Here is a 57,448-nt window from a genome sequence, read left to right as displayed (position 1 = left end):
CTGCGTCACGCTGACCAAGTTCCTGCCATCATCTACGGTGCCGGCAAAGAAGCTCAGTCCATCACTGTTGACCACAAAAAATTCATCATCGCCCAAGAGAAGCCGGAATTCTACGAATCCGTGCTGACCCTGGTCATCAACGGTGAAGAAGTCAACGTTAAAGTGAAGGCTATCCAGCGTCACCCGGTTAAGCCGAAGCTGGTTCACCTGGATTTCGTTCGCGTTTAATAGCGAGCCAATCTGGTTGAAGAAAAAGCCACTCTCAGGAGTGGCTTTTTGCTGTCTGGCGTTTGATGACGCGTGCAGCAAGTCATGAAAGAGGGCGACCCCGGGGTCGCCCTCTTGGCGTCAGTGGCAAGCCTGCTTGCTGTTACCAGACGGCTTGGGTCAGGTAAGGATTGCTTGCCTTTTCTCGGCCAAAGGTGGAGCTGGGGCCATGGCCCGGGATAAAGACAATCTCGTCACCCAGCGGCAGCAGGGTTTCAGTGATCGACTTTATCAAGGTGGCGTGATCACCGCGTGGGAAGTCGGTGCGGCCTATGCTGCCGGCGAACAGCACGTCACCAACCCAGGCGAGTTTTTCGGCCTGGCTGAGCAGGATGACGTGGCCCGGAGTGTGGCCCGGACAGAAATAGACCTCCAGCTCGCAGTTGCCCACTTTCACCTTGTCACCCTGCTCAAGCCAGCTATTCGGCGTGAAAGCAGGGGTATGGGCGAAGCCAAACATCTGGCTCTGCCGGGGCAGCATGTCGAGCCAGAAGGCATCTTCTTTGTGGGGGCCTGTGATGGCTACGCCGGTTGTTTCACGCAGCTCTGCGGCGGCGCCCACGTGATCCAGATGGCCATGGGTCAGCAGGATGTGGGTCAGGGTAAGCCCGCGCTGGGTGATGGCTGCGAGCAGCTTGTCGGCCTCGCCACACGGGTCAATCAGCGCCGCCTGGTGGGTCTCGTCACACCAGATGAGGGAGCAGTTCTGGGCGAATTGGGTGACCGGGATCACCTCGAATTTCAACATAGGGGGTCCTCTTGTTTGACGGGAGTGAGTCAGCCTTGCTGCCGGGCTGCGTGTTGCTCGGCAAAGAAGTCCAGACAGGCCTGCTTCTCACCCCGGAACACGATGCGCTCACGCTTGTTGCCCAGTTGATAGAGATACATGGGGTCGTAGTAGCGGGTCAGCAGCAGGGTGATCCAGGCCAGATGGCGCTCGGTGGTGCCGCTGTTGGCTTGCTCGGCAAGGGCGATTTGCATCAGCTGGTCCAGCTCGCGGTGTGCTTGATCGCCAAGGCGGCGCTTGAGGCGGGCCAGCGCATCGGTGAGATAGGCTGCAAACAGTGGCCAGCCTTCTTCGGCACCAAACATGGCCTGATAACGCAGCCAGAGATCGTGCACATAGTCCTGGCGGATCTGTTCGGCACGCTCGCTCTGCGGCACATCCACCACCACCAGCGGTGCCTCGCACATGGCATCAAACAGGGGGTTGGGCAGGCAGCAGCGGCCGATGAGCCGGCTCTCGTCCTCTACCACGAAAGCATGTTCACCCTGGTGGCGGCGCTTGAGTAGCTCGATGGCCAGCTTGTTTTCAAAATTGATGTTGCTGGGCTGGCCCCCTGGAAGCTGACCAAATGACGAGCCCCTGTGATGGGCATGCCCCTCCAGATCCACCGCCTGAGTCACGTGCTCCAGCATATGGGTCTTGCCGGAGCCGGTCATGCCGGTCAGCACTGTCCAGTGACACTCGGCCGCGGCCTTGTCCAGGGTATCGATGAGAAAACGGCGCATCTCCTTGTAGCCACCGGCTACCCGAGGGCGGGTGACCCCGGCCTCATGCAACCAGAGTTGCACGGTTTGTGAGCGCAGGCCGCCACGAAAGCAGTAGAGCAGGGCATCGGGCTGTTTTCGCAACTGTGCCAACCAGCCGTCGAGCCGTTCTGCACGCACGGCACCCCCCACCAGTTGGTGGCCCAGTTCAATCGCCGCCGCCTGGCCTCGCTGCTTGAAGCAGGTGCCCACCTGGGCACGCTCATCGTCTGTCATCAGGGGCAGACTGGTCGAGCAGGGGAAGGCCCCTTCCTTGAACTCGATGGGGGCACGCAAGTCGATAAGCGGGACATCATCCAGAAAAATCCGGGCCAGATCCGAGGTGAGTGGCAGTTGGCTCATCGCAGGACCTCCAGAGACGTCCGAGCCAGATCCGTATCAATAGCAAGCAGCTGCTGACTCATTGGATAACCTCGATAAACTGGTTTCCGGTATAGGCTTTCAGTTGGCCTATGGGGGAGAGGGTCAGCCCCGCTTGTGTCGCGATGGCAAGGAGCTCGGCTTCACTTTCTTTACCGACGGCAACCAGCAAGCCGCCGCTGGTCTGCGGATCGCACATGATGTTGCGGGTGCGTTCATCCATGGCACCGAGCTTGGCGCCATAGGAATCGAAGTTGCGCAGAGTACCGCCCGGTACGCAGCCCTCAGACAGGTAGTAATCTACTTCGTCGAGCAGTGGCAGCGCCTTGAAATCGAGGGTGGCACACACCCCTGAGCCTTCGCACATCTCAAGCAGGTGTCCCGCCAGGCCAAACCCGGTCACATCTGTCATGGCGTGCACGCCGGGCAGTTCGGCAAAGCGCTGGCCAATCTTGTTGAGGGTGCACATGGCGTTGGGGGCCAGCTGCTCATGTTCGGGCTTGAGCTTGCCCTTCTTCTGGGCCGTGGTGAGGATGCCGATGCCAAGGGGCTTGGTCAGATAGAGGATGTCACCCGCCTGGGCCGTGTCGTTCTGCTTGATGGCATCGAGCGGCACTATGCCGGTCACGGCAAGGCCGAAGATGGGCTCGGGGGCATCGATACTGTGGCCGCCAGCCAAGGATATGCCCGCTTCATGGCACACCTGGCGGCCGCCGTCGATCACCTGCTGTGCAATTTCGGGAGCGAGCGTGTTGATGGGCCAGCCAAGGATGGCAATGGCAACGATGGGCTTGCCGCCCATGGCGTAGATGTCGCTGATGGCGTTGGTGGCCGCGATGCGGCCAAAGGTAAAGGGATCATCGACGATGGGCATGAAGAAGTCGGTGGTGGAAACAATGCCCTGACCGTTGCCGATATCGACCACAGCCGCGTCATCCTTGCTGCTGTTGCCAACCACCAGGGTGGGGTCGTCAAAGCCCGGGATCTGGCTCTTGAGAATGGTGTCGAGCACCTTGGGAGAAATTTTGCAGCCGCAGCCAGCCCCGTGGCTGTATTGGGTCAGACGAATGGAAGACATGATTACCCCTTGTTTGGCTGTTTCTCAAGATGAAACAGCGTATATCAGGCAAAAGGAGATGACCCTGAGCGGGCCATTGGACAGGGCATTATGCCACAAGGACTCTGCGGGTTCGAATCACAATAGCCTGTCGTCTCTGCTGCCTTGACAAAGTGTCCTTCGCTCCTCTTATCTCAAAGGGTTTCCCCACACAGGCAAGAGGTATGAGATGAAATCATGGATGATAGGATTACTGCTGGCACTGTCGACCTTTGGGGCGCATGCCGCGAGTGTGAAGGCTGCGCAAGATCCCTGGCCGCCCTTTGTCATTGATGCCAACAAAGGCATCTCGGTAGAGCTGGTCAAACGCGCACTTGCCACCCAGGGTTATGAGCTCGACATGCGGATCATGCCTTGGGTCAGGGCGTTGTCGGAAGTTGAGGAAGGTAATATCGACATTCTGGTAGGGGCATGGTTCACCGAAGCGCGCACCAAGTCACTGCGTTTCAGTGACGAGTATCTGAAGAATCAGGTCAAATTTATCCAGTTGGCTGGCGGCAGTTTCGAGTTGAATGGCTTGGCCAGTCTCAAAGGCAAGAGCATTGGCATAGTGCGGGGTTATGGCTACGGTGACGACTTCATGCAGGCTGAGCTAAACCGCCAGGAGGCCGGTGACTTGCCGACCAATCTGAAGAAGCTGCTTGATGGGCGTATCGATTTGACGTTGGAAGACGAGGTTGTTGCGCGGGCCATCATGGCCCAGCAGGGGATGGATGCCAGCAAGTTTGCCTTCACGGCCAATGCGCTCTCCACCAACCCGCTCCATATCGCTAGTGGCGTGAAAAACCCACGCGGCCAGGAGTTGATCGAGGCTTTCAACAAGGGATTGGCAATCATCAGTGCAGACGGAACCATGGATCAGATCCTGACCAGTTACGGCGTTAAATAAGCCGCCTGTAGTGAGTCATATCATGGCTAAACCCGGTATCAAGGGGCCACCTTCTTAAGGTGGCCCCTTTTTCAGGTTATTGGGGGGGGCAAGGGGTGACGGGCAGGGTACTGGTAACCATGGTTCCATGCACAACAGCATCGGTTTTAGCTAGCATCCGAGTCGTCTGAGCAAACCTGGAGACGCTGACCGATAGGTTATCCAGTCTTGGTCACTGCTTGTTTAACTGACTCGCTCCATCGCCGCCGGTTGCCGCGACTTGCCAAGGCGGCGCAGGTGCCGTTGCAGTGGCCGTTCCAGCAGGTTGTAGCTTAAAGAAGAGAGACCGATCAGCACTGCCAGCATCAACAGGGTCGCCACCACCCCCAGCAGCGGGTTGGTCTGGGCATACCACCACTCGGTGAGCCCCGGCGCCAGATAGTGGGCAAGCTCGCAGCCGGTGAGCAGCACCAGCGCGTGCAGCAGGTAGATGGAGTAGGAGAGATCCCCCAGCCAGTTGGTGAAGCGGTTGTCCAGCAGGCGCAGCAGCGGGCTCTGACGTTCCCCCTGGGAGGCGGCAATCCAGATCAGCAACACGTAGGCGCCGATCAGCAACAGGGTCAGCTGCGGCGTCATGGTGAATTGCATCAGCACGAAGGGCAGGAGAAAGGCGATCAGCAACGGCAGATCCCGTTGCATCATGGGCAAGCGTCGCGCGACCTTGACCCTGGGCAGCAGCCAGAGTCCGAGCACGAACTCACTCACCCCGCGTCCCACCGCCAGCGCCCCGCTGGTGACATCCAGGGTGCCCCGGCTGTGCACGATATAAGCCAGCACCGTCAGCGCCAGCAGCGGCGCGAGATGGCCCCAGCGACTGCGGGTCACGGCGAGCGGGATCAGCAGCGGGAACAGCAGATAACTTATCCACTCCACGCTGAGGGACCAGGCGGCGAAGTTCCAGGTCAGCCCGTGATTGGTTACCACCTGCAGCAGCAGGAAGGCGCTTGGCAGCGCCTCTGCCGGGGTGAAGGGAGAACCGAAGGGCGGCATCCCTTCCCACTCCCACATCTTGAACAGCGGGCCGGCATAGAAGCCAATCCCGTGCCGGGCCTTGTAAAGCTCCCAGCCGACCAACAGCACCAGGGTGACAACGTAGAGGGGGTAGACCCGGGTCAGCCTCAGCCAGAGGAAGCGTCCATAGCCGATGGTGCGGGGCCCGTGGCTGAATGCCTCCCCATAGACGTGGGCCAGCACCAGTCCGCTCAAGATAAAGAAGAGATCGACCCAGAGGTAGCCGTTTTCGATGAGTTGCGTGTGGCCTGCGATCGACTCCATCCACTGGGGAAAGAGCAGTAATCGGGCATGGAATAGCACCACCATCAGGGCAGCGATGCCCCTCAGCGGTGTCAACAGCGGCAATGATTGATTCATATCGGGATCCCTTGTGATGTTCAGCTTGGCCTGACATCGATTTTGTTGTTGTGCAGGGGCATCAAGCCTGATGCCCCGCAGCCTTGACTCATGCTGGTCACAGGCGGGACCACACTACCCAAAAGAGAGTCATACGAGTGTGATTAAAGTCATAAAGTGTGCACGGATTGTGTACAACAACAGTTCAAGCAGTGAAATAAAGACAGGGAAAGATAACAGGCCGAAGAAGAATGAGGGGGGCAAGGGAGCCGCGTCTCGCTCGGGCATTATACGCAGCGATGCCTAAAAATCAGGCCCGCAATGCGGGCCTGTTTGATCAAAGGGAACGGGTATTGACGATCAGCGGGCGCGAACCACCAGCCCTTTGAGATAGAAGCCTTCCGGATAGGCGGTGCCAATGGGGTGATCGGAGGCTTGTGACAACAGCTCCAGGATCTGGGCATCGCGACCGGCGTCGAGCGCCGCATCGGCGACTATCTTCTGGAACAGGCTCTGCTCCATCAGGCCGGAGCAGGAGTAGGTCAGCAGCACGCCACCCGGCGCCAGCAGCTGGAACGCCAGCATGTTGATGTCCTTGTAGCCGCGGCAGGCACCCAGCAGCTGGGCCTTGCTCTCGGCAAACTTGGGCGGATCCAGCACGATAACATCGAACTTCTCACCCTTCTCGCGGTATTCACGCAGCAGCTTGAACACGTCGTGACGGATGAACTGGGTGTTGGAGATATCCAGCCCGTTCAGCTCGGCGTTCTGGCGGGCCATATCCAGCGCAGTCTGGGAGAGATCCACGTTGACCACTTCTTTGGCGCCACCCTTGAGGGCATAGATGCCAAAGCCACCGGTGTAGCTGAAGCAGTTGAGCACCCGCTTAGCCGAGGTGTACTTGGAGACAGCCTGGCGGTTGTCGCGCTGATCCAGATAGAAGCCGGTCTTGTGACCGTTACGGATGTCCACCAGGATCTTGACGCCGTTCTCTTCGATCACCACAGGCTCGGTCGGGGTCTCGCCATGGATGACGCCGGTGCGCTCTTTCAGCCCTTCCTTCTTGCGCACTGCCACGTCGGAGCGCTCATAGATGCTGCACTCTGGGTAGAGGGTACGCAGCGCCTGGGTGATCAGCTCGCGCTGGAACTCGGCACCGGCGGAGAGGATCTGGCACACCAGGAAATCGGCATAGCTGTCTATGGTCAGACCCGGCAGACCGTCGGATTCGGCGGCGCACAGGCGATAGCCGGTGAGGCCCTGACGCTTGATCAGCGGATCGCGGGACTCCTGGGCATATTTAAGGCGACGCAGGAAGAAGTCGAGATCGACTGTCTCCTCTTTATCGAAGGTCCAGACCCGGGCACGGATCTGGGAGCTGCCTGACCAGGCACCACGGGCGAGCCACCGGCCATCGTTGGCGTAGATCTCGACGGTATCGCCGTCAACGGGATTGCCTTCAACCCGCTCAATCCCCTTGGAGAAGATCCAGGGGTGACGGCGCAGCAGGGATTTTTCGCGGCCTTTGACGAGATAGATGAAAACGCTCATGGGTGTTTGCCGATGGTAAAAAGAAAAGGGGCCACATTCTATGTGGCCCGCTGGTAAAACTCAAACAACCTTGGCAAGAGAGCCTGGCTTGTCTGATCTGGCATCAACTTCAGATCAGATCTTGAGCCCCTTCAATGCCTGGGCCAGCTCGGTTGCCGTGCCTTTGAGACCGGCAGTGCCGGCCACCGAAGCGCTGGCGGATTCCTCCACCTGACCCGCTTCGTGGCGCACCTGGTCCAGGTTGCGGGTGATCTCCTCGGCGACCGAGCTCTGCTCCTCGCTGGAGGTGGCTATCTGGGTGCTCATCTCCAGCACGGCATCGCTGTGGTTGCTGAGCTTGTCGATGTCGAGCCCCACTTCACTGATCAGCGCCTGGCTGCTGGCGGCGCGCCCGACTGTCTTCTCCATGATGTCGTTGAGGGCACCGGTGCCGGCCTGCAGCTCTTCGATCATCTGCTGGATCTCCACAGTGGCCTGCTGGGTGCGGCTGGCGAGGGTGCGCACCTCGTCCGCCACCACCGCAAAGCCACGACCCTGCTCACCCGCGCGGGCGGCTTCGATGGCGGCATTGAGGGCCAGCAGATTGGTCTGCTGGGAGATGGCATTGATGACGTTGACCACCTCGTTGATGCGATTGGCGTTGTGGGTCAGTCGCTCCACCGCGCCTGAGGCGTTGCCTATCTCGTCGGCCAGGGTGCGGATGGCGGCTATGGTACGCGATACCCGGGCGGCGCCGTTGGCCGCCTCTTCGCTCGATTGGCGAGTCTGCTGCAGAGTGTCGTTGGCGTTGCGGGCAACTTCCCGAATGGCGGCCGACATCTGCTCCATGGCGGCCGCCAGGGAGTCCATGTGCTGGCGCTGGGAGCGGGCCATGGTTTCTCCTTCGCTGGCGTGGTCACGAAACTCGTCGGCGGCCATGGTAAGTGCCTCGGCAGACTCTTCCACCAGCTGCACTATCTTGTGCTGGCGGTCGGTGAATCTGTCTATGCTGCCCGCCAGGATGGAGAACTCGTCCCGCACCGGGAAGAAGTTGAGACGGAAGGTGAGATCCCCGTCAGCCACTGTCTGCAACGCCTTGTTGGTGGAGTAGAGGGCGCCGGAGACAAAGGTCATCAGGTAGTGGGTGATGAGGGCCAGCAAGGCCGCCAGCACGGCGATGATGGTGAGGGTGGTGCCCTGTCCGTCCCACATGGAGTAGCGGCCGGCATCCAGGCTGCCGGTCACGAAGCCAGCCTGGCCTGCGCTGGCACTGAAGCGGTAGTTGTCTCCCTGTTGGGTCAGGCCAGCACTGCCGGTCGGGCTCAGGGTGAGATCCGCAGGCAGAGTGAGGGTCGGTTGCTGGCTCACCAGCTGGGCGCTGGTCTGGACCCTTTGTTGGAGTTGATCCAGCCTGATCTGCATCTGCTGATCATGACCATCGGCCAGCAGATACCAGGTGAGAAAGGCGATAAACAGCCGAGGGCACCAGAAGGTAATGAGAAATTTTTCACTGATCGTGAGATGAATGAGATAGCGGTCAACCCACCGGAATTTTACTTCTTTCATAATGATATTGCGTCCTGCAAGGGGGAAGAGAGTGTCGCGCTCATTATCGCCTTGGAGAGAAATTTCTTAAGGGAAAGGTGTGAGAAATGGGAGAGCAATCGTTTGTCGTGCACGTCTGGGGTCAGGTGCAAGGGGTGGGATTTCGCTACTTTACCCGTGAGCGGGCGTTGCAACTGGGACTGCGTGGCTACGCCTACAACCTGGCTGATGGCTCGGTGGAGATCCTGATCTGTGGTCCCGAGCAGGGGGTGCAGATGATGCTGGGCTGGCTGGAGCACGGGCCGCGCACCGCCGAGGTGACTAGGATGGAGTATGAAGAGGCACCGCCACCACAGAAAGGGGGATTTCACACCAATTGAGCGGAGGGAAACCGCCATGCCACGCATAAAAACGGGAGCCATCGGGGCTCCCGTTTGCCTATGTTGGTGTCAGCTTGCCTGGGCGGCGTCGGCGATGGCCTGGGTCTTGGCCAGCACGGCTTGCAGGGCTGGGCGTTTTGCCAGGCGATCCCGATAGGCGGTCAGCTTGGGGGGAATGGTCTGCTCGAAGCGGGTTGCCCACATCAGGGTATGGGCCAGCAGCAGATCCGCTATGGTGACCTGCTCCCCCAGCAGGTAGCCCTGCTCGGGCACCCAGGACTCGGCGATGGCCGCCGCCTTGTCAAACTCCCACTTGGCGGTGGGGAAGATGGCTGGCAGGCGCTGGGGTTCCGGCAGGGCAAACTTGTGTTTGCCGATGGTCCACAAGGGTTGCTCCAGCTCACAGGTAATGAAGCTGACCCACTGGGCATGCAACGCCGATGCCTGCGTCCCTCTGGCTGGCAGCCAATCCGAGCCATAGACTTCGGCCAGGTACTGCATGATGGCGGCGGATTCGGTCAGTACGAAATCCCCATCTTTGAGCACCGGCATCTTGCCGCTCGGGTTCAGCGCCAGAAATCACTCACTGCGATTCTCGCCCTTGGCGAAGTCGAGAAACTGAAATTGCCACGCCACGCCCAACTCTTCCAGTAACCAGGATATGCGCAGTGCCCGGCTGACCGGGGTTCCGTATAAGGTGATCATGTTTGCTCCTTGTCTGATGAGTGACGGGCCCATGTGCGCCCCTTGGTGAAAAGGCAGTCTAGGCAAATTGTGCCGCGGCAACAACCGCCTATGTGTGGGGGATCGGGGGCGAGTCTGCCCATGCCGTGGGAAAATGGCATAAAAAAGAGAGGCCAGATGGCCTCTCTTTTCATGGGGTTGCAGCCAGCGTGCTTACTTGACGCGCATGCCTGGCTGGGCGCCTTCCTGCGGCTCCAGGATCCAGAGGTCCTTGCCGCCCGGGCCTGCGGCCAGCACCATGCCTTCGGACATGCCAAAGCGCATTTTGCGCGGCGCCAGGTTGGCCACCATCACGGTCAGCTTGCCTTCCAGATCTTCCGGGTTGTAGGCGGACTTGATGCCGGCGAAGACCTGACGGGTTTCACCGCCCAGATCCAGTTGCAGCTTGAGCAGCTTGTCCGCTTCCGGTACCGCTTCCGCCTTCTTGATCAGCGCGACGCGCAGGTCAATCTTGGCAAAATCGTCATAGCTGATGGTTTCGCTGATGGGGTCATCTGCCAGCGGGCCTGTCACTTTCGGTGCCTGCTCCTTGGCCAGGTCTTCCTTGGAGGCCTCGATCATGGCTTCAATCTTGGCAGGCTCGATGCGGGAGAACAGTGCCTTGAAGGGGGTCAGCTGATGGTTGGTTAGCGGCAGGGCGACGCCATCCCAGGTGAGGGTCTCACCCAGGAAGGCTTCGGCACGCTCGGCCAACAGTGGCATGACCGGCTTGAGGTAGGCCATCAGCACGCGGAACAGGTTGATGCCCACGGAGCAGACCGCCTGCAGCTCGGCGTCTGCGCCTTCCTGCTTGGCCAGCACCCAGGGCGCCTTCTCATCCACATAGCGGTTGGCCTTGTCGGCCAGCGCCATGATCTCACGGATGGCGCGGCTGAATTCGCGCGCTTCATAGGCCTCGCTGATGGAGGCGCTGGCGTTGGCGAACTCGGCATAGAGCTCGGGCTCGGCACAGGTAGCGGCCAGCTTGCCGTCGAAACGCTTGGCGATAAAGCCGGCATTGCGGGAGGCGAGGTTGACCAGCTTGTTGACCACGTCGGCGTTGACCCGCGCCACGAAGTCATCCAGGTTGAGATCCAGATCGTCGATGCGGCTGTTGAGCTTGGCGGCGTAGTAGTAGCGCAGGCACTCAGGATCCAGGTGGTTCAGGTAGGTGGAGGCCTTGATGAAGGTGCCCTTGGACTTGGACATCTTGGCACCGTTGACGGTCACATAGCCGTGTACGTTGACCTTGGTCGGCTTGCGGAAACCCGCGCCTTCCAGCATGGATGGCCAGAACAGGCAGTGGAAATAGGCGATGTCCTTGCCGATGAAGTGATAGAGCTCTGCCTCGGAGTCCGCCTTCCAGTAGCTGTCAAAGTCGATATCGCCGCGCTTGTTGCACAGGTTCTTGAACGACGCCATATAGCCGATGGGAGCATCCAGCCAGACGTAGAAGTACTTGCCAGGCGCGCCCGGGATTTCGAAACCGAAATAGGGAGCGTCACGAGTGATGTCCCACTGCTGCAGGCCGCTCTCGAACCACTCCTGCATCTTGTTGGCCATCTCTTCCTGAATGGCGCCGGAGCCGCGTACCCAGCCGGCCAGCCAGGTTTCGAACTGGGGCAGGTCGAAGAAGAAGTGCTCGGAGTCCTTCATCACCGGGGTCGCACCGGAGACGGCGGATTTCGGATCGATGAGCTCGGTCGGGCTGTAGGTGGCACCGCAGCTGTCGCAGTTGTCGCCGTATTGCTCCGGAGACTTGCACTTGGGGCAGGTGCCCTTGACGAAGCGGTCCGGCAGGAACATGGATTTTTCCGGATCGAACAGCTGAGTGATGGTGCGGCCCTTGATAAAGCCACCGTCTTTCAGACGACCGTAGATCAGCTCCGCCAGTTCGCGGTTCTCATCACTGTGGGTGGAGTGATAGTTGTCGAAGCTGATATTGAAACCGGCGAAGTCGGTCTGGTGCTCTTTGGAGACAGCCGCGATCATCTCTTCCGGGGTGATCCCCATCTGTTGCGCCTTGAGCATGATGGGGGTGCCATGGGCATCATCGGCACAGATGAAGTGCACCTGATGGCCACGCATTCGCTGATAACGAACCCAGATATCGGCCTGGATGTGTTCCAGCATGTGGCCAAGATGGATGGAGCCATTGGCGTAGGGGAGGGCGCAGGTTACCAGCATTGTACGAGGATCAGTTGCCATATAGTCGTTCTTGATGTGCTTGTTGGGATGATACAGTGCCGTGCATGTTACCCGAATTGGGGGTCGCCTGCCTAGGGTGGCGGCGCTGTCCGCCCTGGTGCTCGCGCTGGTTGGCAAGCAGGCAAGCCACTGATTTGTGTGCGGTAACAGTTCACCTCAAGATAATGACAAGATAATGAGGAGTTACTGGTGATTGATTCAGTAAAACAGATCCTGGCCGAATTTAAGCCGACAGGGTGGGACAAGGATCTGGTTGCGGCCGGGTTTGCGCGCAGCATAGAGCAGCAAGGGCAAGGCCTGGTCATCAAACTGGTGTTGCCCTTTGCCGGATCTTCCCTGTTTGAGCAGATCAAGCAGGAGTTCGATGCTCGCCTGCGTACCGCTACCGGTGCGACCCGCATCGACTGGACCTGTGACATCGAGGTGGCCAGCATGCCGCGGGCGCAAGGGCTGGCCGCGGTGCAGGGCATTCGCAACATCCTGGTGGTCGCCTCCGGCAAGGGCGGGGTCGGCAAGTCGACCACCGCCGTCAACCTGGCGCTGGCGCTGCAAAAAGAGGGGGCGCGGGTCGCCATTCTGGATGCGGACATTTATGGCCCCTCCATTCCGACCATGATGGGTACCCTCAAGGAGCGTCCCAGCAGCCTTGACGGCAAGTTGATGGAGCCCGTGATTGCCTGTGGCCTCAAGAGCAACAGCATTGGTTATCTGGTGGCCGAGCAGGATGCCACCATCTGGCGCGGCCCCATGGCGAGCAAGGCGCTGGCCCAGATCCTCCATGAGACCCGTTGGGGCGAGGTGGACTATCTGGTGGTGGACATGCCGCCAGGCACGGGGGACATACAACTCACCATGGCCCAGCAGGTACCCACGTCGGCAGCCGTGATCGTCACTACGCCGCAAGATGTGGCGCTGGCCGATGCCCGCAAGGGGGTCGCCATGTTCAACAAGGTCAATGTGCCCGTGCTCGGCATCATAGAAAACATGAGCTATCACGTTTGCAGTGCCTGCGGCCATCACGAGTCCTTGTTCGGGACAGGTGGCGGCCAGAAGATGGCAGAGCAGTATAATGTGGCGCTGCTGGGTCAGCTGCCGCTGCACATTGATATCCGCCAACACATGGATGATGGCTGCCCAACCGTGTTCGGTGCACCGGAAGGAAGTCTGGCACAGGCCTATCTGAAGCTGGCTCGTCGGGTGGGGGCTGAACTCTATTCCAGCGGTAAACCGATTGCGACCCCTCTCTATGCCATGGCGCTGGATGAATAATCGGCTGTCGGCTGTTTGAGGTGGATTTGAGGGTGGGCATGGCTCACCCTTTTTTATATAATGGATCGGTTTAAACAATCCCCACTGCTCTTCTCTTTAGGTATTTTCAATGTCTGATACTCAACATTCGTGTGTGATCATCGGTATTGCTGGCGCATCCGCGTCTGGCAAGAGTCTTATCGCTCAAACCATTTATGAAGAGCTGGTGGCCGAACTGGGCGCAGGTCAGATTGGTGTGATCACCGAAGATTGCTACTACCGTGATCAGACCCACCTGACCATGGAAGAGCGGGTCAAAACCAACTATGACCACCCCAATGCCCTGGATCACGATCTGCTGGTGCAGCATCTGAGCCAGTTGGTGAAAGGGGATGCGGTCAATATCCCCCAGTACTCTTATACAGAGCACACCCGCATGAACGATGTGACGCCGTTCGCCCCGCGTCGGGTGATCATTCTGGAAGGGATCCTGCTGTTGACCGACAGTCGCTTGCGGGATCTGATGGATGCCTCCATCTTCATGGATACCCCGCTGGATATCTGTCTGCTGCGCCGTTTGGTGCGTGACGTACAGGAGCGTGGTCGTACCATGGATTCCGTACTCAAGCAGTATCAGAAAACCGTGCGTCCCATGTTTTTGCAGTTTATCGAGCCTTCCAAGCAGTACGCGGACGTGATCGTGCCCCGCGGTGGCAAGAACCGCATCGCCATCGACATGCTCAAGGCGCGCATTCTCCACATGTTGATTGGTTAAGATGAAACAAGCCGGGTGATGCCCGGCTTTTTTAAATGAACATTTTGTCAGGAGAGTCGCCCAATGCGTCTTTGTGATACCGATATTGAACGTCATCTGGATGAGGGCAAGATCGTCATTGAGCCAAGGCCCGGTGTTGAGCGGATCAGCGGCGTCAGCGTCGATGTGCTGCTGGGCAACGAGTTTCGGGTATTTCGCGATCATACCGCTCCCTATATTGACTTGAGCGGCCCGAACAGCGAGATGGCCGATGCCATCGATCGGGTGATGAGCGACGAGATCCACATTCCGGATGGCGAAGCCTTTTATCTGCACCCGGGCCAGCTGGCGCTGGCGGTGACCTATGAATCCGTCACCTTGCCTGCGGATATTGTCGGCTGGCTGGATGGCCGCTCCTCCCTGGCCCGTCTCGGTCTGATGGTGCACGTCACGGCGCACAGGATCGATCCGGGCTGGTCTGGCCGCATAGTGCTGGAGTTCTACAACGGTGGCAAACTGCCGCTGGCGCTACGCCCCAAGATGAAGATCGGTGCCTTGAACTTCGAGATGCTCTCCGGCCCAGCCGCCCGCCCTTACAACAAGCGGGAAAACGCCAAGTACAAGAGCCAGCAGGGCGCCGTTGCCAGCCGCATCAACCAGGATTGATATCCCCTGATGTGATCCACTTGCTGAGTGTTGAAAGGGGCGCCCATAGCGCCCCTTACTGTTGGGCTTGACATTGTGCCCAGTGACAGCGTGCAGGAGACCCAAGTGGTTGGGGCAGGGGAGCGGGCTGATTGCTTGCCCTTATGTCTCCATTATCAGGTGTCGGTCGGCCGAAAATTGACGTTGGAGCCGATAGAAGATCTGTCTTGCGCTGCCTGAATGTGATGAATTGTCCCCATTTGGGGACTGTTTTTGTCAGCTCAAGTTTGTTTAATTAATCAATGAAAAGCCTCGTCGTGACTGGCTCTAAGCTATTTCCCTACTGAATGCCCTTTTTTTTTCTTACTGAAATATTTCAACAACGGGTATGGCACCGCCAGCCTTCTGGCATAATCCGCCGCAACTCATAAACAGGTTCGTTTTTTATGTTTGAAATGTTTAGTGGTTTGGGTTTGTGGTGGTCAATCGGTTTGGTATTGGCCGTTTTTTTTGTGCTTGCCTATGAATTCATCAATGGCTTTCACGATACCGCCAACGCGGTAGCAACGGTTATCTACACCAAAGCGATGCCAGCTCACCTGGCGGTAGTCGCATCCGGGATCTTCAACTTTTTTGGCGTCATGTTCGGCGGTCTGGGCGTGGCCTATGCCATTGTCCATTTGCTGCCGATTGATTTGCTGTTGGGCATGGATTCCACCCAGGGTTTGATCATGGTGTTCTCCCTGCTGTTTTCCGCCATTGTCTGGAATCTGGGGACCTGGTTCCTGGGCATTCCGGCCTCCAGTTCTCACACACTGATCGGTTCCATTCTGGGGGTAGGCGGCGCCTATGCCTGGCTCAACCATCAGCCGCTGACTCAGGGCATCAACGTCGCCAAAGCCATCGACATCATGCTTTCCCTGATCATCTCGCCGACCGTGGGCTTCATCGTGGCAGCCCTGTTGCTGTTTGCCATGAAGCGAGTCTGGTTGGGAAGCAAGATCCACAAGACTCCGGAAGAGCGGTTGCTGGTGGACGGGAAGAAGCACCCGCCGTTCTGGGCGCGCCTCACCCTGGTGGCTTCTGCTATGGGGGTAAGCTTCGTGCACGGCTCCAACGATGGTCAGAAGGGCATTGGTCTGGTGATGCTGGTGTTGATCTGCATGGCCCCCGCCTATTTTGCACTGGACATGAACAGCCGTTCCTACGAACTGGATCGCACCCAGGATGCCAACCAGCGCATCATGGAGATCTATCAGCGCAACCACGAGCTGGTGTCTCAGGTCGTGGACTTCAAGGTGCCTGCTCAGGCCCAGGAAGAACTGATGACCCATTGCTCTGCGGACGCTACGCTGCAAAACATGGCAACCCTGGATGCCCGTCTGGGCGTTGTGCGTACCTATGAAGAGATGGACCTGACCAATCGTCGGGAAGTGCGTCGCCTGCTGCTGTGCATTGACGACACAGCGCGCAAGGTGTCCAAGCTGCCGCTGCCGGCCAAAGAGCTGACTGACCTTGCCAAATGGCGCAAGGATCTGACAGCGACCGCTGAATATGCACCGACCTGGGTCATCGTCTCCATCGCCTTGGCGCTGGGTTGTGGCACCATGGTAGGCTGGCGTCGTATCGTCTACACAGTGGGTGAGAAGATAGGCGCCACCGGCATGACATACAGCCAGGGCATTGCCGCCCAGATCACTGCGGCAGCTTCCATCGGTGTTGCCAGTTTGACCGGTATGCCGGTGTCCACCACCCATATCCTCTCTTCTGCGGTAGCGGGGACCATGGTAGCGAACAAATCTGGCCTGCAGAGCCAGACCATCAAGACCATATTGATGGCCTGGGTGCTGACCTTGCCGCTGACCATGTTGCTCTCGGGCGGTCTGTTCCTTATCAGTCACCATCTGTTTGGCGGCTGATAACAGCTAATCTTGTTGATTGACGAAGGGCCTGCGGGCCCTTTTTCATTTCTCTGGATCAGAGTCCGTCCGCTTATTCTCGAAGCAATGCAAAGCGTTGACCAAACAGTATGGGCTTCCGGGTTATATTATGTATGCCATCAAACTGGAGACGTCACTCAGGGGGCTGCTACTCTATGCTGTCGTCAGCATACGGTACATACCCAGGGCGCAAGAGGGGGCATCTGTGCTCATCATCTGGGACATGCCAACATGTTCTCCATTACCGCAGATACCCATCCTGGCTGAATATGGGAGACAGATGTGACAGAGGATCCCTGGCTAAACAGAGTCTCTGCTTGCTCGCCCCAAGACAGACACGAGTAGACAAGGGTGAGCAGGGCATGTGCAGGGCTCTTGCTCAACCAACGCATTTGTCCGAGAGAGGGGTGATGACAGGCAAGCATCAATCATAAGCGCGGGGCCAGGCATCATTGTCTAATGAAGCGAACTGGCTGGAGAGGCAATAAGGGCTTGCTAGCGTTGCCAAAGGGATGACACCAGCTGACTGGTGCGGGGCAGGGGAATCTTATATGCCGGAGAGCAGGGGGGATATTGCAGCGGGAGCCTCATCTACCTGAATTGAGGATAAAAAAAGAGCCACCACACTGTGTGGCTCTTTTTTCTATCAGGCTAGTTAGCCAGCTATCAAGGACGACCAGCCGGGCTGGTTGCCACATTGACGGCAGCAGTACTGCCCGCATGACGGCCAGAGCTTGCCACTTCGCTGCGAACCAGCGGTGCTTGCTCTACCGGCTCACGCTCCGGCTGGGCTGGCGCTGCAGCAGGCGTTGCCATCGGGGCTGAAGCCTTGCGAGCGCTGGCCAGCAGACCGGCACCCTTGTTGACCTGCTTGGCCACTGGAGCTGCAACAGCCACCTTGGCGACAGGCTGTTCAGCCGCAGGCTCAGCAACCGGTTCAACCACAGCAACGTCAGCAGTCACGACCGGCGCAGTTTCGATGACAGCAGGAGCTGCCTCAATGGTCGCAGCTTCGGCAACAGGGGCTGCTTCGGCAACAACAGGGGCCTCAACCGCAGGCGTTGCTGCAACGACCTCAGCAGTCATGATCTCGACAGGTGCTGCAACTACGGCTACGGCGGCTTCTGCTTGCTCACGAGCTTCTTCGGCAACGGCTTCTGCCACTACGTGCTCGGTCAGAGCGGAAGAGGCTTGTACGGCAGCGGCAATGGCAGCGGCGCTCGGGATGGTGACGACAGGCACAGCCGGATCTTCCACCTTCACCTGAGCAGCATCCGCCTGGGCGGCTGTGGTCATGGTTGCAGTGTCGGCCTGCGGCTCTTCATCATCACGCTGGCTGCGGGCATCTTCGTTGATGCGCTTGCGGCGTTGACCCTCGATACGCTGAGTGCGCGGGGTGCGACGGGAACGACGCTGGCCGTCGGCCTGCTCGTCACTCTGCTCAACGGTATCCGCCACGACAGCAACGGGAGCCTCGGTCGGCACAACAGCAACATCGCTGGCCGGTACGTCGGCACGGATCTGCTTGCGCAGTTGACGACGTTCGCGGCGCTCGGCGACTTTCTGCTCTTTTTCCTGCTGCGGCTCGGCGCTGACAACGGCAGTTTCAACGATTTCTACTGCTTCAACGACCGCCTCGGCACGGGGCTCGCGCGGTGCACGGGGCTCACGAGCCGGACGCGGGGCACGCGGTTCACGTTCCTGACGCGGTTCGCGGGGCTCACGTTCCACTCGCTGCTCGCTGCGTACTTCAGTGCGAGTTTCACGTTCCTGACGGGGCTCACGCTCTTTGCGCGGACGACGGTTGCGGCTTTCGCCACCCTCGCGGTTGGCGGCGGCTTCGCGCTTCTCACCCGCTTCAGCTGTGTTGCGGCTGTTGCGGTTGTCGTCACGACGGGGACGCTGACCACGGCCACGGGTGTCATCACGCTGATGACGATGAGCCTCGTCCTTGCGTGCTTCCCGTTGCACTGCCGGTTTCTCGGCTGGTGCCTTGACATCGGCAGGGGCTGCGTCGGAACCGAACAGACCTGAAATGGCCTTGAACAGTTTGCCAAACAGACCCGCTTCCGCTTTGGCGGCAACGGGGGCTGGCGCCGCGACGGGGGCAGCAACTGCAGCCGGCGCAGCCGGTTGAGGTGCCTGGACGAAGCCTTGCAGCAGCGGTTGCTCACGCTCGATCACCTGAGTCTGCTTCGGCTGGTAGACCGGCTTGGCAATCTCGGTTTTCAGCTCGTAGCTGGCCGCTTCCGGGATTTCGTTCTGACGGATGCGGGTCACTTCGTAGTGCGGGGTTTCCAGGTGCTGGTTAGGAATGATGTACAGACGTACTTCATTACGCTGTTCCAGACTGGCGATGGAGGCGCGCTTCTCGTTGAGCAGATAGGCGGCAACATCGACCGGCACCTGAGCATGAACCTGCTCTGTGTTGTCCTTCATGGCCTCTTCTTCGATGAGACGCAGTATGGACAAGGCCAGTGATTCGTTGTCACGGATGACCCCCTGGCCCTGGCAACGGGGGCAGATATGACTGCTTGACTCGTTGAGGGAGGGGCGCAGACGCTGACGGGACATTTCCAGCAGACCGAAACGGGAGATACGGCCCAGCTGGATGCGGGCGCGGTCCTGATGTACCGCTTCACGCAGACGGTTTTCCACTTCGCGCTGATGGCGAACCGGCGTCATGTCGATGAAGTCGATGACGATCAGGCCACCCAGGTCGCGCAGACGCAATTGACGGGCAATTTCATCGGCCGCTTCCAGGTTGGTTTGCAGCGCCGTCTCTTCGATATCGCCGCCCTTGGTGGCGCGGGAGGAATTGATATCGATGGAGGTCAGTGCTTCGGTCGGGTCTATGACTATGCTGCCGCCGGAGGGCAGGCGCACTTCGCGCTGGAAGGCCGACTCGATTTGGCTCTCAATCTGAAAGTGGTTGAACAGGGCAACTTCACCCTTGTACAGCTTCACGCGGTTGAGGAAATCGGGACGAACCAGCTCGATGTGAGCACGGGCACGTTCAAAGATGACAGGGTCGTCGATCAGGATCTCGCCGACATCGCGACGCAGGTAGTCACGAATGGCGCGTACTATCACGTTGCTTTCCTGGTGGATAAGTACGGGAGCAGTTCGGTCCTGTGACGCCTTGTGGATGGAATCCCAGTGGTTGAGCAGAACGTTGAGATCCCATTCCAGCTCTTCCGGGGATTTGCCAACACCGGCGGTACGCACGATGAGGCCCATGCCGTCCGGCACTGTCAGTCCGCTCAGGGCTTCTTTCAGTTCTGTCCGTTCATCGCCCTCAATGCGGCGGGAGATACCGCCTGCACGGGGGTTGTTCGGCATCAGCACCAGGTAGCTACCGGCCAGGCTGATAAAGGTGGTGAGGGCTGCACCCTTGGTGCCACGCTCTTCTTTATCGATCTGGACGATCACTTCCTGGCCTTCGCGGACCACTTCTTTGATGTTGGGACGACCCTGATAGGAATAACCGGAGGGGAAGTAATTGCGGGCGATTTCCTTTAACGGCAGGAAACCGTGGCGTTCAGCGCCGTAGTCGACAAAAGCAGCTTCGAGACTGGGTTCTACGCGGGTGATCTTACCCTTGTAGATGTTCGCTTTTTTCTGCTCATGGCCCGGACTTTCAATATCCAAATCGTAGAGCTGTTGTCCGTCAACCAGCGCTACGCGCAACTCCTCTTCCTGAGTCGCGTTGATTAGCATTCTTTTCATTGAGTTCTCGTTATTTTGTCATTTTGATTTCCTCCACAGGATCCTGCCGGCGCCGGCCTCGGGTCTTCAGCATACTTGGGCAACCTCCCGGTTGGGGTATGCATGAGGCGCAAACTAAGGGCGCTCTGGTTCGGCCTTCTCGAGAAGGCATGAATTAAGGATGCCGATGTGGAGACAAATAATCGGTTCTGCTTGTGTTCTCCATGCGTTGTACCTCGCACCCGGGAACCGTCATGTTCTTGTATACACGGTGTTTTGGGATTGGGTGGCATAAATATTGGCCACTTAGTACAAGGCTTGAACACAATGACAAAACCTTGTTTATTATCCCATTTAAACCACTTTTATAGCAAGGCGCCATTTTTCAACAAAGCATGCAGCCAAGGGGCGCCGGCAGTGTTAAAATCCGCGCCATGACACAGATACAACAACAAGTGCAGCTGCTCACCATCGAAGCTGAGCATGAAGGGCAGCGCATCGACAATTTTCTCAAGACTCAGCTAAAGGGCGTCCCCAAGAGCCTGATTTATCGCATCCTTCGAAAAGGGGAAGTGCGCGTCAACAAAAAGCGCATCAAACCGGAATACAAACTCTGCCCGGGCGACGAGGTACGGGTTCCTCCCGTGCGGGTTGCCGAGAAAAACGAACTGCCCTCGGCCAACCTCGGCAGCATCCAGCGTCTGGAGAGCCAGATCCTGTTTGAAGACGACGCCATGATAGTGCTCAACAAACCGTCCGGCATGGCCGTGCACGGCGGCAGTGGTCTGAGTTTTGGCGTCATAGAGGGACTGCGAGCCCTGCGCCCGGACGCCCGCTTCCTGGAGCTGGTGCATCGGCTGGATCGTGACACCTCTGGCGTGCTGCTGGTTGCCAAGAAGCGCAGTGCGCTGCGCAGCCTCCATGAGCAGTTGCGGGTCAAAACCATGCGCAAGCAGTATCTGGCATTGGTGCGCGGCCAGTGGCAGCCCCACGTCAAGGTAGTCAATGCGCCGCTGCGCAAGAATGATCTGCAATCCGGTGAACGGGTAGTGCGGGTCAGCAGTGATGGCAAGCCATCCGAAACCCGTTTCCGCATCGCCCGTCAATTTGCCGAGGCGACCCTAGTCGAGTGCAGCCCGATTACGGGGCGTACCCACCAGATCCGGGTCCATACCCAGCATGCAGGTCATCCCATTGCCTGTGATGACAAGTATGGGGAAGCTGCCTTTGACGAGAAAATGCGCAGCCAAGGGCTGAAACGGCTATTTTTGCACGCTTGGAAGCTGACATTCACTCATCCGGTTGATGGCCGCGAGGTGCTGATCGAGGCACCGCTCGCGCCTGAGCTCGACAATTTCCTCAACAAGCTGGCACGCTGATGAAGGCTATCCGACTCGCCATTTTCGACTGGGACGGTACCCTGATGGACTCGGTGGGGCGGATTGTTGCCTGCGTCGCGGGGGCGGCGCGCGATTGCGGCGAGCCGGTGCCCACTAAGGTGCAGACACATCAGATAATAGGGCTCAGCCTGGAGGTCGGCATTCCACTGCTGTTTGAACTGGCGCCGGGTGGCGAGCGGGCCAACGCCCTGATCGCCCGCTATCGTCATCACTATCTGCATGACGGTACACCGAGTCCGTTGTTTGCCGGGGCGAGTGCGCTGCTGCATCACTGGCACGGGCAGGGAATTGCATTGGCGGTGGCGACGGGCAAGTCTCGCCGCGGCTTTGATCGGGTGCTGGATGATACTGGCCTGCGGCCGCTGTTTGCTGCCACCCGTGGCGCGGACGAGGCCAACTCCAAACCCGCTCCTCTGATGTTGACGCAAATTCTGGATGAGCTGGGCTTTGCTCCCCATCAGGCAGTGATGATCGGTGACTCCATCCACGACATGACGATGGCAGAAGCGCTCGCCATGCCGCGGATCGGCGTAAGCTGGGGTGTGCACGACAAGAAGCGCTTGCAGACACATGATCCGCTTGCGGTCGTCGATACCATGGACGAGTTGAAGCTGCTGCTGGGTTAGTCTTGCCATATGCCAGTTGAATAGATGACGAAACGGGAGCCTTGGCTCCCGTTTTTCGTTTGGCTCGTCGTGGATAGACTATTCCCGTCAGGGCAGGGCGAGGCCGTGGCGTTCCAGCAGCTCGATCAGACCGATCAGGGGCAGGCCGATCAGGGCGTTGGGATCGCGCCCCTCCAGCCCTTTGAACAGCATTATCCCCATACCTTCACATTTGAAACTGCCCGCGCAATCAAGGGGCATCTCCGCTGCCACGTAGCGGCGAATGGCGGTCTCATCCAGAGTGCGGAAGTGCACAGTGAAGGGCTCCACCAGCTGTTCTGCTTTGCCGCTGGCGGCATCCAGTACGCACAGGCCGGTATAAAAGGTAATGCTGCGGCCCCGTGCGGCCATCAGCTGTGCCACCGTCTTCTCCACAGTGCCTGGCTTGCCCAGGATCTGACCGTCGCAGACACACACCTGATCGGACCCTATGATCAGTCCCTGATCACGCCGGTTGGCAATGGCATTCGCCTTGGCATAGGCCAGCCGCGCCACCAGCGTCTCGGCAGATTCGCCGGGCAGGGGAGATTCATCCACCTCGGGTGCCGCACATTCAAAGGGAAGGCCGAGTTTTTCCAACAGGGTTTTACGATAGCGGGACGTGGAGGCGAGGATAAGCTGTGTTGGCATTGTGTTGTGATGTCCTGATTTGATGCAGTCAGGTGCCGATGGTATCGCCACGCCGTGAGCCGGGCAAATCTCCGATGAGGTTTCCATGCTGGACCGGCAATGATGCGGATGGCACTTGGGTTGTCATTCTGAGTGAGCAGTAAATCCGGACAGGATCCTGTGTAGGATCCTGCTGTTTATGGCATAATCAGCCACCGATGAGAACAAGTCCCGGCATCTCAGGGACTTGTATGGTTAAAATCATCGGCGGTAAGGACTTTTTCCTTTGACTATCAGTTGTTGGACCTATAATATTCGCGCCCTATGCAAAAGGTGAAGTTGCCCGTTAAGGTTGATCCAGTCCGTAATGCCTTGAAGCTGCTCGACTATGTCGGGATAGTGGAAAAGTCGCAGATGCCCAGGCTGGAGGAATCAACCGCAGGCTTGCAGAGTGATGTTGATGTATCACTGCACTTTGGCAAAGATGTCCAGAAGTTGACCGTTATGAAAGGCACTGCCCATGCCAAGGTTGACCTGGTTTGCCAGCGTTGTGGAGAGACATTCGAGCACCTTTGTGAAGCTGATTTTATCTACACTCCGCTGTTTGAAAAAACAAACGAGGAAGAACTGCCGGAAGCTTATGAGCCCATTGAGTTGGACGAAAACGGCGAGATAGATCTTCATCAAGTTCTGGAGGATGAACTCATCCTCTCGTTGCCTCAGGTGGCAATGCATCCAATGGATGCTTGCCCTCGCGGTAACATGGACATGACTTGGGGTGATATCGAACCTGCTGATGAGCGGCCGAATCCCTTCGCAGTTCTTGAAGAGCTTAAACGTAAGTGAATCTAGGAGTTAGCCTACAATGGCCGTACAACAGAACCGTAAAACCCGTGCCAAGCGTGGCATGCGTCGTTCACACGATGCGCTGACCAGTGCAGCTCTGACTGTTGATCAGACCAGTGGTGAAATCCATCGTCGTCACCATGTGACTGCCGATGGTTTCTACCGCGGTAAAAAGGTAATCGCTTAAGGATTGCCTTTGTCTACGCAAACTGTCGCGCTAGACATAATGGGGGGAGATATTGGCCCCTCGGAAACAGTGCCTGCCGTTGTGCAGGCACTGTCTCTTTTGCCCCAGCTAAAACTCATTCTGGTTGGTGATCAACACCAGACCACTGCCTTATTGCAGCAACATGGCTTGCTGACTCATCCTCGCGTTCGTTTCGTACATGCATCCCAAGTGGTTGGCATGGGCGACAAGCCGATCGTGGCGCTGAGAACTTTGAAAGACTCCTCCATGCGGGTTGTGCTCAATCTGGTGAAAGCCGGTGAGGCCGATGCCTGCGTCAGTGCCGGTAATACCGGTGCCCTGATGGCCATGGCCAAGTGTGTGCTCAAATCCTTGCCCGGTGTCGACAGACCTGCGCTCATCAAGGCGCTGCCGACCTTGAGTGGCAAGCGTACCGTGATGCTGGATCTCGGCGCCAATGTCAGCTGCGATGCCGACACCCTGTTGCAGTTCGCTGTGATGGGGTCGGTGGTGGCCGAAAAGGTTGAAGGCATTGCGTCGCCCCGGGTTGCCTTGCTCAACGTGGGGGAGGAGGAGATAAAGGGCAATGACCTGGTGCGTCACAGCGCAGAGTTGCTCCGTCAGTGCAGCGCACTCAATTTCGTTGGCTTTGTCGAGGGTGATCGCATCTTCAGCGGCGAGTGTGATGTTATTGTCTGCGATGGTTTTGTTGGCAATGTCGCCCTCAAAACGGCGGAAGGGGTAGTGCGGATGATGGCCCAGCTGGCCGGATATCCCCGCAAAAAACGCAGTTTTCTTGGCCGACTCGCCGGATTTATGTTCAAACGACGTTTTTCTTACCTGAACCCCGACCAGTATAACGGTGCAAGTCTGTTAGGATTGCGCGGCATTGTGGTAAAAAGCCATGGGCGAGCCGAACGGCACGCTCTGTGTAATGCGATCCTGCTGGCCGCACAAGAGGCCAAGCATCAACTTCCATTGCAAATAGCAGATCGCCTTGAATCTGTCTTTTCCGACAGGGATCTATAAGAACTCTATGCATAGCAAAATTCTGGGTACTGGCAGTTATCTGCCGAGTTCAGTGCGTACCAACGCCGATCTCGAGCAAATGGTTGAAACCAGTGATGAGTGGATCGTGGAACGTACCGGGATCCGTGAACGCCGTATTGCCGGTGCCGACGAAACTGTCGCCACCCTGTCTCACCAGGCCGCCCTGCGCGCCTTGGAAGCCGCGGGTCTGACCGCTGTCGATCTCGACATGATAGTGCTGGCGACCACCAGCGCCGAAAACGCCTTCCCGGCTGCCGCCTGCGAGCTGCAGGGATTGCTCGGTGTACCAGGCATTCCTGCATTTGACGTGGCAGCCGCCTGCGCCGGTTTCACCTATGCGCTCTCCATTGCCGATCAGTTCGTCAAGTCCGGGGCCGCCCGCCATGTGCTGGTTGTTGGCGCCGATGTGCTGTCCCGCATGTGTGACCCGCAAGATCGTGGCACCATCATACTGTTTGGTGACGGGGCAGGGGCTGTGATTGTTGGCGCAAACGAGACGCCTGGGATCCTGTCAACGCACCTCCATGCAGATGGCCGTTATGGCGATCTGCTCAAGTTGCCGCACCCTCGTCGCGGCATGCCGGGCACCGAGCTCGAAGCCTACATGTATATGAAGGGCAACGATGTGTTCAAGGTGGCGGTGACGCGGTTGAGCGAGATCGTGACCGAGACGCTGGCAGCCGCTGGCATAGCGCCGAGCGAACTCGACTGGCTGGTACCGCACCAGGCCAACTTCCGCATCATCAGCGCGACCGCCAAGAAGCTCGGCATGAGCCTCGATAAAGTGGTGCTGACCCTCGACAAACACGGCAACACCTCTGCTGCCTCCGTGCCCATTGCCTTCGATGAAGGGGTGCGTGACGGCCGGATCAAACCGGGCCAGTTGGTACTGCTGGAGGCCTTCGGCGGTGGTTTCGCCTGGGGTTCGGCGCTGATCCGCCTCTGATCTTTAGCGGGATGGCGCCAAGGCATCATCCCGTGACCGATTTCGTTTTGTCTTACCTTAAAGGAATCAATGATGACCCAATTTGCCATTGCCTTCCCGGGACAAGGCTCCCAAGCCGTTGGCATGCTGGCCGAGCAACACGCCGTGATCAAGGAAACCTTCGCCGAGGCGAGCCAGGTGCTGGGTTATGACCTGTTTGCCTTGGTCATGGATGGTCCGGTTGAAGATCTGAACAAAACTTGGCGCACCCAGCCCGCGTTGCTGACGGCCTCCGTCGCCCTGTGGCGTCTGTGGCAACAGCAGGGTGGGGCGACCCCCGCCATGATGGCCGGCCACAGTCTGGGTGAGTACTCAGCACTGGTGTGCAGCGGCGCGCTGGATTTCGCCGATGCGGTCAAACTGGTTGAACTGCGTGGTTTGGCCATGCAGGAAGCCGTACCGGAAGGGACCGGTGCCATGGCGGCCATCATAGGTCTGGATAATGAAGCCATCGCCGCCAACTGCGAAAAAGCGGCGCAAGGTCAGGTGGTCTCTCCGGTCAACTTCAACTCCCCGGGCCAGGTGGTGATCGCCGGTCACAAGGAAGCGGTTGAGCGCGCCAACGCACTGATGAAAGAGTCTGGCGCCAAGCGGGCATTGCCGCTGCCGGTCTCGGTGCCATCCCACTGTGCACTGATGAAACCTGCCGCAGAAAAACTGGCGGCTGCGCTGGACGGGATCGAGATCAAGGTTCCAACCATCGCAGTCATCAATAATGTCGACGTATCCTGTGAACAGGATCCGGCCGCCATCAAGCAAGCGCTGGTGCGTCAGCTGTTCAGTCCGGTCCGTTGGACCGAGACGGTGGAGCGGATGGCCAATGAAGGTGTCACCCTCGAGATCGAGATGGGGCCGGGCAAGGTATTGACCGGGCTGGCCAAGCGCATCGACAAGCGCGTGGAAGGTATCCATACCAACGATGTAGCCTCTTTCGAGCTGGCGCTGGCCCAGTCCAAGTAAACAGGAGCAGATAATGAGTTTTACCAATAAGGTTGTGTTGGTGACCGGTGCCAGTCGTGGTATCGGCCGTGCGATTGCCGAGACATTTGCGGCCCGTGGCGCAAAAGTCGTCGGCACAGCGACCAGCGACAGCGGCGCAGAGGCTATCAGCGCCTATCTGGGTGAGCAGGGTTATGGCATGGCACTGAACGTGACCAGTCCTGAATCCATCGAGACTGTTTTCGCGGCCATCAAGGCGCGTTTCGGCGACATCGATATCCTGATCAACAATGCCGGCATCACCCGCGACAACCTGTTGATGCGTATGAAAGATGACGAGTGGAATGAAATCATCGACACCAACCTGACTTCCCTCTATCGTCTGAGCAAGCCAGTATTGCGCGCCATGATGAAGAAGCGTCATGGCCGGATTATCAGCATCGGCTCCGTGGTCGGAACCATGGGCAATGCAGGCCAGGTCAACTATGCAGCCGCCAAGGCGGGTCTGGTTGGCTTTACCAAATCGTTGGCTCGGGAAGTGGCATCCCGTGGTATTACAGTGAATGCGGTTGCGCCCGGTTTTATCGAGACCGACATGACCCGGGCACTGAATGACGAACAACGTGCCGGCATCATGAATCAGGTGCCAGCAGCCCGTTTGGGTGATCCAAAAGAAATTGCCGCAGCTGTGGTATTCTTGGCGTCGGATGATGCCGCCTATATCACTGGCGAAACCCTGCATGTTAACGGCGGGATGTACATGGTGTAATCAATTTGTCGTGAGATCTGTTCAAATTTGCGATAGTACGCCGAAGTTTGGCGAATTTCGTGGTTTGACCAGAGGCAAGCTACTTGCAAACTGACGTTAATTGAATAAACTACCCCAACCAGACGCAATAGCGTATTTTTAAAGGAAAATTCAGGTCATGAGCAACATCGAAGAACGCGTAAAGAAAATCATCATCGAACAACTGGGTGTTAAAGAGGAAGACGTCAAGAACGCTGCCTCCTTCGTCGACGACCTGGGCGCTGACTCTTTGGATACCGTTGAACTGGTAATGGCGCTGGAAGAAGAATTCGATACCGAAATTCCTGATGAAGAAGCCGAAAAGATCACTACTGTTCAAGCGGCTATCGATTACATCACCGCTAATCAGGAATAAGTTCCTGTTCTGAAAGAAGCGGCCCAAGGGCCGCTTCTTTTATGTTTACTCCCTTTCAAAATACCTCTCGGAGACTACCTCAGTGTCAAAACGCAGAGTCGTGGTGACCGGCTTGGGGATGCTTTCCCCGGTGGGCAACACTGCCGAATCCAGCTGGCAAGCCCTGCTCAACGGGCAGAGCGGCATTTCTCCTATCGAACATTTTGATGCCAGCGAGTTTGCGACCCGTTTCGCAGGCCAGGTCAAAGAGTTTTATCCCGAACAGTACGGTATCAACCGCAAAGAAGCCCGCAAGATGGATCTCTTCATCCAGTACGGCGTGGCGGCGGGGATCCAGGCGCTCGATGATGCGGGTCTGGTTGTCAATGAAGACAATGCAGAGCGGGTCGGTGTGGCCATAGGTTCCGGTATCGGCGGTCTGGGTCTGATTGAACAGAACCATACCAGCCTGATCAACGGTGGCCCGCGCAAGCTGAGCCCTTTCTTCGTGCCTTCCACCATCATCAATATGGTGTCCGGTCATCTCTCCATCATGAAGGGACTGCAAGGCCCCAATATAGCGGTGACTACTGCTTGTACCACAGGCACCCATGCCATCGGCATGGCTGGCCGCATGATCGCCTACGGTGATGCGGACGTGATGGTAGCCGGCGGTACCGAAAAGGCTTCTACCCCCATGGGAATGGGCGGTTTTGCGGCGGCCAAGGCACTCTCTACCCGCAACGACGAGCCCCAGAAGGCGAGTCGCCCGTGGGACAAGGATCGCGACGGTTTTGTGCTGGGTGACGGCGCCGGTGTGCTGGTACTGGAAGAGTATGAACACGCCAAGGCCCGTGGTGCCAAGATCTATGCCGAGCTGGTTGGCTTTGGCATGAGTGGCGATGCTTATCATATGACGGCACCTCCCTCTGACGGCAGCGGTGGTGCGCGCGCCATGAAAAATGCCATCAAGGATGCCGGTATCGCTCCCGAGCAGATTGGTTACATCAACGCCCACGGCACCTCTACCCCCTTGGGTGATGTGGCCGAGCTGCGCGGCATGAAGCAGGTGTTTGGCGAGCATGCCAGCGCCCTGATGATCAGCTCCACCAAGTCCATGACCGGCCATCTGCTGGGTGCGGCGGGTGCTATCGAAGCCATCATCACAGTGCTGGCGCTGCGTGATCAGGTGGCACCACCCACCATCAATCTGGATAATCCGGATGAAGAGTGCGATCTGGATCTGGTGCCCCACGTAGCCAAACCTGGTCACTTTGAGTATGCCTTGTCCAACTCGTTCGGTTTTGGCGGCACCAATGGCTCACTGATCTTCAAACGCGTATAATTCGCCCCAGGGCGGATGACTCGGGCCCGATACTGCCGGTATCGGGCCTTTTTTATCGGAGGGATCCTTTTGCTTATCAATGGAATGCAGACAGATGCTGTGTCCGCCAGGGATCGTGGGCTGGCCTATGGGGATGGTCATTTCACCACCATGCTGGTCAGAAACGGGCAGGTTGTCTGGTGGCCTGCCCATCTGGCACGGCTGCAGCAGGCCAGCGCCAGACTCGGATTTACCGAGATGGACTGGTCAACCTTGACCCGCGAGGTGGCGCAATTGGCTGCCGGCCAGACGCAGGCTGTCGCCAAGGTGATGCTGACCCGGGGAACTGGCGGGCGCGGTTATGACGGCAGTGCCTGCGAGGCGCCAACCCGTATCGTCTCCCTTGCCGATTACCCGAGCCATTATCAGGGTTGGCAGCAAAACGGCATTCCCCTGCTGGTTTGCCAGCAACGGCTCGGCGACGCCCCCATGCTGGCGGGACTCAAGACCCTGAACCGGCTGGAACAGGTTTTGCTGAAAAGCGAACTTGCGACGCGTTCGGGAGTCGAAGGTATAGTCTTGAACAGTCGGGGATTTCTGGTAGAAGGTGTCAGTGCCAATCTGTTTTGGCGCCGTGGCAAGACGGTGTTTACACCGGATCTTTCCCACTGCGGTATTGATGGCATCATGCGGCGCCATGTGATGGCGATGCTAAAACAGATGAGTATTGAACTGCGTGTCGTGGAGGCTCCGCTGGAGTCACTGTGGCAGGCCGAAGAGGTATGGCTGACCAATACCCTGATGGGCATAGTGCCGGTGACCGGCATTGGGGATACTCAGTATCCGAGCCCGGTATTGATCCGCCGTTTACAGGAGCGTTTGGTCATTGAAGTTTAATCGGCTTTACACCCTGCTCGCGGGCGCGGCGCTGACAGTTGCCGTGGCCGTGGGCTATGTATATCACAAGTGGCAGCAGGTGGAGACGCTCACCAACAAGGGGCCGACCCGCCTCTTTACCGTCGAGAAAGGGGCCCATGCGGCGCGCCTGATCGCCGAGCTGGGGGAGGGGGAAACCAGTCCCTGGGCCGTGCGGCTTTGGCTACGCGGTCACCCCGAACTGGTTGCCATCAAATCCGGTACCTACGAGATCAAGGAAGGGGCGCCACTTAAAGAGACCCTTTCTCTGTTTGCATCGGGCAAGGAGTTTCACTTCAGCCTCACCTTCGTCGAGGGGTCCCGTTTTGAGGACTGGCTGAAGCAGCTCTCCGGCGCGCCCTATCTGGAGCGGCTGACCGTGGAGCAATCTGAAGCCGATCTGGCTCACGAGCTTGGCATCGACAATGGCAAGCTGGAGGGCTGGTTCCTGCCGGAGACCTACGCCTACACCACCCATGCCAGCGACATCTCCATACTGCGTCGCGCTTATCAGGACATGAAAGCCTTCCTGCAACAGAGCTGGGACAAGCGCCAGGCCAATCTGCCCTACAAGACCCCTTATGAAGCGCTGATCATGGCTTCCATCATCGAAAAAGAGACGGGCCAGCCAGATGAGCGGGCGCAGATCGCCTCCGTGTTCGTCAACCGCTTGCGTCTAGGCATGAAGCTGCAGACAGATCCTACCGTCATCTACGGGGTCAAGGATCGTTACGATGGCAATATCCGCCGCAGCGATCTGACGGACGTGAATCCGTACAACACCTATGTGATCGATGGACTGCCGCCTACGCCCATCGCCATGCCCGGCAAGGCTTCCATCGAAGCGGCCCTCAACCCCAAGTCGACCGACTATCTCTATTTCGTCGCCAAAGGGGGCGGTGCCCACTATTTCTCCAAGACCCTCGATGAACACAATCGGGCGGTTCGCGAATACATATTGAAGAAACCCTAATGTCTAAATTTATCGTGATTGAAGGACTGGAAGGGGCAGGGAAGAGCTCCGCGGTACGTTATGTTACCGATTATCTGCAACGCCACGGCATCGACCAGATCGAATGCACCCGTGAGCCTGGGGGAACCCCGCTGGCCGAGCGGATGCGCGCCATCGTCAAGGAGGTGCACGACGAGCGCCTTACCATCGAAGCCGAGCTGTTGCTGATGTATGCCTCCCGGGTGCAGCTGGTCGAGACCCGGATCAAGCCGGCTCTGGCTGAGGGTCGCTGGGTGGTGGGGGATCGCCACGATCTCTCCTCCCAGGCCTATCAGGGCGGCGGGCGTGGCATCGATGCTGGGCTCATCGGCGCCATCAAGCAGGCAGTGCTCGGTGACTTCAAACCGGATTTCACCCTCTATCTCGATATCGATCCTGCCCTTGGTTTGCAGCGAGCCCGTCATCGTGGCGAGCTGGACAGGATCGAACTGGAGCAGCTCAGCTTCTTCGAGCGCACTCGCAGCCGTTATCTCGAACTGGCCGCCAAGGATGATTCCATCCGGGTGATCGATGCCGGACAAACTCCGGATCAGGTCAAAACGGCCATCGAGGCCGCACTGGACCACTACTTGTCGAACGAGCACGTATGCATCCCTGGCTGATCCCGGATTGGCATGCCCTGAGTCAGACGGCCGAGGCCGGTCGGCTGGGCCACGCCTGGTTGTTGCTCGGGGATCCCGGTCTTGGCAAGGAGCAGCTTGCAGAACGATTGGCGCGTTTGCACCTCTGCCAGCAACCGGATCGGGGAGAACCCTGTGGCCAGTGCCACTCGTGCCAGCTGTTTGACAAAGGACATCACCCGGATCTTGGTACCGTTACAGTCGACAGCAAGACCATAGGGGTCGAGGCCATTCGCGAGATCTGTGCTCGTCTGCAGAACTCGGCCCAGCTCGGCCGAGGCAAAGTGGTGATCATCCCGGATGCGGAGCGCATGACGGAATCCGCCGCCAACGCCTTGCTGAAAACATTGGAAGAGCCGGCCGGCGACAGTCTCTTGCTGCTGATTGCCTCCCAGGTTTCCCGTCTGTTGCCCACTATCCTGAGCCGCTGTCACAAGCACGTCTGCCAGTTGCCGACGGAAGGGGAGACAGTGCGCTGGCTGGCCGAGCAGGGTCACCAGGCCACATTGGCTCAGGTGCGGATCTGCCAGGGGGCTCCACTGCGGGTGCTGCGTTACATCGAAGAGCAGCAGGATGGCAAACGCCGGGAGTTGCTGGAGAGTTTCGTCTCCCTGTCACTGACCCCGACTCGGGCCACCCATGTCTGCAGCCAGCTGGCGGATGAAACTCAGGTCAGGCTGCACTGGTTGCAGCTGTTTTTGTGCGATGCACTCAAGACTCAGGCCGGCTGTGGTCATCATCAGCTGGCGATGCCGGATCTGGCGGCCCTCAGCCAGCAGTTGGCCGAGGGCAACTCCAGCGAAAAGTTGCTGGAGGCGGAGCAGCAGCTCGTGGCGCTCAAGGCCGCCTGCCAACCTGGCCAGCTCTCCAATTCCACCATTCATCTGATGAACTGGCTCAGCCGCTGGTTATAAATCTGACAAGACGCAAAGGTTCTTTATGTTACTCGTTGATTCCCATTGCCACCTCGATCGCCTCAGCTATGGCAGCAAGCAGACCGACATGGCCGACGTGTTGGCCAAGGCTGCGCAGCAGGACGTGGGATACTTTCTTTGTGTGAGCGTGACTCAGTCACAGTTCCCGACCATGTTGGCGGCGATCGCCCCTTATCCCCAGGTGTTTGCTTCCTGTGGTGTGCATCCGCTCAATCAGGAACCCGGTGTCGATGCCGAGCTGTTGCTGGCGCAGGCCAACGATGAAAGAGTGGTGGCCATCGGGGAAACCGGGCTCGACTACTTCTATTCGCCGGAAAACAAGGAGGTGCAGCAAGCCTCCTTCCGCGAACATATCCGGGTCGCTCGTGCCTTGAACAAGCCGCTGATCATTCACACCCGTGATGCCCAGCAAGATACCCTGCAGATCATGCGTGAAGAGGGGGCGGACCAGGTGGGCGGTGTGTTGCACTGTTTCACCGAATCCCTGGAGATGGCCCAGGCCGCGATGGAGATGGGTTTTTATATTTCCATTTCCGGCATAGCGACCTTCAAGAATGCATCCGCACTGCAAGCCGTGGTCAAGGCGTTGCCGCTTGAACGCTTGCTGGTTGAAACAGACTCTCCCTATCTAGCCCCTGTGCCTCATAGGGGGAGAGAGAATGAACCTGCCTTTGTGCGAGATGTTGCCCAGTTTATTGCCGACCTTCGTCAGATGCCACTGACCGAGTTGGCAGAGGTGACCAGCCGAAACTTCTTTGAACTGTTCAAGTTGGCAAAAAAATAAACGACTAGGCCCCGGATAAAGGGGCCTCTTTATTTAAAATCATCCGCACACTTCCCCTCGTTATGACTGCCCATGCCACTTATTATCTCTCACAGCTCATTGAATGTCAGCGCGATGACATCGTTGATAAACTGGTTCATTACAGATGATGTTGCTGCAGATGAACATCGAGGTTCAGGGGGTTTAATAAGCGGTTCTATAAGTATCGATAATATTCATTATCGATACTTGATGTATATGAAGGATCCTGTAAGATCCTCCCAAACCCCACATTGAATCATAGACTTACGTGGCTTACCCAACCGTCTCACCCCCTGTTTATCAGTCATTGCAGACTGTGTTCGATCCTCAGCTCAATAGTCGGGCGAGACGCTTCTTGCGCAGTGCCAAAGCGGTTTCCACCCTCAATGCCTATCAGGCTGATACCCGTATTTTCGTATTCTGGTGCCAGCTCCACGGGCTTGACCCGCTGCAAACCACTCATCACGACATCATGAATTTTCTGGCGGATCAGGCCGATGGCATATTGGCGGACTGGGTGTGGCTGGATAAAGAGGAAGGGAAAGGGGAGCTGCGCAACGGTGAACCACGTAAACCTGCGACCCTGGTCAGGCGACTGGCCGGGATCCGCTACGCCTTCAAGCAGAAAGGCATTCATCCCATGCCGACCGAGCATGCTGAAATCAAGGAGATGATGCGTGGCATAGTGCGTCTTGGTGATAACCGCAAGCGCAAGACCGGGGCTCTGACCCTGCAACCGCTGGGCAGGGTACTCGATGAAATCGACACCTCCAACCTGGCCGGTTTACGGGATCACACCCTGCTGCTGTTGATGTTCAGTGGTGCCTTGCGCCGCTCGGAGGCGGCCAGAATCGAGGTAAGCGACCTCGATTTTGTGGGGCAGGGGATCCGGCTTCGCCTCAAGCCGAGCAAACATCAGCTCCATGAAACCGAGATAGCGCTCATTCCTGGCAAGCAGTATTGCCCCGTATCGGCGCTGCACACCTGGCTTAAAAAAAGCCGGATCGGTGAGGGCGCGCTGTTTCGTCGCATGAACCGCTGGGGTCAGCTTATGTCGGAACCTCTCGGCCCTCAGGGGATAAACCTGATGATCAAGCGGCGCACCGGCCATCGACGATCTTTATGTCAGTGGCCACAGCCTGCGACGGGGATTCATCACCTCGGCCGTCACCGCCGGCAAGCCCATGAACAAGATCATTGAGGTGACTCGCCACAAGGACATGCGTACCCTGCAGGAGTATTTCGACGATGCCCACAAGTTCTCCGATCACGCTCTAGATGGCTTGTTGTGACACTCCGCGTCACTGCATTTTTTATGTTAAATTATATCTTGTTGATCTGATGATATATTTATCGCGCTTTGCCAAAGTGCCTGATGGGAGGGGAAAGCCTTCTTGTTCAGGCAACAATGCACCACAGGTTAGAGATAACAAACATTAAAACAGAACATTGCAAGGTCATATGAGCCAGGAAATAAATGTGAATGAGCCCCAAGCGGCAGCCCCACACAACAATGCCGAACGACAGCGCCAGCATGTGAAACGCAAGCAGGAAACCCATAGCCGGTTGCAGTGCTGGATAAGCAATCGCCACGCAGAGCGGTTACAGGAATTGGGGATGCACCTTGAAGACAGTCAGGCTTCGCTCATCGAGCAGGCGATCGATCTGCTCTATCAGCATGAGTTGTCATCCCAGCCCCAGGTTGAGAAAGAGATGGCGGATGTGCTTGAGTGAAAGGCAGAAAACAGAACGTCCGGACATAAAAAAAGCCAGGCACGAATTCCTTGTACCTGGCATAGGGGAATTGGCTCCTTGCAGAGCCGTGCGCTAACTGGTGTTCGGATAGCCTTAAGCTTAGACAAGGCTCAAGGCTTTTCAAGATCCGAATAAAAGTTCAACCGAAGTGTGGGTTTTCCAGACTCGATCAGGCGCGGAGTTTATGCACCGAACAGATTGTTGTCGCGCACCAGCTCACGGGGCAGGGCATTCTTGACCCGGCTCCCTACCCACTTCCCCATGCCCAGGGTGTGCCCCTGATAACGAACGATCATCTCGCCAGTGCCAGCCTCCTGCTCGGGCCAGACGTCCCGCCCCATCATGAATTCTCGCGCATTGGCACTGTCGAGTTCGACAACCCCTTGTGTCGCCTTATCGCCATAGGCCAGCGCCCACTCATGGGTTAGGCGATAGCCCTTCTTGAAGGTCTCCGCCAGCTTGATGCCGATGCGATCGAAACGCAGCTTGCCCTGCACCTGCCCAAACAGGTGAGGGAAGAGCCAGATCTCGTCATTGCGACCAAACAGCTGACCTGGGGGTACCACACCAAAATTGGCTTCAATCTCGCGCAGCATGGGCTCAGCCTCTTTGGCCGGCAGTGGCGAGAAGGGGAACTTGCCGAGTTTGCCCGGCTTGAACATGGTGTTGGGCACTGAGTGATGCTTGCGCAATCTGGCGACGAAAAAGCCTTCACTGTCGAAGATCTGGGGCCAAACGTGCAGATATCCTTCGGGAGTACAGGCCTGCTCCGCATTGGGGAACAGGTCGGCCAACGAGTCAAGGGTCAGGGCATCGCCGAACTTCTCCAGCAGAGACTGACAGACTGCCTGATTCTCTTGCTGGCTCAAGGTGCAAGTGGAGTAGACCAGCACACCGCCGGGTTTGAGGGCGTGAAACGCGCTCTCCAACAACCCTTGCTGCACAGCAGCAATCTCGTCGATGCTCTCGATACTCCAGTTGCGCAAGGCATCTTCATCTTTGCGCACTGTCCCTTCGCCGGAGCAGGGGGCATCGAGCAAGATGGCATCGAAGGTCTCCGGCAACCACTGGCCAAACACCTTGGCATCGAAGTGAGTCATGCCCACATTGGTGACGCCGCAGCGCTGGATGTTGGCACTCAGCACCTTGAGCCGGCTGCTGGAATATTCATTGGCAACCAGCATGCCCTGATTGTTCATCAGCGCTGCTATCTGGGTGGTCTTGGAACCAGGGGCGGCTGCCGCATCCAGCAGCATGCCATCTCGCTTGACCTGATCGCTGGCAAATAGCGCCGTCACCGGCAACATGGAGCTCGCTTCCTGAATATAGAAGAGGCCGCTCAGGTGCTCTGCCGTATTGCCAAGGGGCACGGACTCATCGGCCCGGGTCAACCAGAAACCGGTCTCGCACCAGGGAACGGCATCGAATTGCCAGCCAAGTGGCTGCATCTGCATCACAAAGTCGGAGACAGATATCTTCAGCGTGTTGACCCGGATGCTGCGCCGCAGCGGCCGCCGACAACTGGCTACGAATTCATCCATGGAGAGATGAGCCGGCATGATGGCCGCAATATGGTGCAAGAAGTGATCGGGAAGATAGGTATTGTCGTGCACGGCGCCGTCTCGTTGACCCAAAATAAGGGGCGATATCCTATCACAAGGCTAGGAATTTTCTTAACAGTGCCGACCGGCAACATAAAAAAGCCCGGCGTCATGGCCGGGCTGGTGTGATAGGAAAGAGACGATCAGGGCAGAATGCGAGGGCTCCACTCCAGCCACTCTTTCTCTGCCTTGCCATGCAAGGGGTAACGATGGCCCGCCTTGACGGTCGGCCCCATCTCCCGCTCTGGGGTGTTGAAGGCAATGCCGCCCGCCAGCAGGCTCTGCACGGTTTCCACTTCGATGGTGCCCCCGGTCAAACCTATGTCGGCCTTGACGCCGGAGACGTTCCAAAAGCGGGTGTTGGCCCGCACCAGGTGGGCATATTCCTGATCCACGCTCACATCGATCAACACTTCGCTGCCATCGCGGGCCAACGCCACGCCTGTGACGCTGCCCACCACCAGTTTGCGAAACAGCAAGGGGCTGCCAACACTCAAGCCGCTGACCGACGGGCTCTTGAGGGTCAAGGCTAGCCCAACCGGGCCCGTCTGACTCAAGGGAAAACGGTCCTTGCCCGCCCCCTGGCCTGGCTGAGCCTCCACGAAGGCTCCCTTGATCAGGGTATCGAGGTGAGCTATGCCGCCCAATCCCAGCTTGGCTTGTACCAGGGTAAAGCAGGCACCGGATTGCATAAAGCGCTCCGCATACTGACCATCCAGCTCGGCCTTGAAGATCACCTGACCCAGCGATGGCTCCAGCTCGATTTGCTCAATCTTGCCGATGTCGACACCGCGATAGCGGAGCGGGCTGCCGACCCCCAGACCCGGATTGTTGTCGGCCACCAGGGAGAGGGCGCGCACTTTCGCCCGTGCCTGCTCTTTGCTATCAAACAGTTGATGGCTGCTACGGCCGGTTCCAAGCCTGTCAAACTCGATGACACCGCGCAGCAGGGTAGCAAGATTGCCCACCTTGACGTGTACGCCATCGACGCGCACCCGGGTATCCAGGGCCGGTTTTTTCCAGAACTGCGGCTGCCGGGAGAGCAGGGGGGCATAAACGCCGTCAATCTCCAGTTCGATCTCCACCCCTTCTTTGGCCGCGCGCAGTTGCTTGACCTTGCCTGCCTCAAGCCCCAGATAGAGCACGGGTGAGCCGATGCCGATACCATCTGCCTGTTCTGCCTTGAGCAACCAGCGCTGAGGCTTGGCATCACGGGTTCCGAGCAATGCCAGCTCCTGGCTCGGGTAGAGGCGGTTGATGCGCTCACCGGTGACGGCCTGCACTAGCTTGATACCGCCGCCAATCCAGGCGCTTGCCGGGCTGGTTTCCACCTTGATACCGCTAAGATCGGCATCGATCTGCAGTGGTGACGCCCGATAGAAACGGGCCCGTTTCAGCAAGTGCTGATATTCCGTATTGACCACCAGAGCGACGCTGGCATTGCCGTTTGCATCCAGGCTCAGCTGGTTTATCTGACCAATCTGCAACCCCTTGTACCAGAGCGGAGCCCCTTCATTGAGGCCCGCCAGATCATCGGCCAACAGTGTGAGTCGGGTGCCGCTGACCTGATCCTGGCCGCTCAAGGTGATGGCTTTGACCCTTTCCCCCGCCACATAGTCGAGGCGAATGGCAGGCCCTGCCAGCAGGCGACAGCGTGCTTGAGACCACTGGCGCCGAGGGAAACTGTCTCCCAGACCAGTCGGCTTTCGCCGGTGATCCGAAATGCTTGTTCCGGGTTGATCAAAGCCGTCACGATCCGGCCCTTGTTAGTCAGGCGAATGGGATCAATACGGCCAATCTCGATCCCCTCATAGAGGATGGGCATTCCCTCCTTGATGGGCAGATCCCCCGCGGCTATGTCGATACGCTCACCACGAGCGGCCTCGGCCAGCCCCTTGTAGAGGGTGAAGGTCTGCCCCTTTTGCGGCTCTGGCGAGGCCTTGGGAGAGTCAAATGCTATGCCGCCGCTGAGGATGGAAGTGAGGCTGCCCGCCTCCACACTGACGCCGGCCAGACTGAAGGACCCCTTGATGCCGCTGATGTTCCAGAAACGGGTGTCAGCCTTGACGAGGTGTTCGAAGCGCGGCTCGATCACCAGATCCAGGATCACGTTCTGGTTGTCCTGGCCCAAGCGGGTATTGATGACGCTGCCCACCTCGATACCACGGAAATAAAGCCTGGCGCCAATCCCGACCGACCCCAGCGAGTCAGCAGTCAGGTGCAACATGCGCCCTTGAGCCTGATAACCCGGGGGAGGGCCGTCCAGTGCATCAAACTCCTCTTCCAGCGGATTGTTGTTCCGGCCGGGCTGCAGGTTGATGTAGTTGCCGGAGACCAGAGTATCGAGGCCGGAAATTTCGGTCAGCGATGCCTTGGGGCTCACCAACCAGAAGTCGGAGCCTTTGCGGATAAGCGAACGGGCTCGGCTGTCTATCTTGGCCAGTACCGCTATCTTGTGGCCATCTTCAGCCAGCTCCAGATCCTGCACCACCCCTATGGCTACCCCCTGATAGCGCAGCTGGGTCTTGCCCGGCAGAATGCCGTTGCCCTGGGCAAAATTGATGCGAATAAGTTGTCCACTGCTCGCAAACTGCTGGTAGATAAACCCGACCGCCAGCAAGAGGGCAATGAAGGGCAACAACCAGACTGGCGATAACCAGCGACGCTTCTCAATGACGGGTTCAGCCCCGATCATACCGACTCCTTAATTGGCTGATGTGAACAGCACTTCAGATACAAACAAATCATCAACAAGTCACCTTGTCCAAAAACAGAAAGGGAGATTATCCAAGGGGTATCAGCGGGCCGCTTTGTCCCACAGCAGCCGGGTATCCAGCATCCTGGCCGACATCATGGTCAGCACCACTACGCAGGCAAACGCCGTGGCGCCGGGGCCCGCCCGCACATTGAGCAGCACGCCGCGATCAACCAACGCCACCATCAGCGAGATGACAAACAAATCCAGCATGGACCAGCGGCCGATAAAATCGATGATGCGATACATGATGAGCTGACGCTTGCGCCGTACCGGCTTGGTGCGCTGCAACTGCCAGCAGATCCAGCCCAGCCCCAAAATTTTGCCCACCGGCACTATGATGCTGGCGGTCAGCACTATGGTGGCGATCCCCGACATCTTGCTGCGATAGAGCATCATGATACCGCTGAAGATGGTATCGGACTGCAATAATCCCTTGTTATAGAAGTGGGTGATGGGCAGCAGATTGGCGGGCAGCAACATGAAGGTGGCCAGTGCCAGCAAGCCCCATGACCAGGCCAGCGAATGGGGGATGCGCAACTGCAACTTGCTGTGGCAGCGGGGGCAGACTGCGCCGGCCTGATGGCGCACCAGCAAACCGCAGCTGTGACAGCGGCAGAGCCCCAGCTCACGGGCGCTGGTCTGGGTCATGTTCCGGCTCCTCCAGTGGCACCCGCTCCCAGTAAGGCGCAGGATCAAACAGGGTCAGCAGTGTCATGTTGAGCAGCATCAGAATACCCAGACTCAACAAGCCGCCCCCCAGGCGCACATCGGCAATATCGATCAGTTTGAACAGCGCGACCAGCAGGCTGACGATGTAGACCTCCAGCATGGCCCAGTGACGAAACACCTCCACCGCTTTCAGGGTCGGGGCCAGTATGTGCCAACGCTTGGCCAGACCACAGGACAGCAAAAAGATCCCGAGCAGCAGGCCCACAGGTGCCAGCACGGCGCACCAGAGCACCAGTCCCGCCACCCAGAATTCGTGTTCGACCATCAGCACCAGGATGCCCTTGAGCAAATTGGCATCCGAGTTCACCCCGGCCAGACGCAGGTAGATAAGCGGTTCGAAGAAGGCGGAGGGCAGCAGCAGAAAACCTGTGATGGTCAGGGCCATCAACTGGGAAGGGCGAAAGGCGTAGCGTCCATACAGATGCTGATGGCAACGAGGACAGTGAGCGTGGCGTCGCATTGGCAATAACTTGCGTTCGATCAGCAAGTCGCAAGCCGGGCAGACGATCACGGGATTGGGATCCGACATACGATTCAACCTGTTGAAGGAATTGGTGAAATTTACCCTAAAACCCGCACCCTGTCTTGCCTGGCGCCGTTCTGCCACGAAAGTATGATTGACGTTAACGTAAACGTGATATTAGATAGTCAGACCAGACAAATGAAAGGAGTCATGATGTCCAGCCTTACCCCTTCGGCAGGCCTGCGTTTTCGCACCGCCCTTGCCAACGAACGGCCACTGCAGATCGTCGGCACCATCAATGCCTACATGGCCCTGATGGCCGAACGTAGCGGCTTTGCGGCTATCTATCTCTCCGGTGCCGGTGTGGCTAATGCCTCCCATGGCCTGCCGGATCTCGGCATGACCTCCCTCAATGATGTGCTGATCGATGCAGAGCGGATCACGGCAGCCACCAGGGTACCCTTGCTGGTCGACATCGACACCGGCTGGGGCGGCGCCTTCAATATCGCCCGCACCATTCGCGCGTTCGAGCGGGCAGGGGTGGGGGCTGTACACATGGAAGATCAGGTCGCCCAGAAACGCTGCGGCCACAGACCCAACAAGGCGGTGGTATCCCTCAATGAGATGTGCGATCGCATCAAGGCGGCGGTAGATGCCCGTGAGGATCATGACTTCGTCATCATGGCGCGCACCGATGCACTGGCAGTGGAGGGGATTGGCTCTGCGCTGGAGCGCGCCGCCGCTTATGTGGCCGCCGGGGCCGACATGATCTTCGCCGAGGCGGTGACCGAGCTTGATCAATATGATCGCTTCAAGCAGGCGGCCGGGGTGCCCATTCTCGCCAACATGACAGAGTTCGGCCAGACCGAGTTGTTTGATAAAGAGGCGCTCGCCAAGCATGGGGTCGACATGGTGCTCTATCCCCTGAGTGCCAGCCGGGCCGCCAATCAGGCCGCGCTCAACGTCTATCAGCACATTCGCCAGGATGGCCACCAAAGAGCCGTCGTGGACACAATGCAGACCCGGGAAGCCCTGTATGACTTCCTCGGCTATCACCATTACGAGCAGACACTGGATCGTCTGTTCACATCCAGGGATTAGGAGGCAAGGTTATGGGACAACAGAAGCCATTGGGCGGCGCTGGCCTGCGGGGTCAGAGCGCGGGGGAAACCAGCATTTGCACCGTGGGCAAGAGCGGTACCGGGCTCACCTATCGCGGCTATGACATCAAGGAGCTGGCAGAGGGCGCCCAGTTTGAAGAGGTCGCCTATCTGCTGCTCAAGGGAGCCTTGCCCAGTGAACAACAACTGGTGGACTACAAGCGCGAGCTGCGCCGCCTGCGCACTTTGCCCACCGCCCTGCTGGAGGTGCTTGAGCGCATCCCTGCCACTGCCCATCCCATGGATGTGTTGCGTACCGGTTGTTCCATGCTCGGCGATCTGGAGCCGGAAGATGGCTTCGAGCACGAGCATGAAGTGGCCGATCGCCTGCTGGCGGCCTTCCCTGGCATACTGATCTACTGGTACAAGTTCAGCCACGAAGGGCTGCGCATTGCGCTCGACACCGACGAAGAGTGCATCGGTGGTCACTTCCTGGCCCTGCTGCACCAGAAAGCCCCGAGCGAGCTGGCGCGCCGCGTCATGCATGTCTCCCTCATTCTCTATGCGGAGCATGAGTTCAACGCCTCCACCTTCGCAGCCCGGGTCTGTGCCTCCACGCTTTCTGATATGTTCTCCTGCATTACCGCCGCCATCGGTACCCTGCGCGGGCCGCTGCACGGTGGTGCCAACGAGGCCGCCATGGCAATGATCGAGCCCTGGCAGGATGAGGCCCAAGCCCGGCGCGAGCTGCAGGCGAAACTCATCGCCAAGGAGAAGATCATGGGCTTTGGCCACGCCGTCTATCGCACCTCGGATCCCCGCAACGTTATCATCAAGGAGTGGTCGGCCCGGTTGGCCGAGGCGGTGGGAGACTTACGTCTTTATCGCGTTTCCTGCGAGGCGGAGAAGGTGATGTGGGAGGAGAAAGCCTTGTTCCCCAATGCCGATTTCTTCCACGCCAGCGCTTACCACTACATGGGGATCCCGACCAAGCTGTTCACGCCTATCTTTGTCTGCTCACGGGTCACCGGCTGGTGTGCCCACGTGATGGAGCAGCGGGAACACAACAGGATCATTCGCCCGAGCGCCGATTACGTCGGCCCGGCCCCCGTCATTTCGTCTCTTTGCAACAACGATAAGGAAATCACGATGTCCGCCAACGTCGACGTCAACCACAGACCTTCTCCCGATCAGGTGCTGGTCGATATTGCCGATTATGTCTGCAACCACCCCATTACCAGCCAGGCGGCGCTCGATACGGCCCGCTACTGCCTGATGGATACCCTGGGCTGCGGCCTGCTGGCCTTGCGCTTTCCCGAGTGCACCAAGCATCTGGGGCCCATAGTCCCCGGCACTCTGGTACCTCACGGTGCCCGGGTACCCGGCACCCAGCTCTGTCTCGATCCGGTCAAGGCGGCCTGGGACATAGGCGCCATCATTCGCTGGCTCGATTACAACGACACCTGGCTGGCCGCCGAGTGGGGCCATCCTTCCGACAACCTGGGGGGTATTCTGGCTACCGCTGACTGGCTGTCCCGCACTCGCGTCGCCGAGGGCAAGGCGCCGCTCACCATGGCCGATGTACTGACCGCCATGGTCAAGGCTCACGAGATCCAGGGCGTGCTGGCGCTGGAGAACTCCTTCAACCGGGTCGGGCTCGATCACGTTGTGCTGGTGAAGGTCGCCAGTACCGCCGTGGTGACCCATATGCTGGGGGGCAATCGCGATCAGGTGATCGATGCCATCTCCCAGGCCTGGGTCGATGGCCAGAGCCTGCGCACCTATCGCCACGCCCCCAACGCGGGGTCACGCAAGAGCTGGGCGGCCGGGGATGCGACATCACGCGCCGTGCGTCTGGCGCTCATCACCATGAGCGGCGAGATGGGCTATCCCGGCGTACTGAGCGCACCCAAGTGGGGCTTCTACGATGTGCTGTTCAAGGGCAATCAGTTCGCCCTGCATCAGGGCTATGGCAGCTATGTGATGGAGAACGTGTTGTTCAAGATCGCCTATCCGGCCGAGTTCCATGCCCAGACAGCCGTCGAGTGCGCCATGAAGTTGCATGAGGAGGTGAAGGGGCGGCTCGACGAGATCGACCGCATCGAGCTCACCACCCATGAATCGGCCATTCGCATCATCAGCAAGGTGGGGGCACTCAACAACCCGGCGGATCGGGATCACTGCCTGCAATACATGGTGGCCGTGCCGCTCATCTTCGGGCGCCTGATAGCCGAGGACTATGAAGATGACGTGGCCGCCGATCCCCGTATCGATGCCCTGCGCGCCAAGATGGTGGTACAGGAAGACAAGCGCTACAGCCGCGAATATCTGGAGGCAGACAAACGCTCCATCGCCAATGCCATCCAAGTCTTCTTCAAGGATGGCAGCCACAGCGCCAAGGTCGAGGTGGAATATCCGGTTGGCCATCGTCGCCGGCGTGAGGAGGGGATCCCCCTGCTGGTGGAAAAATTCCAGCACAATCTGGCGACACGCTTCCCGGCCAAACGGGTGCACGATATTCTCGCCCTCTGCCAGGATGGCAAGCAGCTGGCCAGCACACCAGTCCACGCCTTTATGGATCTGCTGGTGATTTGATCCGCAGGTTTCCCCACCAGAAATAGACGCGGGCCGCAGGGGCCCGCTTCTTATTGGAGCGTCACACGCCGCCAGTCAGGCCAGCACGCTGGCATCCCCGTCAAACAGCGCCGTCATGATGGCTGTTTCCCGGCTGGCGATGGTTTCCAAAAACTCGTTGGCCCGCCCCATCTGATGGCAGACCCGATAGCCCCGCTCGACAAAAGAGAAAAGCTCGCCAAGCCCCGCCAGATGCGCCGGCCCAGAGACAAGTTTGAGGGTTGTGCCAAGGAAAGGCTTGCGGGCCAACCTGTCAAGCGTCATTCCCAGCTCTGTGACCAGGGTTATCTGATGGGCGCGTCGCTCGGGTTCACCCACCTCCCGATAGGCGAGGGCATACGCCGCTGCCGTCAACCGGCCTATGGCGCCACTGCGACGCAGCGCCACCACCATCAGGTAGTCGAGCTCCTCGGAGAGGGCGTCAAGCTCAATCGCCTGGGCCAGCACCTTGAGGCCCGATTCCGGCAGCAATCGCTCGGCGGTCGGCATGACCCGCATCACGTCCGCATCGCGCCGGGCACAATCCCCGGGGCCATAGAGATCCGTCAGGAAAAATTCGGCGGCCGGGCCGTAGCGCTCGCTCTCCAGCAGATCCCTGTGGGTACGGCCCAAGCGATCTGCCTGCCATTGACGCAATCTGTCTCTGTCTTGCTGATCTTCCGGATGGTTACGCATCTGCTCGCGCAGGGAGGCGACCCGATTGAGCTGACGATAGAGCCGCCCCAGTGTGCTCTCGTCTTCGGACTGCGGATCATCGGATAGGCGTGTCTCTTGGGTCATATTCAGCTCTCTGGTGACCTGCAACGAATGGCTTGGCGAACCGATAAAAACAGGGAACATGATAAGTGGATAGTGAGGCGGATAGTAGCGTGCACTACCGCGCCGATACATCCTTCTCCTTGAGTGTAACTCGCGGGCGGGCAGGGGATAAATGCGTGGTGCCCTTGCTCAAGCGGCTTTGTTAAGTGAGTCCCAATTATGTTGCAAATGGCTTTCACTTGTTTGATTCATATGTTTAATATCAATAAATGTTGTCATCGCTCAGAGAGTTAGCATGTTCCTATACGATCCCCTTGTCGGCAGCAGCCTGTCGACCATCCAGGTCAATCGCCAGCACCCCCTGGGGCTGGCCGGTGTGCGCCTCGCCGCCGAAGCCATTGCACAAGACATGAGCGAGGAGTACCAACTCGACTGTGAATGGGAAGATGAGGAAGAGACCCGGTTGCTGTTTCGCGGTGCCGGGGTCAATGGCTTTCTCTGCCTGACCGACACAAACCTGCAACTGGAGGTACGTCTCGGCCTGATGCTGCTGCCGGTGCGCAGTGTGCTGGAGCAGGAGATCCTCGAATATGTCGATAACCGCCTGCCTTGTCCCAGTCAGGGATAAGCCGCACAGGAACATCAACACTCGCTCTGTCTGTCGCCGAAAATAGATGCCAGACAGCACATCTGTATATTAACTGAACGATGCGACGACCTCCGAATAACAAATAAACCGGAGGCAAGACGAGCGGATAAATTATTTTTTTACGATGCCATGTTCACGTCGCCACGTTTCATTCTGCCCAAGCAGAAATAATTAATCGAAGCGTATTGGCACCAACATATACGACTCCTGTTTGTTCGCCATCGATATTGCAGTCTTCATGGGAAGATGGCGGACAAATAAGCGAAACGGTAGGGAAAAACCATGTCACCGTGTGAACTTATCTCCTGTGTCGATACCGCCTGGCTGCGGATGGACAGACCCAACAATTTGATGCAAATCGTCGGTGTGCTGATGTTTGACGGTCAGCTCGACGAGGCCCAGTTGCGTACCAGTCTCGAGTACACCATACGGGTACAGCCCAGATTTCACCAAAAGGCCAGCCAGGAGGGGGGTGAGTACTACTGGCGTGACGATCCCGATTTCGATCTCGATTTGCACCTCAAGCGGGTGATCCTGCCGGGCAAGGCTGGCAAGGCCGAGCTGGAGCGGCTGGTGGCCGACTTTGCCTCCACCCCGCTCAACCATCAGCGCCCCCTGTGGGAAATGCACCTGGTGGATACCTCCCTCGGTGGTCAGGCGCTGGTGGTTCGCTTTCATCATGCCATGGGAGATGGATTCTCCCTGGTGCGCGCTCTGCTCACCATGATGGATGAGAGCCCGGTGTCCGCGCCGCGCCCACAGCCCGAGCCCCTGGCCAGCGACCATGATGACGACCACGACGCTCATCAGGGCAGTCGCCTGCTGCGAGCCGGTCTCAAGCTGACCGGCACCCTCTGGTTCAAGTATGTCGAAGTACTGACCCATCCCACCAAGGCGATGGACTACCTCAAGATAAGCCGGGATGTGACCGCCGAGCTCTACACCATCGCCACCCTATCAGACGATGCAAAGACCCGACTGAAAGGGGAGACCGGCAGCACCAAGCGGGTGGCCTGGTCTGAACAGATACCGCTACCGGATGTGAAGGCGGTAGGACGGGTGCTCGGCTGTTCGGTCAACGATCTGCTGATTGCCGCCACTGCAGGAGCGCTTCGCCACTATCTGATTGAGAAAGGGGATGACGCCGATGGCGTCGCAATACGGGCCCTGGTGCCGGTCAACATGCGTGCCCCCGACGACAACGGTGCCCTTGGCAACCGGTTCGGGCTGGTGGCCCTGGACTTGCCTCTGGATATCGAACACCCGCTGCAACGGCTGCATGCGGTGCGAGAGCGGATGCAGGCGCTCAAGTCCTCCCTGCAACCCGCCGTGGTGCTGAACCTGCTGGAGGTAATGGGTATGGCCCCCAAGGCCTTGCAACAGCAGACCATCGATATTCTCTCGGCCAAGGCCAGCGCCGTCATCACCAATGTGCCCGGTCCCCAGCAGACCCTTTATCTGGCCGGTGCCCGTCTGCGCCAGCCCCTGTTCTGGGTGCCCCAGGCGGGTGACATAGGTGTCGGTGTCTCCATCCTCTCCTATGACAACAAGGTGCAACTTGGCCTCATCACCGACAAGAAGCGGGTGCCGGATCCCGACCTTATCGTCGACCGCTTTGCCGTGGAGTTTGAACAACTGCTGTTGCTGGTGCTGATGGAACCGGATCTGGTCTATGACCCTGCGGTACTCGAGCAACTGCTGCAAGGAGACTAAGCGTACCGAGCAAGCTGTCTTACAGGAAAACAAAGAGGCCAACCCAAGGGTTGGCCTCTTTCATGGCCACAAGGCGGCGTTATTCGTCCTCCAGCTCCTCACGGGCTGCTTCCACATCGAGCCGCTCCATGGCATCCATGGGCTCACACTCGGCAGCCTCGGCATAGAGTGCTTCAGCCGCCGCCATCTTGCTCTTGCCATGCATCATCACCATGGCATTGGCGTATTCCATGCGGGCGATGGCGGAGTGGGGCACTATGGCCAACGCAGCCTTGAAGTGACGCTCAGCTTCGTCTTTTTTGGCACCATAGGTGATCCCGCCGATCATGGCGCCCAGCTTGTCGATGATCTCCGCATGCCAGGCACCGAAGGCGATGTGGGCCTCGGCATGCTCGGGGACCAGTGTCAGTGCTTTTTCCAGACTGGTTTTTATCTTGTCACCTATCCCTTGTGACAGAGCCTTGGAGACCGAGATCACCTGGCTATAGCGACCCAGCGCCAGGGCGTGGAAATACCAGCCGTTGGCATTGTCGGGCTGACGCTTTTGCAACTGTTCGGCGTTGCTGGCGGCCAGCTCGAATGCCGCCCGCTTGGCGTATTTGTCATCCAGCAGGTAGCTGGCGTGGATCACCAGCGCCTTGTTCACCACGTTGAGGCCCGCGTCCCCCGCCGCATTCCCCAATGCCACCGCCTGACCGAAGTCACCGGCATGGTAGGCACGCCAGGCCGCTTGCACCTGAGCGTCTTGAGGCCAGGGTTCTGCATCCCCCTGATGCAGGCGAGCCCAATGTTGCTTGAGGCCCGCCCCCGCGTAGTCATAGGCCGCGTCCGGCCAGGGGAACGGGGTGAACTCGGACAATTTTTGCTGTGAAATGGTCATGTTGTGCTCCCTGTTAAAAATCGGAATTGGGTGCCCTCGTCGCAAGGGACGGGCAGTAATGCATGGCGATGGCATCCAGATGGGCACGGGCATTGGGCCGAAGACGGGGGGCCACCAGCTGCATTACCTGAAACACCCCGAGGGCGATGTCGGCATCGGCCCGCGGGTGCAGTGCGCGCTGATAGGAGATCCAGAAGGTGCCCACCAGCGCGATATTGGCCGCCAGGGCAGCAATCTGGGCGTCGCTGCCCTGCAGCAAGCCACTGCCGGACAGGCTGTGACAAATGGCGGCAGCGGTCTGTTCCTTGCGCCGAAGCAGAGCAGAGAAGCGCAGCTCCACCTTGTGATTGCCGCTCATCAGGGTGCTGATGTCGTAGTAGAAGAAGCGATATTTCCAGATGAGTTCGAACATCAGGTGCAAGAAGAACCAGATATCTTCTGTTTCATCCAGCGGAGGGGTGACGGTGTCGAGCAGATGAGCCATCTCCTGTTCGAATTCACCGAACAGGGCGTTGACTATCTCTTCCTTATTGTGAAAGTGGTAATAGAGATTGCCCGGACTCATCTCCAGCTCGGCCGCGATGGCGGAGGTGGTGACGGTCGGCTCACCCAGCAGGTTGAACTGGGTGAGGGCGGTGGCCAGGATCCGCTCCCGCGTTCGCCGCTTTGGTTTGCTGTCCATGCTACTCCTTCGGTTGCCGGCGGCCCTTGCCGCCATAACGATGGGTCAACCAATGTTGCAATTGGGTCAGGGAGGCATCCAGTGCCGCGACCGAGCCAGTTCCCGGAGTGAGCAGGGAGCGCTGCTGATCGGCCAGCGCCCCCAGATTGAGCTCAAGCCCATGTTTGGCGAGGATGGGGCCAAGTTCGGCCCGGCGCTGCCACAGATCACGACGGGTATGCTGGAAGGCGTGCTCGCACAGGTGGCGGCGATCCCGATAGCTGAACACATTGGCAAAAAACATTTCGCCATCAGCCTGGGAGGGCTCGAACAGCAAGGCGTCGGCATCCGGGTACTGATGCTTGTAGCGATCCATCCCCACGTGCATGCGCGAATGTATGATGGCGCGAAAAGTCTGGGCCAGCACCACAGGCAAACCACTGTCCACCAGATTGGCAGGGCGCTCGCTGGCGATCCCCGCATCGAACGGCACCAGTGGATTGATGCAAAACACCAGGTCGGCTCCCTCCTGCAGCGCCACCGAGGCATGCAGCGTCTTGATCAGCGCACCGTCCACATAGTGACGGCCATTGATCAATGACGGTGGAAACAGGCCGGGCAGGGCAGCAGAGGCTTGTACCGCCGCCGAAATGGGCACGTCATCGAGCCCCAGGCTGCCAAATGCCACGGCGCGGCCTGTGTCGAGCTCGGTGGCGATGACGAACAGGCGGCTCTTGAGTTTGCGAAAGTCATTGCTGCGGCCACGGCGAGAGAAAAATTGGGTCAGGAAGCGATCCACCCCGCGGCTGTCAAACAAACCAGTCGGGATCGCTTTGGACATGCCTTGCAAGGAGCCGAGCAAGCTTTTGTTCCAGGGGGCGGAGAGGTAATCGGCCAGGCACTCCCACGCCAATGGCGGCAGTGAGGTCAGTCGGTCAAGGTATTCACCGAAAGCGGGGCGCAGCAGGGTAGAGGGGTCGAAAAACTCGCTGCTGTCATCGCTGAGCAGGATCCGCACCAGCTTGTCGGGGGAAATGCCATTGGCCAGCGCCGAGGCAACGACGGCACCGGAACTGACCCCCACATAAATATCGGCCTGTTCGAAACGCAGCCCCTTGATACTGTCGGCCAGGGCGGCGCAGGCTCCGATCTCGTAAATCCCCCCCAGAGGACCCCCTCCAGCGAGGGCAATCGCAATCGTGCTCATGACACAGCCTCCCTTCTCAAGCAAAACCGGCCCAGCAAGAGGGCATGGGCCGGTCAATCACTATGCCAGGCCAAGCAGGTCTGGCCAGTCAGATCAGGAGAGGGTGGCTTCGCCCTTCTCCTTGACATCCTTGGCGACTCTTTCTACCTCGGATGCCAACGCCTTGACCTCTTCTTTCACCTTGGCGATGGGGGCTGCAGCCTTTTTCACCGGTGGCTTCCTGGCCGCCGGTTTCTTGGCGACAGTGGCGGCGGCAGGTTTGGCTTCGGCAGCCGGTGCAACCGTGTCATCCTGTGCATCGGCCAGTTGCTGTACTACTTCGGTCAGCTCGGCCATCCGCTTGGAGAGCTTGTCGATATCCTTGCGGGTCGGGATACCGAGGCTGGCAACGGCGCGGGCCACGCGATCCTCGAACACTTGTTCCAGACGGCCCCAGGTACCAGTGGTCTTGTCAGTGATGGCCGCGATCTTTTCGTCGGCACTCTGACGGGGGCGGGTCTGCAATGCTTCGCCTTCCTGCACCAGGGCTTCGAAGATCTTGCCCCCTTCCTCTTGTGCCTTGGCATAGGCACCCAAGCCCGCCAGCCAGATCTGCTGGGTGGATTCTTTGATGGTCGAGGTGAGCTGGTTGTCGGTCACCGAGCTTGCCAGCGATTTCAATTTCTTGGCCATGATTGTTTCCTTACTGGAGAGTGGGATGAGGTAATGACAACAACCTTGGAACATTCGTTGTGGCATTACTGAGCTTTCATTCTCAGTCTATGGGGAAAAAATAGAGGGTTCTACCTAATAACGGAACAGGCAGTCGTGGTAATTTTGGTCTCGGTCACGAAGATGATGTTCGAATGCATATTTCCAATTGAAGCGTGATATATCTAACGACAACTAACAGCCCAATCAGTAAGGGAATAAATACCATGGACTATTTCATCACGGGGGGCAGCGGTTTTATCGGCCGCCGACTGATAAAAAAACTGCTGCAGCGCCCGAATAGCCGGGTGCATTTCTTGATGCGCGCAGCCCATCTTGAGCGGGTACCCGAATTGCTGGCTTACTGGGGAGTCGACGAGCAAAGGGCAATCCCGATCGTCGGAGACATGACCCATCCCCAACTCGGAGTGAGCGCCACCGAGCAGGAACCACTCGTCGGCAATATCGATCACTTCCTCCATCTCGCTGCCATCTATGACCTCAACGCCAAGGCGGGCATTCAGCAGCAGGTCAACACTGAGGGCACCCGTCAGGCACTGCAACTGGCCGAACGACTCGGCGCTCGCTGCTTCCATCATTGCAGCTCCATCGCAGTGGCCGGTCTGTTCGACGGCCTGTTTCGTGAAGACATGTTCGATGAGGCAGAACACCTCGACATGCCCTATTTCCAGACCAAGCACGAGGCCGAGGGCATAGTGCGCAAGGAGAGCACCATCCCCTGGCGCATCTACCGACCCGGTATAGTGGTGGGGGATGCCAACACAGGCGAGATGGACAAGGTGGATGGCCCCTATTACTTCTTCAAGACTATCCAGAAGCTGCGGCGCCTGCTGCCGCCCTGGATGCCCGCCATCGGCGTCGAGGGGGGACGTATCAACCTGGTGCCGGTCAACTTCGTGGTGGATGCCATCGATCACATCGCCCATCTGGACGGAGAGGACAACAAGGCATTTCACCTGACCGACTCCCATCCGATGCGGGTTGGCGACATGCTGAGCACCTTCTCCCGTGCAGCCCACGCGCCCGAGCCAGCTATTCGCATCAATGCGGCCCTGTTCAGCTTTATTCCCCGCCACCTGATGGCCATGCTGATGGCACTGACGCCGGTGCGCCGCATTCGCGATGCAGCCATCGCCGATCTCGGTCTGCCCAAGGATATTTTCCGGCTCATCAACTATCCCACCCGCTTCGACAACCGCGAAGCACAGCGGGTGTTGAAAGGGACCGGTATCGAAGTGCCCCCGCTGCACAGCTATGCCTGGCGACTGTGGGACTACTGGGAGCGTCACCTCGACCCCGAGCTGTTCATCGACCGCACTCTGCGCGGCCGGGTCGAGGGTAAAGTAGTGCTGATCACCGGCGCTACCTCGGGGATCGGCAAGGCCACCGCAAGAAAGTTGGCCGAGGCGGGCGCAACAGTGCTGACCATTGCCCGGGATGAGCACAAGATTGCACAGACCCAGGCCGAGTTTGCCGAGCAAGGCTTGACCCTGCAAGTCTATCAGGGGGATCTGGCTGATCTTGCCCAAGGGGAGGCGATCACCCGGCAGATAGTGGCCGAGCATGGTGGAGTGGACATCCTCATCAACAATGCCGGCCGCTCCATCCGCCGCGCCATCGAGGACTCCTTCGATCGTTTCCACGATCTGGAGCGCACCATGCAGCTCAACTACTTTGGCACCCTCAAGGTGATCATGGGGGTGCTGCCCACCATGATCGAGAAGAAGAAGGGTCACATCATCAACATCTCCTCCATCGGGGTGCTGACCAATGCGCCGCGCTTCTCCGCCTACGTGGCCTCCAAGTCGGCGCTCGATGCCTGGGTGCGCACCGCGGCGTCCGAGTTTGCGGACAAGGGAGTCAACTTCTCCATCATCAACATGCCGCTGGTGAAAACCCCCATGGTGGCGCCGACCAAGGTGTATGAGCAGGTGCCCATGATGACACCGGAAGAGGCCGCCGACCTGGTGTGCGACACCATCATCAACAAGCATGTACGGCTGGCTACCCGCCTCGGGGTATTCGGTCAGGTGATCCATGCCCTGGCGCCACGAGTGGCCCAGGTGATCATGAACACCAGCTTTCGCACCTTCTCGGATCCCAAAGAGGGCGGTGAGTCCAAGGCATCTGCGGATCAGATGGCGGTCTCTACCCTTATCAAGGGCATTCACTTCTAACCTGCTTTCATCGATCAAGAGAGAGCACAAACACCAAGGGCCGAGCAATCAGGCCCTTTTCGTTTCTGGCTGGGCGCGGGCAAGCAGGGTCAGCAGCAGGGCCGTGGTACGGCGCGAGTAGATAAGGGAGAGGTGGCCAAGGGCTGCGAGCTCTATGTCCTCCATGCCCGCCATCAGCTGACGGGACTGGGGCAACACAAAGTTGTCATGACTGGTGCGCACCGAAATCCCGGGCACACACAGCGGCACGGCGGCAAAGCGTTGCAGCCAACCGGAGCCTGGCTCCATCTCCCGCGCGTTGTCACCCAGTGCAATGGTCGCCAGCTGGCTGCCCTGATGGGGCGTCGCCAGGGTAATAAGCTGCGCCACCTTGCCACCGCCGGCCAGGGCAAGATAGTCACGGCACACCAGGCCCCCCATGCTATGGCCAATCAACACCAGCTGAGCGGCACCCGTGGCAGCCAGCACTTCATCGATACGCCTAGCCAGCAGGGGTACCATGTCATCGAGATGACCGAAAGGAGGAGTCAGGGTAATGGTGGCGACCACGTGACCGGCCGCTTCCAGACGGGCTCTTTGTACCCGCCAGATCCCGCGACTGCAACCGTAACCGTGAACCAGCAGCAGGGGCAGGGGGGAGGGGGTAAGCCTGTCCGGCGTCATCAGCAGCCGCTCAAATGGTAGCAGCCAGGTGAAGGTAAACAGATAGGCGAGCATCTCCCAAACCACCATGCGTAACCAGGCCCGCAAGCCGATGGCCGGTGCCGGATAGAAGCGGGAGAACCCCCAGGTCAGCAATACCACCAGGCAGCGCAGCCCCAATAGCGTTAATACCACAAACAGCAGAGAGAGCAGGGGAGAGAAGCCAATGACCAGATGCGCGATGCCCCCGAGGAGCATCACCTCAACCAGCAGCAGTATGAGCAGTTGTCTTGTGATCGTCATGAGCCCATCATCCAGCTTGCTTAAAGCGGATGTCAAATGACCCTTTCATCAATGTGATAATGGCCGCGTAATCGGCCACAGTCTCTCATCATCACCCGCTTTATCTGGATATTTGCAATACTGTATATCCGTACATATACTTGTGTTCACTATCATGAGGAGGACGCCATTATGGCTGTTGAAATCAAATATGTTGTCGTGCGTGGGGGAGTGGAAAAGATGAGCCAGCAAGAAAGAGGCGGATGCCTATGACAAGCTGCTGGATACCGCCGACGAGTTGATGACCTTGCTGGCGGGGGCACCTGTCAATCTTGAACCCGAACAGCAAGAGACCCTGGCCTTCTACCTGGCCGAACAGCGTGACGTACTGCAAAACGTACTGCGCGGTGGCAAGGCGCAGGGGAGTACCAAAGAGGATCCCCAACCAATGGAAGAGAAGGCTGACGCTGACAAACCCAAGGGAAAATCCCTCAAGAGCGTGGCGTGAAGGCAAGGGGAGTGAGGCGCCAGGTTGAAACAGTGAAACAGCAAGCTCAAACACCCCAGACCATTCATAATTTAAGAATTTACAGTCACTTTTACGGATATTTACCCCGAGAAATTTCGAACAAAGGTGCATATCCATTGAATAAACATAGAAAGTCGCCCAAACGGGTTACAACAGCCGATGCGGCATCGCACACAGCTGGATTTTTTGTCACATCATGATGCCGATAACCCCATTTATCGGCATCAGCTTTTGAACAGAGCACACGGCTCCCATCCTGTAGACCAAGCAAGCACCACCATGACCTCTATGTTACTTCCACCCGCCATGCCGCTGTTTGACGGCCTTGCTCACCTTGAGGCGGGCAATCCCCAGGTCAATCAGTATCTGGCCAACCTCAGCCTGAACGACGTGCCCGATGCAGGCCTCGTCTACGAACTGGCGGTCGACTGGCTGCTGGAGCAACGCCATAACGAGAACAACTACAAAACGTACCGTAGCGAGCTGACGACATTTCTGCACTGGTGTTTCAGCGAGCTGGCCATCAGCCCGAAAGACCTGACCCGGCGCATCATGATGCGCTATCTCGACTATTGCCAGGCGCCACCAGACCAGCTGATTGCTTACCGCAATGTGGCGCAGTTCATCCTCGACAAAGAGTGGGGAGAACGGCTGCCCAATCCGTTGTGGCGGCCATTCCTCGGCAAACGGGAGCTGGGACGTGAACTGCCGTATCGTCTAAGTGAGCAGGCAATGAAGACCAAGCTCGCCATTCTGTCGGCCTTCTTCCAGTTTCTGATCCAGGAAGAGTACATGGACAGGAATCCGGCTCTGCTGCTGCAACGAGTCAAGCGACCGGTCCAGCAGGAACCGGATGATCAGGGCCAGGCCTTCAGTGAGTTGCAATGGTTCTACGTGATGCAGGCCGCCGACCGACTGGCAACCGAATCACCGGATCAGCACGAGCGCAGCCGCTTCCTGATAAGCCTGATGTACGCCTGTTATCTGCGCATCTCGGAAGTGGCAGCCAGACCCGGGTTCACGCCCATCATGGGTCAGTTTCGCCGCGACGGTAAAACCGGCGTCTGGGGCTATTACATTCCACGCAGCAAGGACGGAAAACGACGTACTGTGGCGGTGTCTCAGGCCTTGCTGGAAGCGCTCAAGCGCTATCGCACTTTCTTGGGGCTAGCACCATTGCCGGCCCCCAATGAACAAACACCACTCTTTGTACGCCATAAAGCCGCCGCGCATGGCCGTGAACAGGGAGAGCTCAATGCCAATCTCGGTATCCGTCAACTACGTGAACTGGTGATGACGGTGATCCAGACTGCCGCCAATCTGGCCGAACAGGACGGCTTTACCCAGGACGCCGCCGAGATGTGCAATCTGACACCGCACTCCATTCGCCACACCGGCATTACCCATGACATCAATCTCAATGGCAGACCCTTATCCCATGTTCAAGCTGACGCGGGTCATGACAGCATAGACACCACCTCCAAATATCTGCACACCGGCAACAGTGAACGGCACGAAAGCGCCAACCATAAACCGCTTGATAGGTTGCATGAATGAACGTGTGTTGGTGTGTCGATGAAGAATGAGAGATAACAAATCAATGTGAGTGATACAGTGGCCAACCGAACACGCGCGCTGATAGGAACAAGAGCGACCGTCACGAACCAGATAAGTGCCAACTCGGTAGCGTGTTTCATCTCATAAACAAAACCGCGCATAATGTGATTAGTGGTTATGTTGAACACTAGGCCCCCTGCCACAATCGAACAGGGCAGGGGGCTTCGAGGTAGGAGGGAGGTGGGACAGCTTGCTGGCATCATCCAGACGCCTGAGAATGTTTAATATAACTCGTGTTATGCGAGGTCAGGAGTTGCCCTTTTCCTTCGCCAATTTAAGCCATACGGCTTTAAGTTCTTGATTCTTCTCTGTCTGCGCTTCCGCTGTTGCGATGATCTCTAAAGGATCTCGCTTCAGCGCCACCGCCAACCTCAAGCATTTGTCCTTCCCTAGCACTTGTCCGTTTCTTACTTTCGTCATGGATTGTCTCGGCACTCCCAGGAATTTTGCGGCTGCATAGTCGCTGGGCAGATTTAGCTTTTCTTTAAGCTCATCAATGTAGCTGTCAAACCATTTCATATTTCAGTCACTTAGAGAGGGTTTGTTCGATTATCGGACATAGTAACCAGGTCAGCTACGTAACTTCATGATTGACAGTAACCTTGTGCGGTTCTACAGTAACCGCGAATGGTTACTAACGGGTCTTGGGACTCGATCAATGGGGTGTCGGTTGTGGCTGATTTTTCCGCAGTAGCAAAGCCAGAAAGAAGCGTCTATTGGCAGTATGAGCCAACTGGCGATGACCGCGCATAATGTCGATGGGCATTATGTTGAGGGTCTTCCCCTGCCATAATCCCGAAGGGGCAGGGGACGCGACTAGGCAGGGACGTGGGCCAGCTCGCTGGCATCGTCCCAACACCGGAGCGCCAGTAACATAATCCCCATTATGCGAA

50 protein-coding genes and 4 pseudogenes (1 of these 54 cut by a window edge) are annotated in these 57,448 nt (G+C 58.2%); 32 read left to right on the top strand and 22 right to left on the bottom strand.

Annotated elements, in window-relative coordinates; all coding sequences use genetic code 11:
• Positions 1-228, top strand: partial view of a 50S ribosomal protein L25 gene (rplY, locus tag AXW79_RS15455; RefSeq protein ID WP_005311442.1) — the 3' portion only. 60 nt of this gene lie to the left of the window's left edge; only the last 228 of its 288 coding nucleotides appear in the window; its start codon lies off the left edge, out of view; it ends in the stop codon at positions 226-228.
• A gap of 142 nt (positions 229-370) precedes the next feature.
• On the opposite strand, the gene AXW79_RS15450 is transcribed toward rplY, so the two are convergent.
• The 3 genes from AXW79_RS15450 to selD are packed head-to-tail and all read right to left on the bottom strand — an operon-like array spanning position 371 to position 3,259.
• On the bottom strand, positions 371-1,015 hold the full coding sequence (locus tag AXW79_RS15450; RefSeq protein WP_005311443.1) for an MBL fold metallo-hydrolase: 645 nt from the start codon (positions 1,013-1,015) through the stop codon (positions 371-373).
• 29 nt (positions 1,016-1,044) lie between these two features.
• Complete coding sequence (gene mnmH / locus AXW79_RS15445; RefSeq protein ID WP_005311444.1) at positions 1,045-2,160, bottom strand: tRNA 2-selenouridine(34) synthase MnmH; 1,116 nt, start codon at positions 2,158-2,160, stop codon at positions 1,045-1,047.
• Between the two features lie 58 nt (positions 2,161-2,218).
• Positions 2,219-3,259, bottom strand: a complete 1,041-nt coding sequence (gene selD, locus AXW79_RS15440) for a selenide, water dikinase SelD (RefSeq protein WP_248845848.1) — start codon at positions 3,257-3,259, stop codon at positions 2,219-2,221.
• 205 nt (positions 3,260-3,464) lie between these two features.
• On the opposite strand from selD, the gene AXW79_RS15435 reads away from it, so the two are divergent.
• Positions 3,465-4,184: a transporter substrate-binding domain-containing protein gene (locus tag AXW79_RS15435; RefSeq protein WP_011898712.1), complete on the top strand. Its 720-nt coding sequence runs from the start codon at positions 3,465-3,467 to the stop codon at positions 4,182-4,184.
• A 222-nt stretch (positions 4,185-4,406) separates the two neighbouring features.
• On the opposite strand, the gene AXW79_RS15430 is transcribed toward AXW79_RS15435, so the two are convergent.
• The 3 genes from AXW79_RS15430 to AXW79_RS15420 all read right to left on the bottom strand — a co-directional run bounded on the left by AXW79_RS15430 (position 4,407) and on the right by AXW79_RS15420 (position 8,669).
• Positions 4,407-5,594, bottom strand: coding sequence for an acyltransferase family protein (locus AXW79_RS15430; RefSeq protein WP_005311451.1), 1,188 nt, complete (start codon positions 5,592-5,594; stop codon positions 4,407-4,409).
• 339 nt (positions 5,595-5,933) lie between these two features.
• Positions 5,934-7,124: a class I SAM-dependent methyltransferase gene (locus AXW79_RS15425; RefSeq protein ID WP_005311453.1), complete on the bottom strand. Its 1,191-nt coding sequence runs from the start codon at positions 7,122-7,124 to the stop codon at positions 5,934-5,936.
• 114 nt (positions 7,125-7,238) lie between these two features.
• Positions 7,239-8,669 (bottom strand): methyl-accepting chemotaxis protein, encoded by a 1,431-nt coding sequence (locus AXW79_RS15420; RefSeq protein ID WP_005311455.1) that lies wholly within the window; start codon positions 8,667-8,669, stop codon positions 7,239-7,241.
• An 86-nt stretch (positions 8,670-8,755) separates the two neighbouring features.
• Between AXW79_RS15420 and yccX the strand changes: the two genes are divergently transcribed.
• Entirely contained in the window at positions 8,756-9,028 is a 273-nt protein-coding gene (yccX, locus tag AXW79_RS15415; RefSeq protein WP_005311462.1) for an acylphosphatase, read from the top strand.
• A 69-nt stretch (positions 9,029-9,097) separates the two neighbouring features.
• Here yccX and AXW79_RS15410 read toward each other — a convergent pair whose 3' ends face one another.
• The 3 genes from AXW79_RS15410 to metG form a co-directional block, all read right to left on the bottom strand.
• Positions 9,098-9,598 carry a glutathione S-transferase family protein gene (locus AXW79_RS15410; protein ID WP_227534455.1) on the bottom strand — a complete coding sequence of 167 codons (501 nt, stop codon included), beginning with the start codon at positions 9,596-9,598 and terminating at the stop codon, positions 9,098-9,100.
• Between the two features lie 9 nt (positions 9,599-9,607).
• The gene (locus AXW79_RS23990; protein ID WP_256592947.1) at positions 9,608-9,733 is read right to left on the bottom strand and encodes a thioredoxin domain-containing protein; all 126 of its coding nucleotides are present in this window, start codon (positions 9,731-9,733) and stop codon (positions 9,608-9,610) included.
• A 192-nt stretch (positions 9,734-9,925) separates the two neighbouring features.
• A complete protein-coding gene (gene metG / locus AXW79_RS15405) occupies positions 9,926-11,959 on the bottom strand; it encodes a methionine--tRNA ligase (protein ID WP_005311464.1) in 2,034 nt (677 codons plus the stop codon).
• A 186-nt stretch (positions 11,960-12,145) separates the two neighbouring features.
• Here metG and apbC point away from each other — a divergent pair, with 186 nt between their 5' ends.
• The 4 genes from apbC to AXW79_RS15385 all read left to right on the top strand — a co-directional run bounded on the left by apbC (position 12,146) and on the right by AXW79_RS15385 (position 16,525).
• Entirely contained in the window at positions 12,146-13,228 is a 1,083-nt protein-coding gene (gene apbC / locus AXW79_RS15400) for an iron-sulfur cluster carrier protein ApbC (RefSeq protein WP_043144384.1), read from the top strand.
• A gap of 109 nt (positions 13,229-13,337) precedes the next feature.
• Positions 13,338-13,982 carry a uridine kinase gene (gene udk, locus AXW79_RS15395; RefSeq protein ID WP_011898710.1) on the top strand — a complete coding sequence of 215 codons (645 nt, stop codon included), beginning with the start codon at positions 13,338-13,340 and terminating at the stop codon, positions 13,980-13,982.
• Positions 13,983-14,045: 63 nt separating this feature from the next.
• Positions 14,046-14,627 (top strand): dCTP deaminase, encoded by a 582-nt coding sequence (gene dcd, locus AXW79_RS15390; protein WP_005311470.1) that lies wholly within the window; start codon positions 14,046-14,048, stop codon positions 14,625-14,627.
• A gap of 425 nt (positions 14,628-15,052) precedes the next feature.
• Complete coding sequence (locus AXW79_RS15385; RefSeq protein WP_005311472.1) at positions 15,053-16,525, top strand: inorganic phosphate transporter; 1,473 nt, start codon at positions 15,053-15,055, stop codon at positions 16,523-16,525.
• 687 nt (positions 16,526-17,212) lie between these two features.
• On the opposite strand, the gene rne is transcribed toward AXW79_RS15385, so the two are convergent.
• Entirely contained in the window at positions 17,213-20,275 is a 3,063-nt protein-coding gene (gene rne, locus AXW79_RS15375) for a ribonuclease E (protein ID WP_011898708.1), read from the bottom strand.
• Between the two features lie 413 nt (positions 20,276-20,688).
• Here rne and rluC point away from each other — a divergent pair, with 413 nt between their 5' ends.
• Positions 20,689-21,633 carry a 23S rRNA pseudouridine(955/2504/2580) synthase RluC gene (rluC, locus tag AXW79_RS15370; protein WP_005311488.1) on the top strand — a complete coding sequence of 315 codons (945 nt, stop codon included), beginning with the start codon at positions 20,689-20,691 and terminating at the stop codon, positions 21,631-21,633.
• The gene (locus tag AXW79_RS15365; RefSeq protein ID WP_005311489.1) at positions 21,633-22,280 is read left to right on the top strand and encodes an HAD family hydrolase; all 648 of its coding nucleotides are present in this window, start codon (positions 21,633-21,635) and stop codon (positions 22,278-22,280) included. Before rluC ends, AXW79_RS15365 begins: the two co-directional genes overlap by 1 nt.
• A gap of 87 nt (positions 22,281-22,367) precedes the next feature.
• On the opposite strand, the gene AXW79_RS15360 is transcribed toward AXW79_RS15365, so the two are convergent.
• The gene (locus AXW79_RS15360) at positions 22,368-22,949 is read right to left on the bottom strand and encodes a Maf family protein (protein ID WP_005311490.1); all 582 of its coding nucleotides are present in this window, start codon (positions 22,947-22,949) and stop codon (positions 22,368-22,370) included.
• A gap of 303 nt (positions 22,950-23,252) precedes the next feature.
• On the opposite strand from AXW79_RS15360, the gene yceD reads away from it, so the two are divergent.
• The 15 genes and pseudogenes from yceD (at position 23,253) to AXW79_RS15285 (ending at position 35,422) form a co-directional block, all read left to right on the top strand.
• Positions 23,253-23,774 carry a 23S rRNA accumulation protein YceD gene (gene yceD / locus AXW79_RS15355; RefSeq protein ID WP_005311491.1) on the top strand — a complete coding sequence of 174 codons (522 nt, stop codon included), beginning with the start codon at positions 23,253-23,255 and terminating at the stop codon, positions 23,772-23,774.
• A gap of 19 nt (positions 23,775-23,793) precedes the next feature.
• Positions 23,794-23,961, top strand: a complete 168-nt coding sequence (gene rpmF / locus AXW79_RS15350; RefSeq protein ID WP_005311492.1) for a 50S ribosomal protein L32 — start codon at positions 23,794-23,796, stop codon at positions 23,959-23,961.
• A gap of 9 nt (positions 23,962-23,970) precedes the next feature.
• Complete coding sequence (gene plsX, locus AXW79_RS15345) at positions 23,971-24,990, top strand: phosphate acyltransferase PlsX (protein ID WP_011898705.1); 1,020 nt, start codon at positions 23,971-23,973, stop codon at positions 24,988-24,990.
• 7 nt (positions 24,991-24,997) lie between these two features.
• On the top strand, positions 24,998-25,957 hold the full coding sequence (locus AXW79_RS15340) for a beta-ketoacyl-ACP synthase III (RefSeq protein ID WP_005311496.1): 960 nt from the start codon (positions 24,998-25,000) through the stop codon (positions 25,955-25,957).
• A 72-nt stretch (positions 25,958-26,029) separates the two neighbouring features.
• Positions 26,030-26,956 carry an ACP S-malonyltransferase gene (fabD, locus tag AXW79_RS15335; protein WP_005311498.1) on the top strand — a complete coding sequence of 309 codons (927 nt, stop codon included), beginning with the start codon at positions 26,030-26,032 and terminating at the stop codon, positions 26,954-26,956.
• A 13-nt stretch (positions 26,957-26,969) separates the two neighbouring features.
• Positions 26,970-27,704: a 3-oxoacyl-ACP reductase FabG gene (fabG, locus tag AXW79_RS15330; RefSeq protein ID WP_005311499.1), complete on the top strand. Its 735-nt coding sequence runs from the start codon at positions 26,970-26,972 to the stop codon at positions 27,702-27,704.
• A 157-nt stretch (positions 27,705-27,861) separates the two neighbouring features.
• Positions 27,862-28,098: an acyl carrier protein gene (gene acpP, locus AXW79_RS15325; protein WP_005300909.1), complete on the top strand. Its 237-nt coding sequence runs from the start codon at positions 27,862-27,864 to the stop codon at positions 28,096-28,098.
• Between the two features lie 82 nt (positions 28,099-28,180).
• Positions 28,181-29,422: a beta-ketoacyl-ACP synthase II gene (gene fabF, locus AXW79_RS15320; protein ID WP_005311501.1), complete on the top strand. Its 1,242-nt coding sequence runs from the start codon at positions 28,181-28,183 to the stop codon at positions 29,420-29,422.
• A 15-nt stretch (positions 29,423-29,437) separates the two neighbouring features.
• Positions 29,438-30,298: an aminodeoxychorismate lyase gene (pabC, locus tag AXW79_RS15315; RefSeq protein ID WP_011898702.1), complete on the top strand. Its 861-nt coding sequence runs from the start codon at positions 29,438-29,440 to the stop codon at positions 30,296-30,298.
• Positions 30,288-31,289: an endolytic transglycosylase MltG gene (gene mltG, locus AXW79_RS15310; RefSeq protein ID WP_005311505.1), complete on the top strand. Its 1,002-nt coding sequence runs from the start codon at positions 30,288-30,290 to the stop codon at positions 31,287-31,289. The genes pabC and mltG overlap by 11 nt, the downstream gene beginning before the upstream one ends.
• Positions 31,289-31,930 (top strand): dTMP kinase, encoded by a 642-nt coding sequence (gene tmk / locus AXW79_RS15305; protein ID WP_005311507.1) that lies wholly within the window; start codon positions 31,289-31,291, stop codon positions 31,928-31,930. Before mltG ends, tmk begins: the two co-directional genes overlap by 1 nt.
• A complete protein-coding gene (holB, locus tag AXW79_RS15300) occupies positions 31,915-32,862 on the top strand; it encodes a DNA polymerase III subunit delta' (RefSeq protein ID WP_005311509.1) in 948 nt (315 codons plus the stop codon). Before tmk ends, holB begins: the two co-directional genes overlap by 16 nt.
• A gap of 25 nt (positions 32,863-32,887) precedes the next feature.
• Positions 32,888-33,667: a TatD family hydrolase gene (locus tag AXW79_RS15295; RefSeq protein WP_005311511.1), complete on the top strand. Its 780-nt coding sequence runs from the start codon at positions 32,888-32,890 to the stop codon at positions 33,665-33,667.
• A 376-nt stretch (positions 33,668-34,043) separates the two neighbouring features.
• Positions 34,044-34,980, top strand: a pseudogene (locus AXW79_RS15290) (site-specific integrase).
• Between the two features lie 169 nt (positions 34,981-35,149).
• Positions 35,150-35,422 (top strand): RepB family protein, encoded by a 273-nt coding sequence (locus tag AXW79_RS15285; protein ID WP_005311516.1) that lies wholly within the window; start codon positions 35,150-35,152, stop codon positions 35,420-35,422.
• A gap of 203 nt (positions 35,423-35,625) precedes the next feature.
• On the opposite strand, the gene rsmF is transcribed toward AXW79_RS15285, so the two are convergent.
• The 4 genes and pseudogenes from rsmF to AXW79_RS15265 form a co-directional block, all read right to left on the bottom strand.
• A complete protein-coding gene (rsmF, locus tag AXW79_RS15280; RefSeq protein ID WP_005311517.1) occupies positions 35,626-37,056 on the bottom strand; it encodes a 16S rRNA (cytosine(1407)-C(5))-methyltransferase RsmF in 1,431 nt (476 codons plus the stop codon).
• 131 nt (positions 37,057-37,187) lie between these two features.
• Positions 37,188-39,739: pseudogene (locus AXW79_RS15275) on the bottom strand (MlaD family protein).
• 102 nt (positions 39,740-39,841) lie between these two features.
• Positions 39,842-40,450 (bottom strand): paraquat-inducible protein A, encoded by a 609-nt coding sequence (locus AXW79_RS15270; RefSeq protein ID WP_005311518.1) that lies wholly within the window; start codon positions 40,448-40,450, stop codon positions 39,842-39,844.
• A complete protein-coding gene (locus AXW79_RS15265; protein WP_005311519.1) occupies positions 40,428-41,060 on the bottom strand; it encodes a paraquat-inducible protein A in 633 nt (210 codons plus the stop codon). The genes AXW79_RS15270 and AXW79_RS15265 overlap by 23 nt, the downstream gene beginning before the upstream one ends.
• A 147-nt stretch (positions 41,061-41,207) precedes the next feature.
• Between AXW79_RS15265 and prpB the strand changes: the two genes are divergently transcribed.
• From prpB to AXW79_RS22990, 3 genes and pseudogenes are all read left to right on the top strand, one after another.
• On the top strand, positions 41,208-42,095 hold the full coding sequence (gene prpB / locus AXW79_RS15260) for a methylisocitrate lyase (RefSeq protein WP_005311520.1): 888 nt from the start codon (positions 41,208-41,210) through the stop codon (positions 42,093-42,095).
• A gap of 11 nt (positions 42,096-42,106) precedes the next feature.
• Positions 42,107-43,233, top strand: a pseudogene (prpC, locus tag AXW79_RS22995) (bifunctional 2-methylcitrate synthase/citrate synthase).
• A gap of 10 nt (positions 43,234-43,243) precedes the next feature.
• Entirely contained in the window at positions 43,244-44,689 is a 1,446-nt protein-coding gene (locus tag AXW79_RS22990) for a bifunctional 2-methylcitrate dehydratase/aconitate hydratase (RefSeq protein WP_005311521.1), read from the top strand.
• A gap of 75 nt (positions 44,690-44,764) precedes the next feature.
• Here AXW79_RS22990 and AXW79_RS15250 read toward each other — a convergent pair whose 3' ends face one another.
• On the bottom strand, positions 44,765-45,508 hold the full coding sequence (locus AXW79_RS15250) for an FFLEELY motif protein (protein ID WP_005311522.1): 744 nt from the start codon (positions 45,506-45,508) through the stop codon (positions 44,765-44,767).
• 274 nt (positions 45,509-45,782) lie between these two features.
• Between AXW79_RS15250 and AXW79_RS15245 the strand changes: the two genes are divergently transcribed.
• The gene (locus AXW79_RS15245) at positions 45,783-46,115 is read left to right on the top strand and encodes a polyhydroxyalkanoic acid system family protein (RefSeq protein WP_005311524.1); all 333 of its coding nucleotides are present in this window, start codon (positions 45,783-45,785) and stop codon (positions 46,113-46,115) included.
• Between the two features lie 303 nt (positions 46,116-46,418).
• Complete coding sequence (locus AXW79_RS15240; protein WP_005311526.1) at positions 46,419-47,849, top strand: WS/DGAT/MGAT family O-acyltransferase; 1,431 nt, start codon at positions 46,419-46,421, stop codon at positions 47,847-47,849.
• Between the two features lie 79 nt (positions 47,850-47,928).
• On the opposite strand, the gene AXW79_RS15235 is transcribed toward AXW79_RS15240, so the two are convergent.
• From AXW79_RS15235 to AXW79_RS15220, 4 genes are all read right to left on the bottom strand, one after another.
• Entirely contained in the window at positions 47,929-48,729 is an 801-nt protein-coding gene (locus AXW79_RS15235; RefSeq protein WP_005311528.1) for a tetratricopeptide repeat protein, read from the bottom strand.
• A 13-nt stretch (positions 48,730-48,742) separates the two neighbouring features.
• Positions 48,743-49,411 (bottom strand): TetR/AcrR family transcriptional regulator, encoded by a 669-nt coding sequence (locus tag AXW79_RS15230; protein ID WP_005311531.1) that lies wholly within the window; start codon positions 49,409-49,411, stop codon positions 48,743-48,745.
• A gap of 1 nt (position 49,412) precedes the next feature.
• Positions 49,413-50,597, bottom strand: coding sequence for a patatin-like phospholipase family protein (locus AXW79_RS15225; RefSeq protein ID WP_005311533.1), 1,185 nt, complete (start codon positions 50,595-50,597; stop codon positions 49,413-49,415).
• 93 nt (positions 50,598-50,690) lie between these two features.
• Positions 50,691-51,269, bottom strand: a complete 579-nt coding sequence (locus AXW79_RS15220; protein WP_005311535.1) for a phasin family protein — start codon at positions 51,267-51,269, stop codon at positions 50,691-50,693.
• A 245-nt stretch (positions 51,270-51,514) separates the two neighbouring features.
• Here AXW79_RS15220 and AXW79_RS15215 point away from each other — a divergent pair, with 245 nt between their 5' ends.
• Positions 51,515-53,485 (top strand): SDR family oxidoreductase, encoded by a 1,971-nt coding sequence (locus AXW79_RS15215; protein WP_005311538.1) that lies wholly within the window; start codon positions 51,515-51,517, stop codon positions 53,483-53,485.
• A gap of 48 nt (positions 53,486-53,533) precedes the next feature.
• On the opposite strand, the gene AXW79_RS15210 is transcribed toward AXW79_RS15215, so the two are convergent.
• On the bottom strand, positions 53,534-54,430 hold the full coding sequence (locus tag AXW79_RS15210) for an esterase/lipase family protein (RefSeq protein ID WP_005311539.1): 897 nt from the start codon (positions 54,428-54,430) through the stop codon (positions 53,534-53,536).
• Between the two features lie 171 nt (positions 54,431-54,601).
• Between AXW79_RS15210 and AXW79_RS15205 the strand changes: the two are divergent.
• A pseudogene (locus tag AXW79_RS15205) lies at positions 54,602-54,917 on the top strand (YebG family protein).
• Between the two features lie 300 nt (positions 54,918-55,217).
• Entirely contained in the window at positions 55,218-56,495 is a 1,278-nt protein-coding gene (locus AXW79_RS15200; protein ID WP_005311541.1) for a tyrosine-type recombinase/integrase, read from the top strand.
• Positions 56,496-56,801: 306 nt separating this feature from the next.
• On the opposite strand, the gene AXW79_RS15195 is transcribed toward AXW79_RS15200, so the two are convergent.
• Positions 56,802-57,074 carry a hypothetical protein gene (locus tag AXW79_RS15195; RefSeq protein ID WP_005311542.1) on the bottom strand — a complete coding sequence of 91 codons (273 nt, stop codon included), beginning with the start codon at positions 57,072-57,074 and terminating at the stop codon, positions 56,802-56,804.
• Positions 57,075-57,448: the final 374 nt, after the last annotated feature.

Source organism: Aeromonas salmonicida subsp. salmonicida, from assembly GCF_001643305.1.
Classification (GTDB): domain Bacteria; phylum Pseudomonadota; class Gammaproteobacteria; order Enterobacterales; family Aeromonadaceae; genus Aeromonas; species Aeromonas salmonicida.
The sequence above is the reverse complement of the archived record's forward strand: the minus strand, read 5'-3'. Positions and strand labels throughout refer to the sequence as shown.

Excerpts from the sequence above, each read along its gene's own strand:
- AXW79_RS15210 (WP_005311539.1), bottom strand. The coding sequence starts at position 54,430 with ATGACGATCACAAGACAACTGCTCATACTGCTGCTGGTTGAGGTGATG.
- AXW79_RS15215 (WP_005311538.1), top strand. The coding sequence starts at position 51,515 with ATGGACTATTTCATCACGGGGGGCAGCGGTTTTATCGGCCGCCGACTG.
- AXW79_RS15195 (WP_005311542.1), bottom strand. The coding sequence starts at position 57,074 with ATGAAATGGTTTGACAGCTACATTGATGAGCTTAAAGAAAAGCTAAAT.
- AXW79_RS15250 (WP_005311522.1), bottom strand. The coding sequence starts at position 45,508 with ATGACCCAAGAGACACGCCTATCCGATGATCCGCAGTCCGAAGACGAG.
- AXW79_RS15365 (WP_005311489.1), top strand. The coding sequence starts at position 21,633 with ATGAAGGCTATCCGACTCGCCATTTTCGACTGGGACGGTACCCTGATG.
- fabD (WP_005311498.1), top strand. The coding sequence starts at position 26,030 with ATGACCCAATTTGCCATTGCCTTCCCGGGACAAGGCTCCCAAGCCGTT.
- AXW79_RS15245 (WP_005311524.1), top strand. The coding sequence starts at position 45,783 with ATGTTCCTATACGATCCCCTTGTCGGCAGCAGCCTGTCGACCATCCAG.
- prpB (WP_005311520.1), top strand. The coding sequence starts at position 41,208 with ATGTCCAGCCTTACCCCTTCGGCAGGCCTGCGTTTTCGCACCGCCCTT.
- AXW79_RS15230 (WP_005311531.1), bottom strand. The coding sequence starts at position 49,411 with ATGGACAGCAAACCAAAGCGGCGAACGCGGGAGCGGATCCTGGCCACC.
- acpP (WP_005300909.1), top strand. The coding sequence starts at position 27,862 with ATGAGCAACATCGAAGAACGCGTAAAGAAAATCATCATCGAACAACTG.
- AXW79_RS15420 (WP_005311455.1), bottom strand. The coding sequence starts at position 8,669 with ATGAAAGAAGTAAAATTCCGGTGGGTTGACCGCTATCTCATTCATCTC.
- AXW79_RS15220 (WP_005311535.1), bottom strand. The coding sequence starts at position 51,269 with ATGGCCAAGAAATTGAAATCGCTGGCAAGCTCGGTGACCGACAACCAG.
- rluC (WP_005311488.1), top strand. The coding sequence starts at position 20,689 with ATGACACAGATACAACAACAAGTGCAGCTGCTCACCATCGAAGCTGAG.
- rpmF (WP_005311492.1), top strand. The coding sequence starts at position 23,794 with ATGGCCGTACAACAGAACCGTAAAACCCGTGCCAAGCGTGGCATGCGT.
- AXW79_RS15360 (WP_005311490.1), bottom strand. The coding sequence starts at position 22,949 with ATGCCAACACAGCTTATCCTCGCCTCCACGTCCCGCTATCGTAAAACC.
- AXW79_RS15240 (WP_005311526.1), top strand. The coding sequence starts at position 46,419 with ATGTCACCGTGTGAACTTATCTCCTGTGTCGATACCGCCTGGCTGCGG.
- AXW79_RS15270 (WP_005311518.1), bottom strand. The coding sequence starts at position 40,450 with ATGACCCAGACCAGCGCCCGTGAGCTGGGGCTCTGCCGCTGTCACAGC.
- fabG (WP_005311499.1), top strand. The coding sequence starts at position 26,970 with ATGAGTTTTACCAATAAGGTTGTGTTGGTGACCGGTGCCAGTCGTGGT.
- AXW79_RS15265 (WP_005311519.1), bottom strand. The coding sequence starts at position 41,060 with ATGTCGGATCCCAATCCCGTGATCGTCTGCCCGGCTTGCGACTTGCTG.
- AXW79_RS15425 (WP_005311453.1), bottom strand. The coding sequence starts at position 7,124 with ATGAGCGTTTTCATCTATCTCGTCAAAGGCCGCGAAAAATCCCTGCTG.
- metG (WP_005311464.1), bottom strand. The coding sequence starts at position 11,959 with ATGGCAACTGATCCTCGTACAATGCTGGTAACCTGCGCCCTCCCCTAC.
- rne (WP_011898708.1), bottom strand. The coding sequence starts at position 20,275 with ATGAAAAGAATGCTAATCAACGCGACTCAGGAAGAGGAGTTGCGCGTA.
- dcd (WP_005311470.1), top strand. The coding sequence starts at position 14,046 with ATGCGTCTTTGTGATACCGATATTGAACGTCATCTGGATGAGGGCAAG.
- AXW79_RS15200 (WP_005311541.1), top strand. The coding sequence starts at position 55,218 with ATGACCTCTATGTTACTTCCACCCGCCATGCCGCTGTTTGACGGCCTT.
- AXW79_RS15285 (WP_005311516.1), top strand. The coding sequence starts at position 35,150 with ATGAGCCAGGAAATAAATGTGAATGAGCCCCAAGCGGCAGCCCCACAC.
- AXW79_RS22990 (WP_005311521.1), top strand. The coding sequence starts at position 43,244 with ATGTCCGCCAACGTCGACGTCAACCACAGACCTTCTCCCGATCAGGTG.
- AXW79_RS15235 (WP_005311528.1), bottom strand. The coding sequence starts at position 48,729 with ATGACCATTTCACAGCAAAAATTGTCCGAGTTCACCCCGTTCCCCTGG.
- mnmH (WP_005311444.1), bottom strand. The coding sequence starts at position 2,160 with ATGAGCCAACTGCCACTCACCTCGGATCTGGCCCGGATTTTTCTGGAT.
- AXW79_RS15385 (WP_005311472.1), top strand. The coding sequence starts at position 15,053 with ATGTTTGAAATGTTTAGTGGTTTGGGTTTGTGGTGGTCAATCGGTTTG.
- holB (WP_005311509.1), top strand. The coding sequence starts at position 31,915 with ATGCATCCCTGGCTGATCCCGGATTGGCATGCCCTGAGTCAGACGGCC.
- yceD (WP_005311491.1), top strand. The coding sequence starts at position 23,253 with ATGCAAAAGGTGAAGTTGCCCGTTAAGGTTGATCCAGTCCGTAATGCC.
- AXW79_RS15450 (WP_005311443.1), bottom strand. The coding sequence starts at position 1,015 with ATGTTGAAATTCGAGGTGATCCCGGTCACCCAATTCGCCCAGAACTGC.
- pabC (WP_011898702.1), top strand. The coding sequence starts at position 29,438 with ATGACTCGGGCCCGATACTGCCGGTATCGGGCCTTTTTTATCGGAGGG.
- AXW79_RS23990 (WP_256592947.1), bottom strand. The coding sequence starts at position 9,733 with ATGATCACCTTATACGGAACCCCGGTCAGCCGGGCACTGCGCATATCC.
- AXW79_RS15295 (WP_005311511.1), top strand. The coding sequence starts at position 32,888 with ATGTTACTCGTTGATTCCCATTGCCACCTCGATCGCCTCAGCTATGGC.
- udk (WP_011898710.1), top strand. The coding sequence starts at position 13,338 with ATGTCTGATACTCAACATTCGTGTGTGATCATCGGTATTGCTGGCGCA.
- AXW79_RS15435 (WP_011898712.1), top strand. The coding sequence starts at position 3,465 with ATGAAATCATGGATGATAGGATTACTGCTGGCACTGTCGACCTTTGGG.
- AXW79_RS15225 (WP_005311533.1), bottom strand. The coding sequence starts at position 50,597 with ATGAGCACGATTGCGATTGCCCTCGCTGGAGGGGGTCCTCTGGGGGGG.
- tmk (WP_005311507.1), top strand. The coding sequence starts at position 31,289 with ATGTCTAAATTTATCGTGATTGAAGGACTGGAAGGGGCAGGGAAGAGC.
- AXW79_RS15340 (WP_005311496.1), top strand. The coding sequence starts at position 24,998 with ATGCATAGCAAAATTCTGGGTACTGGCAGTTATCTGCCGAGTTCAGTG.
- yccX (WP_005311462.1), top strand. The coding sequence starts at position 8,756 with ATGGGAGAGCAATCGTTTGTCGTGCACGTCTGGGGTCAGGTGCAAGGG.
- AXW79_RS15430 (WP_005311451.1), bottom strand. The coding sequence starts at position 5,594 with ATGAATCAATCATTGCCGCTGTTGACACCGCTGAGGGGCATCGCTGCC.